This window comes from Nocardia testacea NBRC 100365 (assembly GCF_000308775.1).
Classification (GTDB): domain Bacteria; phylum Actinomycetota; class Actinomycetes; order Mycobacteriales; family Mycobacteriaceae; genus Nocardia; species Nocardia testacea.
Genome location: NZ_BAGJ01000103.1, coordinates 1 through 56598 on the forward strand (window position 1 = coordinate 1; position 56598 = coordinate 56598).

General features: G+C 68.9%; 57 protein-coding genes and 1 riboswitch (1 of these 58 only partly in view). Of the genes, 25 read left to right on the top strand and 32 right to left on the bottom strand.

Features of this window, described 5'->3' with window-relative positions; genetic code table 11:
* Positions 1 to 112 precede the first annotated feature (112 nt).
* A complete protein-coding gene (locus ON38_RS14530; protein ID WP_039825325.1) occupies positions 113 to 544 on the bottom strand; it encodes a YbaB/EbfC family nucleoid-associated protein in 432 nt (143 codons plus the stop codon).
* 26 nt (positions 545 to 570) lie between these two features.
* Positions 571 to 1287, bottom strand: a complete 717-nt coding sequence (locus ON38_RS36055; protein ID WP_157181781.1) for a hypothetical protein — start codon at positions 1285 to 1287, stop codon at positions 571 to 573.
* 318 nt (positions 1288 to 1605) lie between these two features.
* On the opposite strand from ON38_RS36055, the gene ON38_RS36060 reads away from it, so the two are divergent.
* The 4 genes from ON38_RS36060 (at position 1606) to ON38_RS34930 (ending at position 5825) form a co-directional block, all read left to right on the top strand.
* Positions 1606 to 2145 carry a hypothetical protein gene (locus tag ON38_RS36060; RefSeq protein WP_157181782.1) on the top strand — a complete coding sequence of 180 codons (540 nt, stop codon included), beginning with the start codon at positions 1606 to 1608 and terminating at the stop codon, positions 2143 to 2145.
* Between the two features lie 288 nt (positions 2146 to 2433).
* Positions 2434 to 4101 (top strand): NAD(P)/FAD-dependent oxidoreductase, encoded by a 1668-nt coding sequence (locus ON38_RS14540; protein ID WP_039825427.1) that lies wholly within the window; start codon positions 2434 to 2436, stop codon positions 4099 to 4101.
* 12 nt (positions 4102 to 4113) lie between these two features.
* Entirely contained in the window at positions 4114 to 5571 is a 1458-nt protein-coding gene (locus tag ON38_RS14545) for an ATP-binding protein (protein WP_039825326.1), read from the top strand.
* 116 nt (positions 5572 to 5687) lie between these two features.
* A complete protein-coding gene (locus ON38_RS34930; RefSeq protein WP_281004617.1) occupies positions 5688 to 5825 on the top strand; it encodes an SDR family oxidoreductase in 138 nt (45 codons plus the stop codon).
* Positions 5826 to 5891: 66 nt separating this feature from the next.
* Here ON38_RS34930 and ON38_RS14555 read toward each other — a convergent pair whose 3' ends face one another.
* The gene (locus tag ON38_RS14555; protein ID WP_039825328.1) at positions 5892 to 7037 is read right to left on the bottom strand and encodes an FAD-dependent oxidoreductase; all 1146 of its coding nucleotides are present in this window, start codon (positions 7035 to 7037) and stop codon (positions 5892 to 5894) included.
* Positions 7038 to 7133: 96 nt separating this feature from the next.
* On the opposite strand from ON38_RS14555, the gene ON38_RS14560 reads away from it, so the two are divergent.
* Positions 7134 to 7706: a TetR/AcrR family transcriptional regulator gene (locus ON38_RS14560; protein ID WP_039825329.1), complete on the top strand. Its 573-nt coding sequence runs from the start codon at positions 7134 to 7136 to the stop codon at positions 7704 to 7706.
* A gap of 20 nt (positions 7707 to 7726) precedes the next feature.
* Here ON38_RS14560 and ON38_RS14565 read toward each other — a convergent pair whose 3' ends face one another.
* Both ON38_RS14565 and ON38_RS14570 read right to left on the bottom strand, forming a co-directional pair.
* Positions 7727 to 8893, bottom strand: coding sequence for an alpha/beta fold hydrolase (locus ON38_RS14565; RefSeq protein WP_039825330.1), 1167 nt, complete (start codon positions 8891 to 8893; stop codon positions 7727 to 7729).
* A 73-nt stretch (positions 8894 to 8966) separates the two neighbouring features.
* A complete protein-coding gene (locus tag ON38_RS14570; protein WP_051164763.1) occupies positions 8967 to 9632 on the bottom strand; it encodes a TetR/AcrR family transcriptional regulator in 666 nt (221 codons plus the stop codon).
* A 40-nt stretch (positions 9633 to 9672) separates the two neighbouring features.
* Here ON38_RS14570 and ON38_RS14575 point away from each other — a divergent pair, with 40 nt between their 5' ends.
* A complete protein-coding gene (locus tag ON38_RS14575; protein ID WP_039825332.1) occupies positions 9673 to 11163 on the top strand; it encodes a flavin-containing monooxygenase in 1491 nt (496 codons plus the stop codon).
* Positions 11164 to 11425: 262 nt separating this feature from the next.
* On the opposite strand, the gene ON38_RS14580 is transcribed toward ON38_RS14575, so the two are convergent.
* The 3 genes from ON38_RS14580 to ON38_RS14590 form a co-directional block, all read right to left on the bottom strand.
* Entirely contained in the window at positions 11426 to 11752 is a 327-nt protein-coding gene (locus tag ON38_RS14580; RefSeq protein ID WP_039825333.1) for a YbaB/EbfC family nucleoid-associated protein, read from the bottom strand.
* Between the two features lie 12 nt (positions 11753 to 11764).
* A complete protein-coding gene (locus ON38_RS14585; RefSeq protein WP_039825334.1) occupies positions 11765 to 12079 on the bottom strand; it encodes a hypothetical protein in 315 nt (104 codons plus the stop codon).
* A gap of 325 nt (positions 12080 to 12404) precedes the next feature.
* Positions 12405 to 13910 (bottom strand): hypothetical protein, encoded by a 1506-nt coding sequence (locus ON38_RS14590; RefSeq protein ID WP_169333273.1) that lies wholly within the window; start codon positions 13908 to 13910, stop codon positions 12405 to 12407.
* A 596-nt stretch (positions 13911 to 14506) separates the two neighbouring features.
* On the opposite strand from ON38_RS14590, the gene ON38_RS14595 reads away from it, so the two are divergent.
* On the top strand, positions 14507 to 15673 hold the full coding sequence (locus ON38_RS14595; RefSeq protein ID WP_435828220.1) for a lipase family protein: 1167 nt from the start codon (positions 14507 to 14509) through the stop codon (positions 15671 to 15673).
* A gap of 92 nt (positions 15674 to 15765) precedes the next feature.
* Here ON38_RS14595 and ON38_RS14600 read toward each other — a convergent pair whose 3' ends face one another.
* From ON38_RS14600 to ON38_RS14610, 3 genes are all read right to left on the bottom strand, one after another.
* Entirely contained in the window at positions 15766 to 16050 is a 285-nt protein-coding gene (locus ON38_RS14600) for a hypothetical protein (RefSeq protein ID WP_039825336.1), read from the bottom strand.
* Positions 16051 to 16256: 206 nt separating this feature from the next.
* The gene (locus ON38_RS14605) at positions 16257 to 16820 is read right to left on the bottom strand and encodes a gluconokinase (protein ID WP_051164803.1); all 564 of its coding nucleotides are present in this window, start codon (positions 16818 to 16820) and stop codon (positions 16257 to 16259) included.
* 290 nt (positions 16821 to 17110) lie between these two features.
* Positions 17111 to 17572 carry a VOC family protein gene (locus tag ON38_RS14610; RefSeq protein WP_039825337.1) on the bottom strand — a complete coding sequence of 154 codons (462 nt, stop codon included), beginning with the start codon at positions 17570 to 17572 and terminating at the stop codon, positions 17111 to 17113.
* A 397-nt stretch (positions 17573 to 17969) separates the two neighbouring features.
* Between ON38_RS14610 and ON38_RS14615 the strand changes: the two genes are divergently transcribed.
* The 4 genes from ON38_RS14615 (at position 17970) to ON38_RS14630 (ending at position 23566) form a co-directional block, all read left to right on the top strand.
* Positions 17970 to 18569: a hypothetical protein gene (locus ON38_RS14615; protein WP_157181784.1), complete on the top strand. Its 600-nt coding sequence runs from the start codon at positions 17970 to 17972 to the stop codon at positions 18567 to 18569.
* A gap of 108 nt (positions 18570 to 18677) precedes the next feature.
* Positions 18678 to 19523, top strand: a complete 846-nt coding sequence (locus tag ON38_RS14620) for an ATP-grasp domain-containing protein (protein ID WP_051164766.1) — start codon at positions 18678 to 18680, stop codon at positions 19521 to 19523.
* Positions 19524 to 19751: 228 nt separating this feature from the next.
* Positions 19752 to 21083, top strand: coding sequence for an alpha/beta hydrolase (locus ON38_RS37495; RefSeq protein ID WP_039825339.1), 1332 nt, complete (start codon positions 19752 to 19754; stop codon positions 21081 to 21083).
* Positions 21080 to 23566, top strand: coding sequence for a bifunctional lysylphosphatidylglycerol flippase/synthetase MprF (locus ON38_RS14630; RefSeq protein WP_039825340.1), 2487 nt, complete (start codon positions 21080 to 21082; stop codon positions 23564 to 23566). The genes ON38_RS37495 and ON38_RS14630 overlap by 4 nt, the downstream gene beginning before the upstream one ends.
* Positions 23567 to 23600: 34 nt before the next feature.
* Here the strand turns inward: ON38_RS14630 and ON38_RS14635 are convergent, their stop codons facing one another.
* On the bottom strand, positions 23601 to 24512 hold the full coding sequence (locus ON38_RS14635) for an RNA polymerase sigma-70 factor (RefSeq protein WP_039825341.1): 912 nt from the start codon (positions 24510 to 24512) through the stop codon (positions 23601 to 23603).
* 165 nt (positions 24513 to 24677) lie between these two features.
* Here ON38_RS14635 and ON38_RS14640 point away from each other — a divergent pair, with 165 nt between their 5' ends.
* Positions 24678 to 25163 (top strand): carboxymuconolactone decarboxylase family protein, encoded by a 486-nt coding sequence (locus ON38_RS14640; RefSeq protein ID WP_039825431.1) that lies wholly within the window; start codon positions 24678 to 24680, stop codon positions 25161 to 25163.
* Here ON38_RS14640 and ON38_RS14645 read toward each other — a convergent pair.
* Genes ON38_RS14645 through ON38_RS14655 form a run of 3 tightly spaced genes read right to left on the bottom strand, consistent with a single transcriptional unit; the run spans position 25127 to position 27720 of the window.
* Positions 25127 to 26185 carry a quinone oxidoreductase family protein gene (locus ON38_RS14645; protein ID WP_083872689.1) on the bottom strand — a complete coding sequence of 353 codons (1059 nt, stop codon included), beginning with the start codon at positions 26183 to 26185 and terminating at the stop codon, positions 25127 to 25129. The genes ON38_RS14640 and ON38_RS14645 overlap by 37 nt on opposite strands.
* A gap of 39 nt (positions 26186 to 26224) precedes the next feature.
* The gene (locus ON38_RS14650) at positions 26225 to 27103 is read right to left on the bottom strand and encodes a helix-turn-helix transcriptional regulator (protein WP_245564043.1); all 879 of its coding nucleotides are present in this window, start codon (positions 27101 to 27103) and stop codon (positions 26225 to 26227) included.
* Positions 27100 to 27720, bottom strand: coding sequence for a TetR/AcrR family transcriptional regulator (locus ON38_RS14655; RefSeq protein ID WP_039825342.1), 621 nt, complete (start codon positions 27718 to 27720; stop codon positions 27100 to 27102). The genes ON38_RS14650 and ON38_RS14655 overlap by 4 nt, the downstream gene beginning before the upstream one ends.
* Before the next feature lie 88 nt (positions 27721 to 27808).
* Here ON38_RS14655 and ON38_RS14660 point away from each other — a divergent pair, with 88 nt between their 5' ends.
* Positions 27809 to 28546, top strand: coding sequence for an SDR family oxidoreductase (locus tag ON38_RS14660; protein WP_039825343.1), 738 nt, complete (start codon positions 27809 to 27811; stop codon positions 28544 to 28546).
* Positions 28547 to 28696: 150 nt separating this feature from the next.
* Here the strand turns inward: ON38_RS14660 and ON38_RS14665 are convergent, their stop codons facing one another.
* From ON38_RS14665 to ON38_RS14690, 6 genes are read right to left on the bottom strand one after another with little or no spacing between them, the layout of a single operon-like run.
* Positions 28697 to 29464: an ABC transporter ATP-binding protein gene (locus tag ON38_RS14665; protein WP_039825434.1), complete on the bottom strand. Its 768-nt coding sequence runs from the start codon at positions 29462 to 29464 to the stop codon at positions 28697 to 28699.
* 39 nt (positions 29465 to 29503) lie between these two features.
* A complete protein-coding gene (locus ON38_RS14670) occupies positions 29504 to 30532 on the bottom strand; it encodes an ABC transporter substrate-binding protein (protein WP_051164768.1) in 1029 nt (342 codons plus the stop codon).
* A gap of 39 nt (positions 30533 to 30571) precedes the next feature.
* Positions 30572 to 31429, bottom strand: a complete 858-nt coding sequence (locus ON38_RS14675; protein WP_245564044.1) for an ABC transporter permease — start codon at positions 31427 to 31429, stop codon at positions 30572 to 30574.
* Between the two features lie 13 nt (positions 31430 to 31442).
* A complete protein-coding gene (locus tag ON38_RS14680; protein WP_039825344.1) occupies positions 31443 to 32870 on the bottom strand; it encodes an NtaA/DmoA family FMN-dependent monooxygenase in 1428 nt (475 codons plus the stop codon).
* 3 nt (positions 32871 to 32873) lie between these two features.
* Positions 32874 to 34334, bottom strand: a complete 1461-nt coding sequence (locus ON38_RS14685; RefSeq protein ID WP_039825345.1) for an NtaA/DmoA family FMN-dependent monooxygenase — start codon at positions 34332 to 34334, stop codon at positions 32874 to 32876.
* A gap of 35 nt (positions 34335 to 34369) precedes the next feature.
* Positions 34370 to 35431 (bottom strand): aldo/keto reductase, encoded by a 1062-nt coding sequence (locus ON38_RS14690; protein WP_083872692.1) that lies wholly within the window; start codon positions 35429 to 35431, stop codon positions 34370 to 34372.
* A 284-nt stretch (positions 35432 to 35715) separates the two neighbouring features.
* On the opposite strand from ON38_RS14690, the gene ON38_RS14695 reads away from it, so the two are divergent.
* Positions 35716 to 36483 carry an IclR family transcriptional regulator gene (locus tag ON38_RS14695; RefSeq protein WP_039825346.1) on the top strand — a complete coding sequence of 256 codons (768 nt, stop codon included), beginning with the start codon at positions 35716 to 35718 and terminating at the stop codon, positions 36481 to 36483.
* 131 nt (positions 36484 to 36614) lie between these two features.
* Here ON38_RS14695 and ON38_RS14700 read toward each other — a convergent pair whose 3' ends face one another.
* Positions 36615 to 37226, bottom strand: a complete 612-nt coding sequence (locus ON38_RS14700) for a TetR/AcrR family transcriptional regulator (RefSeq protein WP_039825347.1) — start codon at positions 37224 to 37226, stop codon at positions 36615 to 36617.
* A 97-nt stretch (positions 37227 to 37323) separates the two neighbouring features.
* On the opposite strand from ON38_RS14700, the gene ON38_RS14705 reads away from it, so the two are divergent.
* Genes ON38_RS14705 through fadD11 form a run of 7 tightly spaced genes read left to right on the top strand, consistent with a single transcriptional unit; the run spans position 37324 to position 44869 of the window.
* Positions 37324 to 38205, top strand: a complete 882-nt coding sequence (locus ON38_RS14705; RefSeq protein WP_039825348.1) for a metal-dependent hydrolase — start codon at positions 37324 to 37326, stop codon at positions 38203 to 38205.
* Positions 38202 to 39230, top strand: a complete 1029-nt coding sequence (locus tag ON38_RS14710; protein WP_039825349.1) for a PDR/VanB family oxidoreductase — start codon at positions 38202 to 38204, stop codon at positions 39228 to 39230. The genes ON38_RS14705 and ON38_RS14710 overlap by 4 nt, the downstream gene beginning before the upstream one ends.
* A 21-nt stretch (positions 39231 to 39251) precedes the next feature.
* Positions 39252 to 39758 (top strand): SRPBCC family protein, encoded by a 507-nt coding sequence (locus ON38_RS14715; RefSeq protein ID WP_039825350.1) that lies wholly within the window; start codon positions 39252 to 39254, stop codon positions 39756 to 39758.
* The gene (locus ON38_RS14720; protein WP_039825351.1) at positions 39755 to 41221 is read left to right on the top strand and encodes a flavin-containing monooxygenase; all 1467 of its coding nucleotides are present in this window, start codon (positions 39755 to 39757) and stop codon (positions 41219 to 41221) included. The genes ON38_RS14715 and ON38_RS14720 overlap by 4 nt, the downstream gene beginning before the upstream one ends.
* Positions 41218 to 42096, top strand: coding sequence for a short-chain dehydrogenase/reductase (locus ON38_RS14725; protein ID WP_083872693.1), 879 nt, complete (start codon positions 41218 to 41220; stop codon positions 42094 to 42096). The genes ON38_RS14720 and ON38_RS14725 overlap by 4 nt, the downstream gene beginning before the upstream one ends.
* A complete protein-coding gene (locus ON38_RS14730; RefSeq protein ID WP_051164770.1) occupies positions 42093 to 43046 on the top strand; it encodes an alpha/beta hydrolase in 954 nt (317 codons plus the stop codon). Before ON38_RS14725 ends, ON38_RS14730 begins: the two co-directional genes overlap by 4 nt.
* Positions 43043 to 44869 (top strand): fatty acid--CoA ligase FadD11, encoded by a 1827-nt coding sequence (fadD11, locus tag ON38_RS14735; protein WP_039825352.1) that lies wholly within the window; start codon positions 43043 to 43045, stop codon positions 44867 to 44869. Before ON38_RS14730 ends, fadD11 begins: the two co-directional genes overlap by 4 nt.
* A gap of 19 nt (positions 44870 to 44888) precedes the next feature.
* Here fadD11 and ON38_RS14740 read toward each other — a convergent pair whose 3' ends face one another.
* The 4 genes from ON38_RS14740 to ON38_RS14755 are packed head-to-tail and all read right to left on the bottom strand — an operon-like array spanning position 44889 to position 46930.
* A complete protein-coding gene (locus ON38_RS14740) occupies positions 44889 to 45260 on the bottom strand; it encodes a hypothetical protein (RefSeq protein ID WP_039825353.1) in 372 nt (123 codons plus the stop codon).
* 26 nt (positions 45261 to 45286) lie between these two features.
* Positions 45287 to 45757 (bottom strand): roadblock/LC7 domain-containing protein, encoded by a 471-nt coding sequence (locus ON38_RS14745; RefSeq protein ID WP_245564045.1) that lies wholly within the window; start codon positions 45755 to 45757, stop codon positions 45287 to 45289.
* Positions 45754 to 46548: a hypothetical protein gene (locus ON38_RS14750; RefSeq protein WP_039825354.1), complete on the bottom strand. Its 795-nt coding sequence runs from the start codon at positions 46546 to 46548 to the stop codon at positions 45754 to 45756. The genes ON38_RS14745 and ON38_RS14750 overlap by 4 nt, the downstream gene beginning before the upstream one ends.
* A complete protein-coding gene (locus tag ON38_RS14755; RefSeq protein WP_039825355.1) occupies positions 46538 to 46930 on the bottom strand; it encodes a hypothetical protein in 393 nt (130 codons plus the stop codon). Before ON38_RS14755 ends, ON38_RS14750 begins: the two co-directional genes overlap by 11 nt.
* 268 nt (positions 46931 to 47198) lie before the next feature.
* Between ON38_RS14755 and ON38_RS14760 the strand changes: the two genes are divergently transcribed.
* Complete coding sequence (locus tag ON38_RS14760) at positions 47199 to 48122, top strand: DMT family transporter (RefSeq protein ID WP_039825356.1); 924 nt, start codon at positions 47199 to 47201, stop codon at positions 48120 to 48122.
* Between the two features lie 64 nt (positions 48123 to 48186).
* Positions 48187 to 48555, top strand: coding sequence for an MTH1187 family thiamine-binding protein (locus ON38_RS14765; RefSeq protein WP_373281217.1), 369 nt, complete (start codon positions 48187 to 48189; stop codon positions 48553 to 48555).
* An 11-nt stretch (positions 48556 to 48566) separates the two neighbouring features.
* Here ON38_RS14765 and ON38_RS14770 read toward each other — a convergent pair whose 3' ends face one another.
* Both ON38_RS14770 and ON38_RS14775 read right to left on the bottom strand, forming a co-directional pair.
* Positions 48567 to 49148: a YdcF family protein gene (locus ON38_RS14770; RefSeq protein WP_039825357.1), complete on the bottom strand. Its 582-nt coding sequence runs from the start codon at positions 49146 to 49148 to the stop codon at positions 48567 to 48569.
* Positions 49149 to 49218: 70 nt separating this feature from the next.
* On the bottom strand, positions 49219 to 49593 hold the full coding sequence (locus ON38_RS14775; protein WP_039825358.1) for a MerR family transcriptional regulator: 375 nt from the start codon (positions 49591 to 49593) through the stop codon (positions 49219 to 49221).
* Positions 49594 to 49655: 62 nt separating this feature from the next.
* On the opposite strand from ON38_RS14775, the gene ON38_RS14780 reads away from it, so the two are divergent.
* Complete coding sequence (locus tag ON38_RS14780; protein ID WP_039825359.1) at positions 49656 to 50543, top strand: polysaccharide deacetylase family protein; 888 nt, start codon at positions 49656 to 49658, stop codon at positions 50541 to 50543.
* Here ON38_RS14780 and ON38_RS14785 read toward each other — a convergent pair.
* Entirely contained in the window at positions 50524 to 51720 is a 1197-nt protein-coding gene (locus tag ON38_RS14785) for a GNAT family N-acetyltransferase (RefSeq protein ID WP_039825360.1), read from the bottom strand. The two genes, ON38_RS14780 and ON38_RS14785, sit on opposite strands and share 20 nt — an antisense overlap.
* A 90-nt stretch (positions 51721 to 51810) precedes the next feature.
* Positions 51811 to 53127 carry an aminotransferase class V-fold PLP-dependent enzyme gene (locus ON38_RS14790; protein ID WP_039825361.1) on the bottom strand — a complete coding sequence of 439 codons (1317 nt, stop codon included), beginning with the start codon at positions 53125 to 53127 and terminating at the stop codon, positions 51811 to 51813.
* Positions 53128 to 53172: 45 nt separating this feature from the next.
* A riboswitch (SAM riboswitch) is annotated at positions 53173 to 53286 on the bottom strand.
* A gap of 287 nt (positions 53287 to 53573) precedes the next feature.
* On the opposite strand from ON38_RS14790, the gene ON38_RS14795 reads away from it, so the two are divergent.
* Positions 53574 to 54656, top strand: a complete 1083-nt coding sequence (locus ON38_RS14795) for an LLM class flavin-dependent oxidoreductase (RefSeq protein WP_039825362.1) — start codon at positions 53574 to 53576, stop codon at positions 54654 to 54656.
* Between the two features lie 15 nt (positions 54657 to 54671).
* On the opposite strand, the gene ON38_RS14800 is transcribed toward ON38_RS14795, so the two are convergent.
* Both ON38_RS14800 and ON38_RS14805 read right to left on the bottom strand, forming a co-directional pair.
* Positions 54672 to 55703, bottom strand: coding sequence for an aldo/keto reductase (locus ON38_RS14800; RefSeq protein ID WP_039825363.1), 1032 nt, complete (start codon positions 55701 to 55703; stop codon positions 54672 to 54674).
* 182 nt (positions 55704 to 55885) lie between these two features.
* Positions 55886 to 56598: the 3' portion of an SDR family oxidoreductase gene (locus tag ON38_RS14805; protein WP_039825442.1), read on the bottom strand. The gene runs 25 nt beyond the window's last position; 713 of the gene's 738 nt are visible here — the last part of the coding sequence; its start codon lies beyond the right edge, outside the window — the gene reads right to left on this strand; its stop codon occupies positions 55886 to 55888.

A 56598-nucleotide genomic window follows, 5' to 3' on the forward strand; every position in this document is an offset into this window, starting at 1 on the left:
CCCCTGCCCATCCACCGCGTTCTACCTTTACTTCATAGGACGGAACTGCTCGTCCCGATGCCTTCCGAGATTAATAAGTCCCCACCGCTGAGAAGGCAGCGAATCCACAGCGTCACTGCGATGAATTCCGCTCGCCACGAAGGAAGCTGCGGACATCGCCCAAGTCGGGTACCTCGGGCACGAGGTCGGAGAAGTCACCCATTTTCTCGAGTTCTTCGGTAGCGGGAGAGATGAGTGCCTGCTGATGTTCGCGAGCGCGCTCGGCCGCCTGCCCGACGGTCTCGACGATCGCGCGGGCCAGCTCCTCAGGGGATTTGCGGAGCGCCGATGGGGTGAGACTCAGTTCGGTGAGTACTCCGCCCGCATCAACGGTCGCTGCCACCGATCGGTCCACCGATTCGGCTCGGATCCGGGTCTCCTCCAGTTGCCGATATGTCTCGGCCAGCCGGGTCTGCTGCTGCTGGAAGGTGTCGAGCAGATCTTCGATCTGGTTCCTCAGCCCATTGTTGGCGTTCAACAGGCCCTCTCTTTTCCACCGGTCCACGGCTGCATCCTATCCGGATAATGTGTTCATCGGTTGTCCGGCAGCGCTGCCCGCGCCATCGCCACCAGCAGCCGATGCAGGGTCTTGGCAGCCGCGGGAGCTTCGCCGCCGGCCAGTTGGACTGCGGCGAAGCCCGCGGCGAGGGCCCGACCGGGCGAGAACATACGATCGTCGAAGCAGTAGTCGCCGAGTTCGGCCCGCCAGGTTCTGTACCCACTGACGATCCGCCCGAGAGTGTCGCCCTGGGCGCCGCTGACTCGTAGATATTCGGTGATCAGCGCCCGCTGTGCTTCTGCCCGGGCGCGCAGCCCGCCGGTCAGGTCCAGCACATGGCCGAGCTCGCGCAGCATGGTCACATACATGGGACGTTGCCGCAGCCGGCTGTCCGCGGGAACGTGGCCGGCCCGGTCGCGGCCGATGAGCACACCGGGGTCCGCGGTCGCGGTCACCTCGAAAACGATCCAGGGTTGCGGAGGCTGCGACGGGTTCACCTCGGCATCCCCGACACCTGTACTCCGATCCTCCGTCCGGGAGAGCGGCCCGGCATCAGCGACCTCGAGCCCGCACAGAATGGCTGGGTGTTCGGCGAGCACCGCGTCGACGGCTTCGGCGATATCCCTGGCCGTCTGCTCGGCGATACCCGCCGTTTCGAATCCGATGATCTCCAGGTCGCGCCGTGCGGCCAGGTCACGCAGGATTTCCATGGCCGCCTCGTCGGTCTCGCGCCGAGCGCCCGCGGCCATCGCCTCCTTGCGCGACGGCGGCGTTCGGCGGGGGTCCGCGTCCGGCTTCGCCGCTGTCGGCGGCCTGTCGGCAGTTCGCGGCGGAACAGCTCGCGGAGGGATCTGACTTTCCGGAGCGGTGGCACCGACCGGCGGGCCGGATCGTGGCACACCCGGTGAATTGCGACCCCAAGGCGTATCGGCCGTTCCGGCGGACGCGGTACGGGCGGCCGTGGGCTTCGGGCTCTCCGGTGCTTTCGGGGGGCTCGCTTCGCTGTTTCCGCGAGTCTGCGCACCTGGTGTCGCAGCCGCCCCCACCGGGGCCGAAGCTCCCGGAGCATGCAGCGGAGGCTGTGGTTCTTGTTCCGGGCCGCCCGGGCCGGCCCCTGGATCGGACCCTGGGTCGGGCGAACCCGGACCATCGGAGCCCGGCTGCTGCTGCTGGGATTGCGGAGCGTCGCCCTGCTGTGCGCGGTCCGCGTCGTCGGTGGCGTCGGGTTGTATGCCGTCGGCGGTATGCTGCCCCGCATCGGCGGCGATCGAGTTATCGGCCGGCCGCGTCGCCCCGGTGGTTTGCTGCGTCGGCACTCCGGTCGGGTCCGCGGAGTTCGCCGCCGGGACGAGAGTGGGGGATATCGACACACCCAGGTCCGTGCCTGCGCCGGGGTAGAACGCCGGATCGGCATTCCGTACCTGCGCGCTCCCGGCGTTGTCCGTCTCCGTGTACGTCCCGGTAGCAGCACGGAGACCGGCGCCGAGAGCGCGGACGCGGTCGACCAGATTCTCGAAACCCGCCATGCCCTGCTCCGCGGTGGGCACGTAGCTTTCCGCGAAGGCTTTGCCGGGCTCGTCGGTACCCCAGGATTCTCCCTCACGTAGTGAGGTCGCCCGCAACTCCGCGAGCATCTGTGCCAGTTCATCGGCCATCTGGTCGAACTCCGCCGCCGAGGCATGCACAGCATCCGGATCGAGCCATAGCGGATCGGTCACTCGACCACCTTTCCTCCGCACCATCACCGGCAGGTTCCGATCAGTGTGGGCGATATCGCGCGCTGCCGCATCCCGCACTCTTCCTGGTCATGGCAATCGGCCTCCCCGACCCCGGTCCCGACCGGATATCGGCCGCGCGCCGACGACGGCCGCGCGGCGACGCGGCATACTCGTCAGGTGAGCTCTCCCGCGACCAGCAAGCCCGCCATCCTCAGCGTCGACGACGACCCCGGGGTGTCCCGGGCCGTAGTCCGTGACCTGCGGCGCCGGTACGGCGCCGAGTACCGGATCCTGCGCGCCGAGTCCGGCCCACAGGCGCTCGAGGTGCTGCGCGAGATGAAACTGCGCGGCCAGCCCGTCGCGATACTCATCGCCGATTTCCGGATGCCGGGTATGGACGGTATCGAGTTCCTCGAACAGGCGATGGACCTCGACCCCTACGCCCGCCGGGTGCTGCTCACCGCCTACGCCGACACCAATGCCGCCATCGACGCCATCAATGTCGTCGATCTCGATCACTACCTGCTCAAACCATGGGATCCGCCGGAGGAGAAGCTGTACCCGGTGCTGGACGGCCTGCTGGATGCCTGGCGCAGCAGCGAGCACCGGCCGGTGCACGGGACCAAGGTCATCGGTAACCGCTGGTCACCGCGATCGTCGCAGGTCAGAGAGTTCTTGGCGCGGAATCAGCTGCCCTACCGCTGGTTCCTGGCCGACGAGCCGGAAGGCGCGCGCCTGCTCGAGGCCGCCGGGGCCGACCCGCGCCGCTGCCCGGTGGTGATCACCGAGGGCGGACAGGCGCTGGTCCAGCCCAGTGACGGCGAGCTGGCCGCCAGTGTGGGACTCAGCACCGAACCGGCCGGCGACTTCTACGACCTCATCGTGGTCGGTGGCGGGCCGGCCGGGCTGGGCGCCGCGGTGTACGGCGCCTCCGAGGGACTGCGCACCGTACTGGTCGAGCGCACGGCCACCGGCGGCCAGGCGGGTCAGAGTTCGCGTATCGAGAACTACCTGGGCTTCCCGGACGGGCTGTCCGGGGCGCAGCTGGCCGACCGGGCGCGCCGCCAGGCGGCGAAGTTCGGGGCCGAGGTGGTCACCACGCGCGAGGTGGTCGGGCTGGAGGTGAACGGATCGGCCCGGACGGTACGTTTCGCCGACGGCGGCGCCCTGTCCGCCCACACGGTCATCATCGCGACCGGCGTGGACTACCGGCGCCATCCGGCGGCCGGTGTGCACGAGTACACCGGGCGCGGGGTCTACTACGGGTCGGCCATGACCGAGGCCGCCGAATGCGCCGGTCACGACGTCTATATCGTCGGCGGGGCGAATTCGGCCGGGCAGGCGGCGATGTTCCTGTCCCGCAACGCGCGCACGGTGCACCTGGTGGTGCGCGGTGACTCGCTGGAGAAGTCCATGTCGCACTATCTGATCCAGCAGATCGCCCAGGTGCCCAATATCCGGGTGCATACCGAGACCGAGGTGGTCGCGGTGGACGGTGACGACCATCTGGACGCGCTGGTCCTGCGCGACAACCGATCCGGCACCGAGGAGAAGGTGCCCGCCGAACGGCTGTTCCTGTTCATCGGCGCCGCCCCGCAGACCGACTGGCTCGACGGAGTGGTCCACCGCGATCCCGCGGGGTACGTCCTGGCGGGCCCGGATCTGCTGGTCGACGGCGACCGGCCGAAGGGCTGGGAGCTGCCGCGGCCGCCGCATCATCTGGAGACCAGCGTGCCGGGGGTTTTCGTGGCCGGGGACGTCCACGCCGAATCCGCCAAGCGAGTGGCCTCGGCCGTCGGAGAGGGCGCCATGGCCGTCATGCTCGTGCACCGCTACCTGGCATAGAGGAGACCGAGAATGAGCATCTGCGATCCCACCGAACTGCGGTCGCTGTTCCTGTTCGAGAAACTCGACGATGAGCAGCTCGAGTGGTTGTGCGCCGACGGCCGCGTCGAAACCGTGGAACCGGGCCCGGTGTACCAGGAGGGCGATCCGGCGACCTGCTTCTATGTGCTCATGGACGGCGAGGTGCGACTCACCAAACTGTCCGGGGGCCGGGAGATCGAGATGGTGCACACCGACCATCGCGGCTCCTATGCCGGAGCGTGGACGGCGTATCTGGGCGAGCGGGCCGAGACCCACTACAGCAGTTCGCTCTACGTGACGCGGACGTCACGCTTCTTTGTGCTGGACGCGCAGATCTTCTCCCGGATGATGCACGAGTGGTTCCCGATGGCGGTCCATCTGCTCGAGGGCGCGTTCTTCGGCAACCGCAACACCAATGCGCGGATCGCCCAGCGGGAGCGGCTGCTCGCACTCGGTTCGCTGTCGGCGGGGCTCACCCACGAACTGAACAATCCGGCCGCGGCCGCGGTCCGCGCGACCTCGGGCCTGCGCGACCGGATCGCGGGGATGCGCCACAAACTCGCCATGATGGCGCAGGGCAAATTCGATACCGCGGTCCTGGAGACCCTGGTGCGGTTGCAGGAGGAGGCGGCCGCCCAGGTCGCCAAGGCACCGGAGCTGTCGCCGCTCGAGGCGGCCGACCGGGAGGATCTGCTCGGCGATTGGCTCGAGGACCACGGGATCCGCGACGGCTGGGAACTGGCACCGAACTATGTCCAGGCCGGATTCGACACCGATTGGCTCGAACGGGTGGCCGCCACCCTCGAGGGGTGTCCGCCGCAGGTGCTCGAAGGGGCGTTCCGCTGGCTGAACTACACCATCGAGACCGAACTGCTGATGAACGAGATCGCCGACTCGACCACCCGGATCTCGACGCTGGTGGACGCGGCCAAACAGTATTCCCAGATGGACCGGGCTCCGTTCCAGGTGGTGGACCTGCACGAACTGCTCGACAGCACGCTGGTGATGCTCAGCCGCAAGATCGGTGACTCGATCGAGGTCGTGAAGGACTACGACCGGACCCTGCCCCAGGTCCCCTGCTATGCCGCCGAACTCAACCAGGTGTGGACCAACCTGATCGACAACGCGGTCTACGCGATGGGGGGCCACGGGACACTGACCCTGAGCACCCGGCTCGAGAACGACTGCGCGGTCGTAGTGGTCGCCGATACCGGGCCCGGTATCCCGGCCGAGGTGCAGGGCCGCATCTTCGAACCGTTCTTCACCACCAAACCGGTCGGCGAAGGGACCGGGCTCGGCCTCGATATCTCGTTCCGCATCGTCGTGGACAAGCACGGCGGGGACATCCGGGTCGATTCGCGACCCGGCGATACCCGTTTCACGGTGTGGCTTCCGCTCTCCCGCGCCACGGACGAGCCCGCGGACACGGCCGACGCGGATGTCGAATGAACGGACGGGACCGGCCGGCCGACAGCGGAACCCCTGCGCCGGCCACAATTCCCGGCCGCCGGTGGTATCCCGGAGTTCTTCCCTGATATCCCGGAGACCGAACCGGCCCGGCAGGCATCGTCGATGCCACCATGCTCGGACGGGCGGCAACCCTTTCCGATATCGGCCATGTCGCCGCCTTCGCGGCCTCCGATCGGGCCCGCTCGATCACCGGCACTCAGATCAATATCTCCTGCGGAGCCAGCGGCGCCTGATCCGGCCGCGCCGGTCCACTGCCCGCGCAGTGGACCGGCATCACTCTGTCCCGGGAGTCCGCCGAGTCAGCGGCGGTCGAGACCGGACAACCGCCAGGCGAGCTTGTTGCGCACCAGCGCCGGGCGGCCCACCAGACGCATGACCAGATTGCGGATCGGGCGCACCGCGGCGGGCATGGTCGCCAGGGCGGTGAGCCGACCGGCGATCGTGACCACCGACTCCGTATTGCGGCGACGGCCGGCGGCGTGCTCGTCGAGCAGTTCCGGCGACTCTCCGCCCAGTACTCGGGAGAGCGTGGTCGCGGCGGTGACGGCGTCCTCGATTCCGAGGTTCATCCCCTGTCCGCCGGCCGGTGAGTGCACATGGGCGGCGTCGCCGGCCAGCAGGATGCGACCGTCACGGAAACGGTCGGCGATACGGTGGTGCACGCGGAAACGCGAGCCCCAGACCACTTCCTCGACCACCGCGGGCCGGTCCTTCGGGCCACGCTCGTCGAGCAGCCGCTGGATGAAGGCGACGTCGGGCTCGTGCGGCGCCTCGTCCACGGTGGCCACGATCCGGTACATATCGTCGGGCAGCGGCGCCACGACCACCAGCCCGGCCGGAGAGAAGTACAGGATCACCTCGTCCTCGGGGACCCCGCCGGAGACCCGGACGTCGGCCAGGCTGAACGATTCGGCATAGCTGCCGCCGGTGAATCCGATACCGGCCTGTTCGCGCACTGTGCTGTGCAGCCCGTCCGCGCCGATCAGATAGCGGGCACGGATCCGCTCCCCGTCGGCGAGGGTGGCCGTCACGAGGTCGGCGTCCTGGGCCACCGCGGTCACCTCGACCGGGCGCCGCACCGGTACCCCCAGTTCGGTCAGCCGGGCCAGGATGAATTTCTCGGTATCGGCCTGCGAGATCATCAGCGTGTAGGGGTAGGGGGTGGGCAGCCGGTCGAAGGGAACGGCGATCAGCACCTGATCCCGGTCCCGGATGGTGAAATCGGGCGTGTGCAGCCCACGGTCGACCAGCGGCCGCGTCACCCCGTAGGGCTCCAGCAACTCGAGGGTGTGGGGGTGAACCACCGCCGCCCGAGAGGTGTTCGCCCCTTCGGCCTGGCTGTCGACGATCACGACATTGTGGCCGAGCTGGGTCAGTACGACAGCGGCGGTGAGACCGACCGGGCCCGCGCCGACGATGAGGACATCTGCGATTTCGGTGGTCATCGTTCTACCCGCTCTCAGTAGGTCAACACTTGTTGGCATCGAGCGTATGCCGGGTCGCGCACTGTTGTCAACACTTGTTGGCCTACACTTGTTGGCATGAGAAGGACCTCGGAAGAAACAAAAGCGGTCATCCTCACCGCGGCCCGCGAGCGCTTCGCCGCCGACGGGTACGACCGCGCGACGATCCGGGCGATCGCCGCCGACGCCGGCATCGACCCGGCCATGGTGATGCGGTACTACGGCAACAAGGAACGACTGTTCGCCGCCGCGGCCGAATTCGATCTGGAACTACCGAATCTCACGGAAATTCCCCGCGATCGGATCGGCCCCGCCCTGGTGGCCCACTTCCTGGATCGCTGGGAACGCGACGAAACCCTGCTGATCCTGCTGCGAGCCGGAGTCACCAATCCCGCGGCGGCCGACCGCATGCGATCGATCTTCGCGACACAGCTGGGTCCGGTGCTCGCCAAGGCCGGCGACGATCCCCGGGAGGCACCCATTCGCGCCGGTCTGGCGGCCTCCCAGATCCTGGGTATGGCGCTGTGCCGCTTCGTCCTGGCATTTCCGCCGGTGGCCACCATGACCGGGCCCGAGGTCATCGCCTGGCTGGGGCCGACGATCCAGCGCTACCTGACCGGGCCGGCCCCGGAGGTCGCCCCGGCCCGCTGATCACCGGTCGCGAGGCGGCGCTACCGGTGCCAGGCCGGCACCGCGCCGGCGACACTGCTGATCCGCGCCTGGTACCGCTCCACGAACGGCAGCACCTGCTGCGCGATCACCTTGTTGTATTCGGCGGGACGCTGGCGCGGATTCGCGTGTCCGGTGCCCCGCGGTTTCACGACCAGCAGATTCCCGTTCACTCCCCCGACCTTGTCGATCAGGACCCGCTGGGTGCGCACGACATCCACCACAGGGTCCCGGCTCCCGTCGTGCGGGCGGATGAAGACGATGGCCGGCCGTGGTTTGCCATGCGCCGGCTTGGACACCGCACGCAGATCGTCGGTCGCTCCACCGGCCACGATCGCCAGGAATTGTGCCTCGATCAAACCATTGCTGGCAGCGTCGGCGTTGAAAATCTTGTCCCGCAGCACCTGGCCCACAGCTGTCCGGAACTCGTCGAAGCGGATACCCGGGACACCGCTGTGGTCGAGGAAACTCTCCCGGCGCGCATAGGTTTCCACCGCGGTACGCAGGCCCCGGCTCTCCCGGGCACCGGGCAGCCAGCCCATCCAGCGCACCATGTCCTCGCCCAGGCCGCGGCTCTCCGGACGGACCGCGTCGAGATCCAGCGGTGTGCAGTCCAGCAGCACACCCACCAATCTGCGGTCGCTGCCGATATGGATGTGCTCGGCGACCTCGAGCGCGATCACACCGCCCATACTGTGCCCGGCCAGTACGATATTGCGCACCCCCGCCATGGCCGCGGCCCGGATGATCAGGTCGGCGATCACCTCGGTGTCGATACCGCGGTTGTCGTAGCGGATCGCCCAGACCGCGCCCATCTCGCGCAGCGCCGGCAGCGCGGCGGCCGTATCGCCGGCATTGAGACTGCCGAGCCCCACCAGATCCACGACGGCGGTATCACGTCTACCCGGGTCCGCCGGTTCGGCGATCGGCAACAGCGCGGGCTCGGTCAGCGCGAGGCGTACGCGCTCCGGCTCGACATCGTGCTCCCAGTACTGTGCGAACGCGACACCGACGATCATCAGCAGTGCTGCTACCCGATACAACGCCAGTCTGGTGCGGCGCAACGTCTTCCATCCGTGGCCCGGACGCGTCTCGCGCAATCTGGCCCGGCGACGTTCGTCACTCCAGTCCGCGACGGTGGACGGATGCCATTCGTCCAACGGCGACATGCTTCCACTGTATGTGCCCGCGCGCCGGCCCTCCGGGCAGCGCCGCGGTGAGACTTACCGCACCGCCGCGATATCAGTCCTTACGGACACCGTCGACCAGCAGTCGTCGGATCGCCCGGTTCAACGCGGCGATGGCCGCCTCGTCCGGATCGCGCAGCCCGTGCACCACCCCGGCGAGCAGCATCCCCGTCACCGCCCGGGCGGTGTTGATCGTGTCGAGATCCGCGCGCAGATAGCCCAGTTCGACGCCGTGGTCCAGATATCCGGCGGTCAGCGCGTCGGCGGTGTCGAGCAGCCCGTAGAGACGCTGGGTGAGTTCGTCGTCGATGCCGGTGGCGTGGAACAGCAGCAGCTGGGCGACGCGCCGATCCTCCAAGAGTATACGGCTCAGCGCGGCGCCGATCCGGTCGATCTGCTCCCGGTACTGATCCAGGGTGGCCGCGGCATCGGGCGCGTTGTCGGTCCCCAGCGCGTCGATGATCCGGGCGGCCAGATCGTCGATCACATGGTCGATGATGTCGCGCTTGTTGCTGAAGTAGCGGTAGAAGGTGCCGTGGCCGATGCCCAGTGCGGTCGCGATATCGGCGATCCCGGTCGCGTGGTAGCCCTTCTCGGCGAAACAGACGAAGGCGGTATCGATGATCTCCTGGCGCAGCTCGGCCTTGCGGCGTTCTGCCCTCGTGGATGGCTTCGTCACGCTCCTGATGATACTGTCATCACAAGCGGAATGATGCGTCATTCTGTGATAAACCGTTCAGCAGAGCAGCAGGAGGTTCGGCGTGGCACCTCGATACGACGCCGTGGTGGTCGGCGCGGGGTTCGGTGGTATGGGGGCCGGAATCCAGCTCGACCGCCTCGGCCTGCACAATTACGTGATCCTCGAGCGGGAGTCCGATCTCGGTGGCACCTGGCATGTCAACCGGTACCCCGGTCTGGCCGTGGATATCGCCTCGGTGACCTACTCCTACTCCTTCGAACCCAACCCGAACTGGTCGCGCCTGTTCGCACCGGGCGCGGAACTGAAGAAGTACGCCGAACACGTCGCCGACAAATACGGCCTGCGCGAGCGGATGCGTTTCGGCACCTCCGTCGACAGCGCCCGCTGGGACGCCGAACACCAGTACTGGGTGGTCGCCTGCGCCGGCGGCGAAACGCTGACCGCGCGCTATCTGCTGACCGCGACCGGTTTCCTCTCCCAGCCCTACACCCCGCCGTTCCCCGGTATCGACACCTTCGCCGGCAAGATCATCCACACCACGGCATGGGACGGCACCTACGACCTCACCGACCGCCGGGTCGCGATCGTCGGCACCGGCGCCACCAGTGTGCAACTCGTTCCCGAGGTCGCGGACCGGGCCCGCGAGCTCACCGTGTTCCAGCGGACCCCGATCTGGGTGGTACCCAAGGTCGATATGCCGATCCCGCCCGCGGTCCAGCGCCTGTTCGCCCGCGTCCCGATCACCCAGAAGGCCGCGCGGCTGGCCAATACCACCGCACTGGAAGCGCTCATGGTGATCGGCGTCCTGCACTACAAACAGGCCAAACCGTTGAACAAGGCGGCGGCCCTGCTGGCCAAGGCACATCTGCGCGCCCAGGTCCGCGACAAGCGGACGCGCGAGCGGCTCACTCCCGACTACGATTTCGGCTGTAAACGCCCGACCTTCTCCAACCGCTACTTCGCGACCTTCAACGAACCGCACGTCCGGCTGGAGACCGACGGTATCGAACGGATCGAACCGGACGGGATCGTCACCGCCACGGGCACGAAGACCGAGATCGACACCCTCGTGCTGGCCACCGGGTTCAACCTCTGGGATGTGAACTTCCCGGCCATCGAGATCATCGGCCGCGACGGAGTGGACCTCGGTAAATTCTGGCGGGACAATCGTTTCCAGGCATACGAGGGCATCACGGTCCCGAAGTTCCCGAACTTCCTCAGTCTGAACAGCCCCTATTCCTACAGTGGCCTGTCCTACTTCACCACCATCGAGGCACAGATGAAACATATGGCCAGGCTCTTCGGCGAGCTGGCCCGCCGCGGCGAGACCACCTTCGAGGTCACCGAACGCGCCAATACCGAGTTCCTGGACCGCGTCACCGGCAAACTCGGTTCCTCGGTGTTCTACGGCGGCGACTGCGCCACCGCCCGCAGCTACTATTTCAACCAGCACGGCGAAGCGGCACTGCTACGGCCGACCAGTACGGTCAACGCTCACCGCGAGGCGGTGCGGTTCCCGTTGGACGACTATCGGTACGGCCGAACGGCCTGAGTGACGCCACTACCCGCCGAGACCGGTGCCCACCGTCGCGGGCCGCGCGTGAACGCCGGCCGGGATCGCCACCGGCGTCTCGCCCGACTACGCCGCGGCGGCCACAGAAGTTACGACGGGTCCGGCTCGGCGCCCCGCCGGTGGGCGCACGGCGGGGACGCGCACCGGCGACGATTTCGAGGTCTGCAATCGCCCCGTCCGACGAGAGCAAATGCTTTCCTCCGGCGGGAAGGCGCGTATCGCCTCGACGACTCGGCCCGTCTCAGCTTCGGTGGCCCCCGTCGGCCGCGGTCTCCGCGAGTTCGCTGTTGAAGGCGTTCACCAGCTCGGCACGCTGGGCAATGGCCAGATGCGCCGCCCGGCCGGCCGTCGCGACCACCGCCGATTCGAACTCGTGCGGCGTCATTTCCGCGATCGCCTCGGTAAAGGACAGGTCACGGAGCTTGGTATTCCCGTCGACCTCGACAGTGATGGCACCATCGGGCGAGGTCTCGCGCACACGGATCGCCGAGAGTTCGTTCCCGAGATCACGCATCAGGTTCAGCTGCCGGTTCACCCTCGCCTCGAGCGCATCCATCGCTTCGCTCATCGGCTCTCCACCTCAGACCGAGCGCAGCCAGCTCTGCGGCTCGTAGTCGTGCTCGGATTCCTCCAGATACTCCTCGCGCGCGATATCCTCCGCGGTGGGCAGACCGGTCAGCGCGAGCATGTCACTGCTCATCCCCGCTTCCTCCAGCTGCCTTCGCTGCGAGAGCCCCGCGCGACCGGCCGCTCGATGGCACAGCCACAGGATCTCCGCCGCCAGCTCACCCGGGACCCGGCGCAGTTCGCCGGCTTCTATGTCGATCTTGATCGGCAGGCCCTGGTCGGTGGTTTCCACCGCGATGGAACCGCTTCGCGACGCGGCTGTTCTCATGGCACCTCGGTCATTCGTCGGTTCAGCGCATCATAGACCTCATCCAAATCACGAGCCGGCTCTCTTCTGGCCGGCGGCGGGAAGCCGGGGAACCGGACCGATGGCATGCGCAGGCCGGGATGTGCCGTTCGTCGATGAGGCCAAGGGCAGCGCAGGCTTACCGGGCGGCTCTCACCCGCCAACCCATTACGGCAAGGGCGGTGGCGGAAGACTTCGCGGAGGCGATCGGCCGAGTACTCGGCCGACAGAGGCCGATACCGGGGCTCGACCCACTGCCCCGACCGAGTCGGCTGACCTCCGGCTGCTTTCTGGCCACAACCGTCGCTCACACCGTCGCTCCCCGACGTTCCTGGTAGCGCTGCTCGAACTCTTCGATGAATTTCGTCGGGGCGACCGACGAGGAGGAGTGTTCGAGTAGGCCGTCGTCGGCGATGTAGAAGATCGCCCGGCCGATCGCGATCTCCCCGCGGGGTACCGGCACGTACACCATCCAGCCGCAGCTGAACCGGTCGGCCACCAGCTGGTCGAGCGGGTAGCCGGTAGTATCCAGGCCCCGGCTCTCGATGTACCCGCGCACCCGGAAGATCGCCTCGTCGTCCGACATCCGCGGCGGTAGGGAGGTCACCACTCCCGCGAGACCCAGCTGGTACATGGCGCCGTCGATATCGAACTGCTCCTCGCCGAAGAGAGCGACCAGGGTTTCGCGGGTCACCACCCCGACCTCGGCGGCCGAGACCAGCGCGGCGGCGGCGGCGCGGTGCTGCGCTGTCGGCTCCTGCGCGGCCAGTCCCGCGAGAATGCCGGCCACCGTATCGGCCGTCCACACGCCGGGCACCGCGGTCGCGCAGGCCTCCGCGGACGGCGATTCCCCGCGATACCAGCGCCCACCCTCCCACCAGTAGACGAACGACAGCAGGCCGGCGGCCGAGCGCGGGTTGAGTACCGGGTCGGCGACCCATTCGGGCGCACCCGCGAAGAAGCGTGGCATCGGGGCGCCGTCGTTGTACGCGGCGTCCAGCTCGGGTGCCTCCCAGACCCCACCCGAGAGCACCGCCCGTCCGCCCGGCAGGCTGTACAGCGTCGAACCACCGCGGCGGGAACTCTCGAACCACCCCATACCGGGCAGTACCCGCGGGCCCCAGTCGGAACGGGCCGCGACGAAGCCCGCGGAGATACACGCCCACCGGGCCCACATCTGCGGGAAGTCCGGGAACTCGTTCTCGGCCATCGTCGGCCACACTCTCGCGGCACGATCCGCGCGCGCGTCCCGCGCGGCCTCCTGCGGTGTGCGCATCTGCCGCTCCGCGTGCCCGATATAGGCAGCCAGCCAGACCGGCAGCGATTCCCGGGGAAATTCGTCCACGTCCGCGCGGTATGCCTCGGGCTCGAAGAGCTGAGCGTCCGGAAACGGCTCGTCCCCGAAGTCGTAATCGACCTCGAGCTCCCCCGCGGCGCTCAGCCGCAGCAGCAGGCGCCACCACGGCTCCCCGTCCAGTTCGGCGACCAGTGCCCGGTGTTCGCGGACCTTGTCGAGGACCGGCGCGGCGGGCTCGGTACGCGTCGTATGTTCCCGGCCGGTGTAGACCACCTCGGCGAAGACCGCGGTGGGGGTGAGCGCGAAAACGGCGTCGAGCTGCCGCCACTCGGAGGGACCCGCTTCGCCCAGTGCGGTGGCGATCTCCCACACGAGAACACGATCACGGCCTTCGACCTCGACGGGAGCCACGTCTGCAGGGGACTCACCGGGCTCACCACTCGGCGGCAGACCGACATCGATATCCGGTTTCTCGTCCCCGGCGCCCGCCGGGCTGCCCTTGCTCTGATCGCTCACTACTTACTTCCGCCGGTCTTCCTTGTCCGCACCGTCGCCGACCACCGGAATTTTTTCATGACAACACGAATTTTTCATCCCGGCAACGGGAAGGTCGGTCGATGTCCGAGCCGTCGGCAACCGGACTCGCCGGACGGGCCGTGCCCCTCGCTGCCCGCGCTCCCGACCGCCGCTCACCTGCCGATCTCCGAAGGGACCGACCGCGGGCCGTACCAACATTCCCGGGGCCGCAACATCGTGGCTCGCGGGAACGGCCACTGTGCCGGCTCCAGTGGTATCCGGGTTTCCTTATGAATTCGCGCAAAATCCCTTGGCGCCCTTCGGCAAGATCACACTTTTCGCCCGCGCACGTCGTATCGTTGCTCGTCGAGCCGAACTCGGATGCGGTCACAAGCCGGAGCAGACGTTCGTTCGAGCGATGGATCCGGCCACGCGGATCGTCGCCGCGGTACACCTGTACGACAGCGACCGGAGCCGTTCGCTGCCACCACCGCGCACCCCCTCCACGGCGACCGTCGCGGCATCACGAATGCCGGGCCGGACGCCGGTCGATCCCAGCTGTCCGAAAGAAGAACGTGTCCAGAGTTTCCACCCGCATCCTGGTGCTGCTGTTGACCCTCGTCTCGGTCGGGGTTCTCGGTGGTGCCGCCACCGCCGAACCGCTCTATCCACAACCGGATCCGGACCCCTTCTACACCGCACCCCCCGATCTCGCCGAACTGCGGCCCGGCGAGGTGGTGCGCACCCGCAAGATCGATACCGGTATGTACGTGGGCACCGAAGGCTGGCAGGTAGCCTTCCGGTCCACGAATTCCCTGGGTAACCCGATCATGGGTATGACCACGGTGCTGCTACCCGCCGGCGTGAAGAACCCGCCATTGGTCTCCTACCAGGCCCTGATCAATTCGCTCGGCACCCGGTGCAACCCGTCCCGGTCGCTGTTCAACGGTGAACTACAGGATGCGGTCGGCGCGATGCTGCCCATCGGACGCGGCTGGGCCATCTCGGTGCCCGACTATCTCGGACCGAATGTCGCCTACGCGGCCGGCCGGCTCAGCGGAATGGTCACCCTCGACAGTGTCCGCGCCGTACAGCGGGTCGCCGAACTCGGCCTCGCGGAATCCCCCGTCGCCCTGGCCGGGTACTCCGGGGGCGGCCTGGCCACCGGTTGGGCCGCGGCCCTGCATCCCACCTACGCGCCCGAGCTGAAGATCGCCGGCGTCGCCGCGGGCGGTATCCCCGCCGACCTGGAGCAGATGGCGCTGGGCCTCGGTTTCGCCCCGCACCCGGGTTTCGGGCTGGCCTTCGCCGCGGCGATGGGACTCGAGCGGGAGTATCCGGACCGGCTGCCGATCTCCGACCAGCTCAACGAGAACGGGCTGTGGTTCCGGGAGTTCACCCATGACGCCTGCCGGCGGTTCCTGCTCTTCCACGGCGCTTTCCGCAGTGCCGAACAGATGGCCGCGTCCAAGAGCCTGATGGACAGCCCCGAAGCACATCAGGTCCTGCGGGAGAACAGCCTGCGCTACTTCGACGGTGTCCCGACCGCACCGACCTATCTGTGGCACGGCCGCTACGACGAGCTCACCCCCTACGACGGGGTGGCCGAGTTCGCCGACCGCTACTGCCGCGCGGGCGCACCGGTGAAACTCACCACCTACGACATCGCCGAACATATGACCGCCGCCGCCGCGGGTTTCGCCGACGCCTGGAACTTCGTGGAAGCCAGGTTCCGCGGTGAACCGGTGGCCAAGGGCTGCTGAGCAAGCCGCCCCACCGATGTGATGCGGCCTGTGCCGTGGGTTCACCGGCCAGGCCGCACCGGCGTCGGGCCGTGGCGGTGCGCTACCGCGGTTCAGCTGTCCGTTCCCCGCTCCACCAGCCGGGGATGGTCAGGGTGACCGGCGATCGAATACTGCGTGGCGAGCCGGCGTAGTCCGGCCAGATCCGTCGGGTCCGACATCACCTCGGTATCGAGATCGAGGATGAAGTGCCCGGGCCGGACGAACCGCGCCGAGCGGCCGATATCGCCGTCGGGGTGCTCGACGGTGACGACGCCGGAGACCGCGGTGATCCGGCCGTCCTGGCGGTGAAGAGATAGATCCTGTTCTCCCGGCCCCAATCGCCGCCCGCCGTCCACCAGTGGTCGGTTTCCCCCGGGGCCAGCGGACCACCGAAATTACAGAACGAACCACGCCAGTTCAGCGGCACAACCTGGACCATCAGGCCTCCCTGGAAAGATCGGCGAAAATGCCGTCACATCACCCGGGTGGTACTTCGAGGGTCGAACCGGTTCGTGGCCATTATCGCCCACCCGGGCGGCGGCTGTCACGGAGGGAACGCGGCTCACCGACCGGGACGGCGCTCCGCGGCGTGCTCGCGCAGCGACCGCATCGCCACCTCCACCGCGTGCCCGGCATTGCGGCTGCCGTGCAGGGCGACACCCCGCTCTCCCGGTTGCAGGGGTTCGAGCGCGGCGAGCTGGGAATCCAGCAGCGCGGCCGGCATGAAATGTCCGGTCCGGCCCGTCAGGCGTGCCAAGAGTTCCTCGCGATCGGCGGTCAGGAGCAGGAAATAGGTATCCGGCGCCCCTGTCCTCAGCAGGTCGCGATAGCGGCGTTTGAGCGCCGAACAGGCCATCACACCGCCGGTCCCCTCGGCGTCGCGGGCCCGCAGCCAATCGCCGACCGCGACCAGCCACGGCTCCCGGTCCCTGTCGTCGAGTGGGATACCCGACGCCATCTTGTCGATATTGGCGCGAGGGTGGAGATCGTCCGCGTCGGCGAAGGGCACGCCGAGCCGCCGGGCCAGCAGCCGGGCCGTCGTGGTCTTGCCGGTCCCCGAAACGCCCATCACCACGACACACGGGGAGTCGGGCAGGGAGCGTTGCGTCGGTTCCACGACCGTCATCGCTTTCTCTCGGTCCCGGGCGCCGCGCACCGAGCACCACGGACGGCCGGTGTACCGCCCCACCGCGGGTGCTCCGGTCGCACAGCCGGGCATCGCCGGTGGATCATCGAAAACTGCATCTTCGGCCCTCCTGCGCGCACGGATGATCGGTAGGGCATGCCGACGGATATCGATGTCAACGTAACAGCAGGTTCCGGGGCCGTGCGCGACCGTCGAGCGGATCGCCGGCCTCGACGCTGCGCGATGCTCTTTCTCAGGAGCACGCAGCCGTCGCGCGCCGGCGGTCCGGGTCAGTCCAGGCAGAACTCGTTCCCTTCCGGGTCTGCCATCACGATGAATCCGGTCTCCAGTGGCGGGGCGGGCTCGTGCCGGCGGATCCGGGTCCCGCCGAGCGCGACCAGCCGGTCGCATTCGGCCTCGAGCGCGGCCATCCGCTCATCTCCCCGCAGCCCCGGCGCCACCCGGACATCGAGATGGACGCGGTTCTTGGCGACCTTGTCCTCGGGCACCTGCTGGAAGAAGAATCGAGGGCCGTTCCCGTCGGGGTCCTCGATGGCCGACCTCGACGCCCGCTGCGGCTCCGGGACGCCGATGCCGGCGAGGAACTCGTCCCACGCGGCGAGTGGATCGGCATCCGCCGACAGTTCGACTCCCGGCGGACCGGGATGGATATAGCCCAGAACCTCGCGCCAGAACGACGACAGTGCGTGTGGGTTGTGGGCATCGAAGGTGACCTGGATACCGCGGCTCATCGGATTGCTCCGTTCCCAGAGAGGTGAGTGTGCACATACGTGTGGCCAGTCTGGCAGGCCCGGCGGACACGATCGGTCCGCAATACCGTGACGCAGACGATAACGATGGAACAGACGCCGGCGAGCGAGGTCCCGTCGAACGGGTTCGTACACCTGTGCGGGCCGGGTCCGGTTCCCGGGCGTGCCGCGCCACCCGGGTCGACGGGCGTGCTCGCTTCGCCGGGGTTCCCGGCGGCCGGTTTCTCGGTCTGAATTCGTTGGTGCGAAACATCTTCCGGGTTTTCGGTCGGAATCGCCGCGCGAATTGCGCTCCCGGCCGGACACACCCGATGCGGACAGAACAGCCGGGTAATGGTTCAATTCCCGGCGTACGACCCGGAGCGCAGGAGGAAATCGAATGGCAGTGCGTTACTCGAAAAGAGAACAGACCAAACTCGTCAACCGAGTGAAAAAACTCCTCGCCCAGGGTAAATCCATCAATGCGGCGTGCACGCAGGTCTCCGAGCGTGAAGGCGGGCTCCCCGCCACGAATACCCTCGCCAATTGGGTCCGCGCCGCGGGACTTTCCGAAAGCACTGAGACCACACCCGTCGTGGACACCCCCGCGCCCGCGAAACCCCGGCGCCGCACCCGCGCGGCCGGCAAGGTGACCGCGAAACCCGCCACCGGTTCCGCGGCGGCGCAAGCCACTCCGGAACCGGCGGAGACCGCCGGCGCCGTGGTGGCCGAGCCCATCGACCCGGCATCGGAGACCACCGCCGAGCCCATCGACCCGGCACCGGAATCCGTCGCCGATCCCATCCGGCCGGCACCGGAGACCACCGCCGAACCCACGGCCGAACTCGTCCGGGTGCGCCCCGCGGATACCACCGTGGACTCCGCGCACGAACTCGACGATCTCCTCGACGAGAACCACCGGCTGCGCACCGCGTTGAACGAGGCCAACCGCGAGATCCGCGCCATGCGCGACCTTCTCGTCGTCTACGCGAGCCGGTAGCCCGGCAATCCGCTCGTGGTCCGCGGCTGCCGTCACGGAGCCCCGGGCGGGCCCGTCGCCACGGGAAATCCAGTGGCGACGGGCCCGCCGGACGAGCACGATACGGGCATGATCCTGCTGGTACCCGCCGATGTGCTGCGGCCCCGGGAGGCGGATGATCATTTCGCCGACGAGGCCGACGCGGCCCGGGTGGCAGGTCTCGACGTGGTGCTCGTGGACCACGACGCAGCGAGCCGTCCGGGCGGCGCGGACAGCGCGGTGCGGCGGGCCCGGGCGCAGGGTCCGGCCCGATATCGCGGCTGGATGCTGCACGGTGACCGGTACCGCGAATTCCATGCCGCGCTGCGGTGGCGGGGCATCGTCCTGGGCACCGGGCCGGACCAGTATCGGAGAGCGCACGAACTGCCCGGCTGGTACCCCGGCCTCGCTCCGCTTACCCCGCGGTCGGTGTGGACGACCACCGCAGATCGCGAGGCCTTCGACCAGGCGCGCCGCGACCTCGGCTCCGGACCCGCCGTCCTGCGCGACTACACCAAATCGATAAAGCATCGCTGGCACGAGGCGATGTTCGTACCCGATCTCGACGACGCGACCGCCGCCTGGCAGGTGGCGAGCAGATTCCGGGAACTGCGTGGCGAGGATATGACGGGCGGTTTCGTACTCCGCCGTTTCGAAACATTCGTCTCCGCCGAGATACGCACCTGGTGGATTGATGGGGTGTGCCGGCTCATCGGCCCCCATCCGGACACCCCGCAGGACATGCCCGCCGCCGAATTCGATCCCGACGCGGTACGACCGCTGATCGCCGGACTGGGGCTCACATTCGTCACCGCCGACTTCGCCCTGCGCGCCGACGGCGTGTGGCGCCTGGTGGAACTGGGTGACGGTCAGGTCAGCGACCGGCCGGTCACGATCGCACCACACGCCTTCCTGGCCGCGCTGCACGGCGGGTGAAGTGAGCACGACCGGATCTCATGGGTGCATCCGGGTCCCCTTCGCACATGCGCGGTGCGCAAGGTCTCCTTCGGAGCGGCGAACAGCAGGACCGGCTTCCGGGCCGTGGACCGCACGTGCCCGTGTCGCGGCGGCGATCACGACCCCGTCCGTTTGTCACGCCGGCCGGTGTTCCAGGGCGGGCGCGCGTCCCGCTCACCGGCCCGGCAGGCCTGCATACTGGACGTCATGTCGTGGTCCGGGCTCGTCGAAGCGGTACTCGACCTGCATGTGACGACGACCGCGGCGACCACCGTGTTCGTCGCCGTCACGGTGGTGGGCCTGGCGACGCTGATGCTTCGCCGGCACTGCCGGTGGTTGCGCACCGGAATCGCCGTCGTGGTGGCGGCGGCCGTGTTGTCGGTGGTGCTCGCCGCGGTGCTGATCGAGAAGCTCTGGCGACCGTTCCCCGACCCGTTGCCCGCGTCTGTCTACGTCTGGTCGGGTCTGGCGGTGCTCGCGGTGGCACTGGCCGTCGGCCGGGGGTTCGTCCGGCGCCGGGACCGGTCGCGGCCGCTCGCCGCGACCGGGCTCGTCGCGGCGGCCGTCGCGGTCGTGCTCTGTGCCGCCGGCGGGATCAACGCGGTATTCGACGCGTACCCGACGGTGCGGACCGCACTCGGTATGACCGATTACCGCACCGTGCCGTTCGATACGGCGCTGGCACCGCAGGTGGGGCGAGGCCGATCGCCGGCACCGGCGGATTGGACTCCGCCCGACGATATGCCCGAGACCGGCGCGGTGACCCGAGCCGCCGTTCCGGGTGCGGTGTCCCGGTTCCCCGCCCGTGAGGCACGGATCTATCTCCCTCCGGCGTACTTCACCGATCCCCGGCCCGTATTGCCGGTGCTGGTCCTGCTGGCCGGGCAGCCGGGCAGTACCGACGATTGGCTCGTCGGCGGCGAACTGACCCGCATCATGGACGCCTATGCCGCCGCACACCGAGGGCTGGCACCGATCGTCGTACTCGCCGACGGCACCGGCGGCCGGTTGGCCAACCCGCTGTGTGTCGACTCGCGGCTCGGTAACGCCGCGACCTACCTGAGCGTGGACGTACCGAACTGGGTGCGCACCCATCTCCAGGTGAACCCAGATCCCCGCGGATGGGCGGTGGGCGGGCTGTCCTACGGCGGCACCTGCGCACTGCAGCTCGCCACCACCCGTCCCGAGGTCTATCCCACCTTCCTGGATATGTCCGGCCAGGCCGAACCGACCCTCGGCAACCGCGAGACCACGATCCGAAAGGCCTTCGGCGGCGACGCCGACGCCTTCGCCCGCAACAACCCCGCCGACCTGCTGGCCCGCAACCGTTACCCCGATTCCGCCGGTGCGTTCGTCGTAGGCCTCGGCGACACCGAGTACCGCACCGCGATCGAGCGGCTCGCCGGCGCCGCGCGTGCAGCCGGAATGGATGTCCACCTCACCGAACTGCCCGGCGGGCACAGTTTCGCCGTGTGGTCCGCCGGTCTGGAGAAGGAGCTGCCGTGGCTCGGCCACCGACTCGGCCTGGACGTGTCGTGACGACCCGCGTCGTCACCGGGCTCTCCCGCGCGCCCGTATCACTCGGGTTGCTGGCAGTGATCTGGATCCTCGCCGTGCTCACCGGGGCATGGGCGGCGGGCCCGTCGCACGAGCTCGCGTCGCACGTCTCGCTCGGCCTCCCGACCCTCGACGCAGGATACGTCTGGACCCTGTGGACCTCGGGGCTGTTCGCCCCCCGGCCCGGTGGCTACGTGCTGGCGAGCGTGTTCGTCCTCGCTGTCGCGGTGCCGGTGGAACAGCGCATCGGCAGCCGGCGATTCGCGATCGCGGTCTTCGCCGCTCAGGGCGCGGGCGCCGCGCTGGCGCTCGTCGCGGCGAAGCTCGCGTCGGCGGTGCCGAACTCGTGGGGTCTGGAACTGCACGGCCATCTGACGGCGGATCCGCTGCCCTGGGTCTTCGGGGCACTGCTCGCCGCCAGCGCGGCGATGCACACCCTGTGGCGGCGGCGGATCCGCGCGCTGCTGCTGGTGATACTGGTGACCACAGCGCTGTTCGCCGGCCATCTACCGGACGTGACACGTTTGTGTGTCGCGGTGGCGGGCCTGCTCATCGGACCGCTGCTGTTCGGTCGCGCCGCGCGCAGCCCGGTGCTGGGTGGAACGATCCGGGAGCGCCGCACACTCGTCGCCCTCGTGGTCGCGGCCAGTGTGCTGGGCCCGATCTTCGCCACCTTCTCCCCGCACGCCATCGGCCCGCTGTCGTCCCTGCGCGAGCTGTTCGACCAGGTCCCCTACAGCGCGCGCGAGCTCGTCGAGGTCTGCGCCGACCCGGCCCTGCACGACGAGTGCCGCAAAGGACAGCAGGCCCTGCGCCTTTCCGGTATCGGACCGCTGATCATGAACCTACTGCCGTCCTTGCTGCTGCTCGTCGGGGCCGAGGGATTGCGTCGCGGCCGGCGCGCCGCCTGGCTGCTCTCGGTCGGCGGGCACATCGTGCTCATCGGCCTCGCCGTCATCAGCCTGATCGTGCGGACCATCGAACAGGAGGAGGCGCGCTGGGTGCTCTACGGCATCCATCGGCACAGCTCGGTGTACCGGGATTTCGCGCCCCTGCTCGCTCTGATCGCGGTTCTGGCACTGTTGCTCGCGACCCGGCGGCTCTTCGATGTGCGCGCGGCGCGCGGGACCTATCGCCGGGTCTGGCTGGGTACGCTCGCGGCGGCGGTCCTCGCGCTCGCGGTGTATGTGGCGCTCGGGACGGTGCTCGCCGACGGCTTCGAGCGCGATCCCGGGGCCGGCACGCTGTTGCGCGATGCCCCGCTGCGGCTGTTGCCGCCGATATACCTCCAGCTCTTCGAGCCGCCGGTCCTGCCGCTGACCCCGGCGGCGACACTGCTGTTCGAGTGGATCGGCGTGCTCGTCTGGGTGACGTTGTGCCTACTGATGCTGCGCAGTTTCGTCACTCCGCCCGCCGGATACGATCCGGGCGGTGAGCGCCGGGTGCGGGAGTTGTTGCACGACCCGGGCGGCGGCTCCCTGTCGTGGATGAGCACCTGGGCCGGCAACAGGTACTGGTTCAGTGCCGACGGCCGGCACGCGGTGGCCTATCGGGTGCATTCCGGTGTCGCGCTGACCACTACCGATCCGATCGGTGACCGCCGGGGCCTGGCGGAGGCGGCCGACGAGTTCGCGGCCTGGTGCCTGGGCAACGGGTGGACTCCGTGCTTCTATTCCGTCGGAGCCGACACTGCGGCCATCGCCCGGGAGCGCGGGTGGAGTTGCCTGCAGGTGGCCGAGGAGACGCTCGTCGAACTGGCCGATCTGGCTTTCAAGGGTAAGAAGTTCCAGGATGTGCGGACCGCGCTGAACCGTGCGGGCAAGGAGGGGGTCGAGGCGAGGTGGACAACGTTCGCCGACGCCTCGCTGGCGGTGACCGAGCAGATCGTCGAAATCTCCGAGGAATGGGCCGCCGACAAGGGGCTACCCGAGATGGGTTTCACCCTGGGTGGTCTCGCCGAACTGCACGACCCGGAGGTCCGGCTGCTCATGGCCGTCGACCGCGACGACCATGTCCATGCCGTGACCTCGTGGATGCCGGTGTACCGGGACGGCACCCTCATCGGCCTCACCCTGGATTTCATGCGGCGCCGCTCCGACGGATTCCGCGCGGCGATGGAGTTCCTCATCGCCTCCGCCGCCTTGTCCGCTCAGGAGCAGGGGCTGGAATTCCTCAGTCTGTCCGGGGCGCCGCTGGCCGCCGCCGACACCACCGAGCCCGATCTCGACCGGGGTGCGCTCGACAGTTTGCTCGATCTGCTGGGCCGTACCCTGGAACCGGTCTACGGCTTCCGGTCGCTGCTCGCTTTCAAGGCGAAGTTCCAGCCCCGGCACCGGCCCATGTACATGGTGTTCCCCGATGCGGCGGCATTGCCGACCATCGGGATCGCCGTAGGCCGGGCGTACCTACCCCATCTGTCGCTGGAGCAGAGCGGACAGTTGCTGGCCCATCTGCTGCGCCGCTGAGGCATCGAGTGGGCCGGGGAGAACAGGCCGGCCGTCAGCGACGCAGCAGGGTCTCGCGATCCAGGCGGGCGAGCTTGACCGGATTCCGGACCGCGTACAGCTCGGTGATCCGCCCCTCGTCGATACGCATGGCCACGACGGTGTCGGCCGCACCGCCGAGTTCGATGATCAGCGCCGGATGACCGTTGATCCGGGCCGGACGCAGGACCGCCCCGCCCGCGATCCGACCCAGGACCTCGGCGACCGGCCCGGAGCCCACCACCGGCGCCGTCGCCGCCCGCACGAGGCCACCCCCGTCGGTCAGCAGCACTACGTCGGGGGCGAGAATCTCGAGCAGGTTCCGCAGGTCGCCCGTATCTACCGCCCGCTGGAAGGCCGTGAGGGCGGCGCGGGTCTCCGCCGCCGAGACCGCGCCCCGCGGACGCCGCGCCGCGATATGGGCGCGGGCACGGTAGGCGATCTGGCGGACCGCTGCCGGGGTCCTGTCGACGGCCTCGCCGATCTCCGCGTAGTCCAGGCCGAACACCTCGCGCAGCACGAACACCGCGCGTTCCACCGGGGCCAGCGTTTCCAGCACCAGCAGCATTGCCATCGACACGCTGTCGGCCAATTCGACGTCCTCGGCCACATCGGGTGCGGTCAGCAGCGGCTCTGGTAGCCACGGACCGATATAGGACTCCCGGCGACGGCCGAGCGCGCGCATGCGGTCCAGCGCCTGTCGCGTGGTGATACGCACCAGGTAGGCACGGTGATCCCGGACCGTGGTGAGGTCGACTCCCGCCCACCGCAGCCAGGTCTCCTGTAGCACGTCCTCGGCGTCGGCGGCCGAACCGAGCATTTCGTAGGCCACGGTGAACAGCAGGTTGCGGTGAGCCACGAAGAGCTCGGTGGCGGGGTCGGCGCCCGGGGCATCGGTCCCGGGCGTGGTCTGCGCTGAACCGTCCATGGGTGGCTCCTGCTTCCTCTCGACAGTGTCACCATCAGACGCCGCTCCCGGCTCTTCCGTAACAGCCTGCAGCAGTGGTCCACGCCACAGCGCCGAGTTGTTACGCCGGTCCGGAGTCCGCCGTCTCTCGGCCGTTCGATCACACACGACCAGTGAGGACCGATGATGGAACCCCGTTTCGACCTGAACTCCAACGGACCCGCCGCCGAAATCGGCCGGCGGTTCGCCGACACCAGCCTGGCTATCATGCAGTCCGGGCTCTCGAAGGCGACACTCGAACTGGTAGAACTGCGCGTCAGCCAGATCAACGGCTGCGGCTACTGCGTCGACGCTCACGCCAAGGAGTTGGCGGCGGCGGGAGAACCCGCCGTCCGGATCAACCTCGTCGCCGCGTGGCGCGAGTCCACGGTGTTCACCGCGGCCGAGCAGGCCGCCCTGGCACTCGCCGAAGAGGGCACCCGGATCGCCGACGCGCAGCCGGGCGTCTCCGACGAGACATGGGCCCGGGTGCGCGAGCACTACGACGACGATCAGATCGCTGCCCTGGTGTATCTGGTCGCCATGATCAACGCGGCCAACCGGCTCGGCGTGATCCTGCATCAGAGGGGCGGTGGCTACGAGGCCGGCATGTTCGCGGCCATGTCGAACTGATCACCGGCCTCGCGCCGTTCCGGCCCGGGGCCACCCGGCCCGGGCCGGAACGGCGCGACCTCCAGAACCAGTTTCCCTGTGGTGGCACCCGATTCGATACGCCGGTGCGCCTCGGCCGCCCGGTCCAACGCGAGTGTCTCCACGTGGACGGTCAGTTCGCCCGCGGTCACCGCGGTCAGCGCCCGCCGCAGCGCGGCACCGGTTTCGGCGGGGTGCGCGGCGGCGAAGGCGGCCAGGTTGAAACCGGAAACCGTCTTGTTGGTGAACCACAGCTCGTTGGCGGACAGACCCACATCGGCGGCGCCGGAAGCGTTGCCCATCACCACCATCCGGCCCATCGGCGCGAGCCGGTCCAGACTCGCGCGCCGGATGGGGCCGCCGACCATATCGACGACGATATCGAATTCGCCCGCGGCGGCGAGCTCATCGCGCAGGATCACCTCGTCGTAGCCGAACTGCCCAGCGATCTCCTTCTTGGCCGGGCTGCCGACCGTGCCGACCACCCGGCCCGCGCCCAGGAGCCGGGCGGCCCGGCCGAGTTGGCTACCCACTCCCCCGGCGGCCGCGTGCACCAGGACGCTCTCGCCCGGCTCGATCCGGGCGACCCGGTCCAGCACCAGGAACGCGGTCGTACTGTTGGACGGCACCGCCGCGGCCACAGCCGGGCTCAACTGCGCCTCGTCGAACGGGACGACCAGGTCGGCGGCGGTGACCACCACCTCGGCGTACCCGCCGCTGTCCACAATGGTCAGGGCGGCGACGGGAGCGCCCACCGACAGGCCCCGCACTCCCGGCCCCAGCGCGCGGATCCGGCCGGCGACCTCGATGCCGGGCACGAAGGGCAGCGCGACATCCACCACGCCCTGCCGGTACAAGATCTCGGCGAAGTTCGCGCCGGCGTAGGCCACCTCGATGGCGACCTGCCCGGGCCCGGGTTCGGGAACGGCGACGGTCGTCTGCCGCAGCACTTCGGCCGGGCCGAACTCGGGGATGATCACGGCCCGCATCTGCTCGTTGCTCATGACAACGATCCTGTGGGCTCTCCGAAGCGATAGGCAGTGTCAGTTCATGGTGGGTGCGACACCACCAGGCTGCGAGCGCATCAACTCGTCGAGCCGGTCTCCGGTTCCGGTACCGGCGACCGGATTGTGCAGGATCAGGTGGTGGCCGGGGAATTCGGGCAGTGGGAGGAGGGTGGCCTCGAAGGTCAGTGTCCCCGCCTCGGGATGTTCGACGGCCTTGATCGCGGTGGTGTGTTCGGCCGCGTCGTGACGTGCCCACAGTTCGGCGAACTCCGGGCTGACCAGTGCCAGATCCCCGGCGAGGCGGTCGAATTCCGGGTCGTCGGGGTAGCGCGCCGAGTCGGCCCGGAAACCCGCGACGGTTTCGGGCGCGATGCGCTCCCAGTACTGGTTCAGTACCCGGAACCGCGCATTGGTGAAGTAGGAGACCAGGCAGTTGTGGTCGGTGTCCCCGTAGCCGAACACCACACGCGCCGCATCGTTGACGACGGTGAAGTTCCAGTGCCGGTCCCGGATGTAGGCCGGCCGCGGCGACCAGGTCGCCAGGAGTCGTCGCAGCTGTGGCGAGGCCGGGATCGAGGCGGGGGCCTGCCGCTGCGGCGGCTCGAGCCCCGCCAGACGGTACAGATGGGCGCGCTCGACCTCCTCGAGCAGCAACGCCCGACCCACCGCGTCCAGAACATCGCCGGACACCTTGATATCGCGTCCCTGTTCCAGCCACGTGTACCAGGACACCCCCACCCCGGCCAGTACCGCGACCTCTTCCCGGCGCAATCCGGGTGTCCGGCGCCGGCCCGTATCGGGCAGCCCCACTGCCGCGGGGGTCAGCCGTTCACGGCGGCTGCGCAAGAACTCGCGGAGTTCTGCCCGCCGCCGATCACGAGCGGCCTCGCGCCGCGGCTGGTCACCGATGCTCACGTCTCCACGATAGATCGGGCCGGCGCGGGGGCGGCGACACTGTCCCAGGCGTGCATCGCATGGTCGACCACCCGCTGTGCGTCCGCACGCGAACAGCCGTCGCGGGTGCGGATCGCCAAACCGTGCAGGACGGTGAGGTAGAAGGAAGCCACGGCGCCGATATCGGCGCCGGCCGGAATGTCGCCATCGGTGCGCCCCCGTTCGAGCCGGGCGAGCAGTTCGGCGCGGTCCCGGGCCCGCAGTTCGGCCAGCATATCCCGGACGTGGACGTTTTCCGGGGTGACATTGGTGGCCGCGAGCACCACCATGCAGCCCAGCGGGGTCGCCGGATCGAGGTTGGCGTCCACGCGCTGCCGCAGCATCGCCTCGACCGCTTCTCGTGCGGTGCGCAGCCGGTCCATCGGGCGCGGGGTGGCGCTCCCGTAGAGCGTGACGGCTTCGCGGAACAGCTCCTCTTTGGAGCCGAAGGCGGTGTACAGGCTGCGCGCACCGATCCCCATCGCGGCGGTGAGATCGCTGATCGATACGCCCTCGTACCCGTGTTCCCAGAACAGGTACATGGCGGTGCGCAGCGCGGAGTCCCGATCGAAACCCCGCGGGCGTCCCGGTCCCGGCATCGCACCTCCAGTCTGCGCTGTTGACATGCCCATGCTATCCACGGTACCTATTTGTGCAACGATCACTGAATAAATATCGGGAGATGAAATGGGTCTAGAAGGAAAAGTGGCGCTGGTGACGGGCGGTAGCCGGGGTATCGGCGCCGCGATCGCACAGCGACTGGCCGCCGACGGCGCGGATATCGCACTCACCTACAACACCGCGGCCGGACCCGCCGATGAGGTGGTCACGCGGATCCGCGAGACCGGCCGGCGCGCGCTGGCCGTACCGGCCCCGGCCGCCGACCCGGCGGCGGTACCGGCTGCGGTGGATCGCACCGTGGCCGAATTCGGCAGGCTCGACATCCTGGTCAACAACGCCGGCATCTTCCCGTACGGCACCATCGACGAACTGACCATGGAACAGTTCGACGAGACGATGAACCTGCACGTCCGCGCCGCGTTCGCGGCCGCGCGGGCGGCGAGCCCGCATCTGGGCGAGGGCGGCCGCATCATCAGCATCGGGAGCAACCTCGCCGAACGGGCCACCCGCCCGGGTTTGAGCCTGTACTCGATGAGCAAGGCCGCGCTGATCGGTTTCACCAAAGGACTCGCCCGCGACCTGGGCCCCCGCGGTATCACCGTCAATGTGGTGCAACCGGGCTCCACCGATACCGATATGAACCCGGCCGACAGCGCGCCCGCCGATGCCCAGCGCGCGGCCACGGCCCTCGGCCGGTACGCCGCGGCGACCGAAATCGCCGCTGCCGTGGCCTATCTGGCCGGGGACGGCGGCAATTTCGTCACCGGGAGCACGCTCACTGTCGACGGCGGCGCCAACGCCTAGCGCGGCGTCACCGGCCCGGAAAGCGTCGCGGCTCCGGGGTCCGGCTCGATTCGGAGTGGACAGGCCGGTGACCTCACTCCGCCCGGATCGGCGACGCCGGCCCGGGCGGGTGCGTGGCAACGACTCCGGCACGTGGCCGCGGCGCGACCGTTACACCCCGGCGTCCGCCTGTTCCTCGATTCGGCCGAGCGCCTGATAGATCTCGCTCTCCAAGGCGAGCAGATCGATATCGCCCTTGCGCCGCGGCCGCGGCACATCGATGAAGAACTCGCGATACACCCGGCCGGGCCGCGGCGACAGCAGGATCACACGGTCGGCCAGGTACACGGCCTCCCCCACATCATGGGTGACGAAGACGACCGTCCGGCGGCGGCTCTCCCACAGCGCCAGCAGATCCCGTTGCAGCTGGATCCGGGTGAGGTGGTCGACCGCGCCGAACGGTTCGTCCATGAGCAGCACCGCGGGTTCGGTCGCCAGTGTCCGGGCGATCCCGGCCCGCTGCCGCATACCACCGGACAGTTGGTGCGGATACTTCCGTTCGAAACCGGCCAGCCCGACCTGGGCCAGGTACTCCGCGGCGGCGGCGCGACGCTGCGCGCGCGGCACCCCGCGGAATTCCAGGCCGAGTTCGACATTGCGGGCCACGGTGCGCCACGGATACAGCGAGGCATCCTGGAAAACCACGCCGATCCGGCTGTTCGTGCCGGCGACCGGCTCGCCCTCGAACAGCACCTCGCCCTCGGTCGCGTCCTGGAGCCCGGACAGGATGTCGAGCAGTGTGCTCTTACCGCAGCCGCTGGGGCCCAGGAGGACGACGAATTCGCCTTCGCCGATGGTCAGGTCGATTCCGTCGAGCGCCCGGATCGGCGGGTCGGTGGGGAATTCCTTGCCCACACCGCGTACTTCGAAGGTTGCCACGGACATACCTCGCTGATCGTGTGTCGTGCTGTCGCGGGGTCAGCGCGCCGGCCGGGGGTAGGTGAAATCCTTCACGTACTCCTGCGGGATGAACTGCGTGTCGATGTACTTGTCGGCGTCGTAGCGCACGTCCTGCAGCCCCATTTCGATTTCGATGTCCTGGGTGTCGCGGATGGCCACCGGATCGACGGCCGGGTTGTTGTCCCAGATATCGTCTTCCTGCCGCAGGGCCAGTTCCACCGCCTTGGGATCGATGGTGCCGAGCTTGGATTTCAGCCAGGGCAGGTACTCGTCGTAGTGCTCTTTCGCGTAGGTGTAGGCCTTGAAGTAGGCCCGCAGGCTCCGGCGCAACAGGTCCGGATCGTTATCGATCACCTCGTTTCCGGCGATCAGCACGCCGGTGTGATAGGTCGGCAGGTAGTCCCAGCCGCGGGCCAGTGTCACCGATTTACCTTGGAGTTCGCCCAACGCGGGGAACGGCTGGTGGATGACGGTCGCGTCCACCTGACCGCTGGTGAGAGTGCCGTAGGCCTGCTCGTTCACGCCGTTGGCGATAAAGCTCACCTCGTCCGGATCGACACCGTTGGCGGTGAGGATCTTGCGCGTGTAGGTCTCCATACTGCTACCGGCCGTGGCGATCCCGATGGTCTTGCCGCGCAGATCGGCGAAGGATTTGATCCCGGGGCGCGCGATGAGGAAGAACGGTCCCTTGCTCCGGAAGGCCGAACTGATGATCTTGATCGGTGCACCCTTCTCGGCCGCGCGCAGATAATTACTGGTCGGGCCGAAGGCGAACGTCAACTCCCCGGTCGCCACACCGGTCACCGCGTCCTGCACCTGGGTGAATTTCACCTCGAGGTCCTCGGCGTCGAAGAAACCCTTCTCGACACCGAAGCGGATCGGCAACTGTGTATAGGAGGTGCTGTCCTGCAGGGTCAGCACACTGCGGCCGTCGGCGGCGGAACCTCCCTCACCCGCCAGGGATTCGACGGTGCCGGAGCAGCCGGTCGCCGCCAGGACCAGCGCCACCGCGCCGGCGAGAACGGCCAGAGATCTCTTCTTGAACACAGTTGTTCCTTCGATATGGGAGTCGGCGATTGCCGGATGTCAGGCGTACTTCCAGCGGAGAAGGACTTTCTTCTCCAGCAGGTTCACGGCCGCGATGATGAGAACCGAGAACACCGTGATGGACAGGACCAGCGCGAACAGAGTCGCGGTGTCGTAGACGCCGATAGCGCGGTTGAGCATATTGCCCAGTCCCGCCTTGGAGGCGATGATCTCCGCGAACAGGGCCGCCACCAGTGCGGTGCCCGCCTCGATCCGCAAGGCGGCGACGATGCTGGGTGAGGCGGACGGCAGGATCACCTTGACGATCGTCTGCCACCGGGTGGCCCCGTTCGCCCGGGCGACCTTGAGGTGGCTCTCCTGGACCTGTTTGATCCCGGCGATCGTATTGAACACGAACATGAAGTAGCCGAAGAGGAAGACGATCACGATCTTGTGATTCACGCCCACGCCCAGATACAGGGTGAGCAGCGGGATGATGGTGACCTTCGGAACGGCCATCGCGCCGCCGACGAACGGGTTGAGAAACCGCTCGGCGGTCCGCGACAGACCCATGTAGATGCCGGTCGCGACACCGAAGACGAATGCCAGTGCCGTCCCGACAACCGCCTCGTACAGGGTGATCAGCAGATTGCCGAAAAGGTGCTCTTCGGTGATGAGCCGAGGGAACACACCGAGCACCTGGGTCGGCGAGGCCAGATAGATCGATTCCACCCGTCCCGAGTCCACCAGCCACTGCAGGATCGCCAGCACCACGGCGACGACCGCGAGCTGGCCGGCGGTGACGGCGAGGTTCCGCGGCGACACCGCCGCCCGCAATCGCCGGCCCGCGGACTGCTGCTTCCGGGACCGCACTGCGGCCGGGCGTACGACTACTGCCTCGGCTTGGTCGAGAGCCACCGTCATCGTCCTTTCAGTTCGGTTCCGACAGAAGCGGACGCCGGTCGCTGTGCCGGTTGCCCGGCCGTTCGAGGCCCAGATGGTCCCGGAATGTCGAGCCCGCGTATTCGGTACGAAACAGGCCGCGCCGCTGCAATTCGGGCACCACCAGCTCGGTGAACGCCTGCACGGAGCCCGGCACGAAATCGGGGAAGATATTGAAGCCGTCGGCCGCGCCTTCCTCGAACCAGCGCTGGATGTGGTCGGCCACCTCGACCGGGTTCCCGACCACGGTCCGGGAGCCGACGGTGATGCCGTTGATCAGGTCGAAATAGGTGATCGGCGCGGCACCCTCGACGGTGCGCCGGGTCGTCTCGGTGATACCGGCGAAGATCTTGCGCCCCGCGGGAGCCGCGGCCTCGAACACCGCCCGCGACACCGGATCATCGACGCCGTAGCCGGTCACATCCACTTCGAGCACCTGCGAGACGGACGCGAGATTGCGTTTCAATCCCTGTCCGAGACCGCCGAACCGCACCGAATCGACGGTTTCGTGGGCGGGGTCCAGCGGTACCAGCGCATTGAGCCGGTCGTAGATCCGCACCGCCTCCGCGGTGGTCGGGGCCACCACCACGCTCAGCCCGGGCAGGATCTGGATCTCGTCTGCGGTGCGGCCGTAGCGGGCCGCCCGCGCCTTCACATCGGCGTAGTACTCCTTGGCCGACTCCAGATCGGGCTGGCCGGCGAAGATCACATCCGCTTCCCGGGCGCCCAGTTCCCGCGAGCGATCCGAGGTGCCCGCGTGCAGCAGGATCACCTGCCCCTGCGGGGGCCGCGCCACATTCAGCGGTCCCTTGACCGAGAAGTGCTCTCCCACATGATCGATGGTGTGCAGTTTGGTCTCGTCGATATAGCGGCCATCGGTCTTGTCCCGGGTGAACGCGTCGTCCTCCCAGCTGTCCCACAGATCGCGGACCACGCCGACGAATTCGTCGGCCCAGTCGTAGCGCTTCTCGGTATCCCAATGCCCGTCCCGGCTGAAGTTGTACGCCGCGGCGCCATCGGCGCCGGTGACCAGGTTCCACGCCGCCCGGCCCCGGCTGAGATGGTCCAGCGAGGCGGTGAGCCGGGCGACGGTGTAGGGGTCGTAGTAGGTCGGGTTCGCGGTGACCGCGATACCGATATGCGAGGTCGCGGCCGCGATGGCGGAGGCGACGGTGAACGGTTCCATCCGCGACATCTGGGCCGGGTTGGTCTTGGCCAGCGCCGGATCGGTGGCCAGCCGGTCCCCGAGGAACAGGAAATCGAATTTCGCCGCTTCCACCAGCCGGGTCACCTGCTGGATGAACTCGATATCGAACGCGCCGTCGGCCCGGGCGCCGGGATAGCGCCAGCCGGCGGTATGGGTGCCGGTGGCCCAGAACATGAGCCCCAGATGCAGTTCTCTGCGTGTGCCGGACATGGTTCACTGTCCTCCCGCTCGGGTGTTCTCCCGGGCCCAGCGGTTGTCCGGCCGGTCCAGGCCGAGGTGTTCGCGCAGGGTCCGGCCGGTGTACTCGGTACGGAAAAGCCCGCGCCGCTGTAGTTCGGGGACGACGAGACCGACGAAGGTCTCGAACTGTTCGGTGAGGTAGGCGGACTGGATATTGAAGCCGTCGGAAGCGCCCGATTCGAACCACGCCTGGATGTAGTCGGCGATATCGGCGGGGCCGCCCACCACCACGTGACCGCCCACGATGTGGGTGTTGAGCAGATCGCGAATGGTCAGCGGATCGTCGCCGCCCACCGCGCGGCCGGTCCGGGCCGCGGTGATGTGCAGCAGAGCCCGTCCCGCCGGGATGAACCGTGCGGCGGTCGCGTCGTCCAGCGGATCGGGGAGGTCGCGGGCGGTGAGATCGACACCCACGCGTTGCGACAGCGCCCCGAGGTTCCGCAGTCCCGGCCCCTGCGTCTCGCGCGGCGCGGCACTGCCCACACCCCACTGTTCGGGTTCGCGGCCGCCGTAGCGGATATCGTCGTCGAGGACGAGCAACTCGTTGAGCCGGTCGTAGAGGGCGCGGGCGGCCTGCCGCGTCTCGGCGACGACGGGAGTCAGGCCGGGCAGGATCGCGAGCGACGACCGCGCCCGGCCGAATCCGGCCGCGCGCCGCCGGATCTCCTCGGCGTAGGCCTTGCCCTGTTCGATCGTGGCGGCGGCGGCGAAGATGACATCCGCTTCGCGCGCGCCGAGATCACGCGAGCGGTCGGAGGTACCCGCGTGCAGGATCACCGGCTGGCCCTGCGGCGGCCGGGCCATATTCAGCGGGCCCCGGATCCGGAAGGATCGTCCGCGATGGTTCACCGGATGGATACGGTCGGCGACCACGAATTCGCCGGTTTCCGTATTGCGGACGAAGGCGTCGTCCTCCCAGCTGTCCCACAGATCGCGGACCACGCCGACGAATTCGTCGGCCCGGTCGTACCGGGCCGCCGCGTCGCCGTGTTCGGTCCGGGTGTAATTGGCCGCGGCCCGGTGATCGGCGCCGGTCACGATATTCCACGAGGCCCGCCCCGCCGAGATGTGATCGAGCGAGGCGGTGAGCCGGGCCAGATTGAACGGTTCGTAGTAGGTCGGATTCGCGGTGACCACGATCCCGATCCGGCTGGTCGCCGTGGCGATATAGCTCGCCGCCGTGAACGGTTCGATCCGCGCCAGCACCGAGGTGTTGGTGAACTGATACTCCGGCCCGGTGGCGAGCCGGTCGCCGAAGAAGAAGAAATCGAACTTCGCGGATTCCGCGAGCTGCGCCAGTTCGACGAGGTACCCGCCGTCGAAACCCCGGTCGTGCACGGCCTCGGGCAGGCGCCAGCCCGCCGGATGGGTGCCGTTGGACCAGTACATGTAACCGAGGTGCAGCTGCCGGTCGGCGCCGGATTCATCGGACATATCCGCCTCTGCGTGGATCGAAGGATGGATGGGGCTCAGGGCCGGGTCGCGGTACCGGTGACCTGGCCGGGCGCTCCGCTGAGGTCGCCGGCGAACAGCGCGCTGAGTTCGGCGAACTCGGCCGGGGTGGGCCGCCAGCGGGAGGCCGCGAGATTGTCGTCGAGCTGGTCCGGTTCGGTCACCCCGGCGATCACGCTGGATACCGAGTCGTGGGCGAGCAACCAGCCGAAGGCCAGCGCGGTCGGCGTGACCTCGCGGGCCCGGGCGAACTCGGCGTAACGTTGCAGCGCCTCCCACGGCGCGGCGTCTAGCAGATGTTTCTTGAGGTTGGTGATCTTGCGGCCGGCCGGTACGGCATCGCGCCGGTACTTTCCGGTGAGCAGTCCGTTCTGCAGCGGGAAGTACGGAAAGAAGCCCAGCCCGTAGGCGGCGAGCGCGGGGAGCAGTTCCTTGGCCGGCTCCCGCCACAGCAGGTTGTACTCGTTGGTCGCCGAGATGAATCGGGTGTGCCCGTTGATCCGGGCGAGGTACTCGGCGTCGGCCACCTGCCAGCCCGCGAAATTCGAGGTGCCGAGGTAGCGGACCTTTCCCTCGCGCACCAGGTCGTCGAGGACCGAGAGGGTCTCCTCGATCGGGGTGACCGGGTCGGGCGTGTGGATCTGGTAGAGGTCGATCCAGTCGGTCCGCAGCCGGCGCAGCGACGCCTCCACCGCGAGCCGGATATAGCGGCGCGAACCGCACACTCCCCAATCGGGGCCGTTGAGTCCCGCGAGCCCGATACCGAACTTCGTACCGATGACGACCCGGTCGCGCCGGTTGCCCAGCGCCGTGCCCAGCATGGTTTCGCTCTGGCCCGGCCGGTCACCGTAGACATCGGCGACATCGAAATAGGTGATCCCGAGGTCCAGCGCCCGGCCGACGATACGATCGACCGCTTCCTGCGTATCGGCGATCATTCCGGTCCGGCCGAAGGTACTTGCCCCGATCCCGACCTCCGATACCACCAGCCCCGAACGGCCGACGCTGCGACAACCCTCCGGCAGCGCGCCGCGCACCGGTGCGCCGGGCAGGAAGGTACTGGTGACGGCTGTGGTCATGGTCTTCTTTCCCACGATCCGGAGCCCGGGCCCGGCGGCCCGAGGACTGGCCCGGAACTGACTTTTCGAACACCGTCACGCTAGGAGTGCAGACAATCTCGAGCAACCCATCTCGTTCCACAAAGCGGAATAGTTGACGGAGGCAGAATTTCGTGCTCACGCAGGTAGAAGCGCCACAAATCCGATTCGGCTCGCGTTCACCCCCTCGCGACAGCGGCTAGTATTCCGGATATCGGAATCTGGGCCCCTCCCATTCCAGGGCGGCCGGCCGGAAAGGACACCACGTGGCGGTCAATCAATCCGGGCTGCAGACGGTCTCCCGCGCACTCGCGGTACTGCGGTGTTTCCAAGGGGATTCCGAACTGGGCGTCACGGAGATAGCCCGGGCGCAGAACCTGCCGATGAGCACCACTCACCGGTTGCTGCAGGCGCTACTCGAATCCGAGTTCGTCGAACAGGACGAGCGGACCGGCCGATACCGGCTCGGCGTCGCGCTGGCCGAGTACGGCCAGCTCTCCTATCGGCGGCACCTGGTCTACCTCGCCGAACCCCATATCGAGCAACTCGCCGCCGAAACCGGTACCGCCGTCTCGCTGGCGACCCGGCACGGCAGCGACGCAATCAATCTCGTATTCACCCGCTGGCGGGAAGCGCACGGCCACAACCTTTCCGAGGTCCGCTTCCCACTGCACGCCAGCGCGATCGGCAAGGCGTTGCTCGCCTGGTCGCCGGTGACCCGGGAGGAACTCGAAACGCTGCCCTATCATCAGGGCACCGACCGCACGGCCGCCGACGCGGAGTCACTCACCGCCGAGCTCGAGCTCGCCCGGAAAACCGGATACACGATCAACGACGAGCAGACCGAATGGGGCTACCGCATTATCGGGGTTCCGGTCCTGGACCGAGCCGGTCACGCGCGGTTCGCCCTCGGCATCCGGGGAACCACTCAGCTCATGATCCCCGAGCGGATCCCGTTCCTCGCCGACCTCGCGCGCGTCACCGCCACCGCCATCGCCGCCACCCTGTTCCGGGACACGACACCGATCCGATGACCGGCCCCCTGGGCATCACTATGGTTCGGTCCGGCCCATGGCCTCACGCGTGGGCTGTCCGGCCGCCGCCGACTGGACCAGCCCGAACCACCCGGGTGCCGTCGGGCAGGCACGGCGTCCGCCGCGGCTCCTCAGCCGACGATCAACGGCGCGATATAGGCGCGGGCGAATTCGGCGAGCCGCTCCTCGGATTCGAGGTCCAGCGCGCTGACGGGCTGCAGGATCAGGGAGTGGACCACCCGGCTCGCGATCTCGACCCGGGTCGTGAGATCGGGGATCTCGGGCAGCCCGCGCTGCCGCATCGCCTCGGCGAGGAGGGTGGTGGCCACACCGACGGCCATGGTGAAGAAGGGTCCACCCTCGGTGGTCACCTGGGGCAGCAACCGGCCGGGCTCGAGTGCCAGCACTCGCTTGATCATGCCGTGGGTTCGCCAGCGTGTGATCACCGTGACGAACATATCGGTGACGATCGCCTCCGGCTCGGCGTGCCGCCCGGGTATGCCCTCGAGCTCGGCGAGCAGGGCACCCACCTCGCGGGCACTCACCGCGCGGACGAGATCGTCGCGGGACCCGATGCGCCGATAGATGGTGCCGCGGTCGACCTCCGCCTGCCGCGCGATATCGCCGATGGTCGTCTTCTTCACCCCGAATGTCTCGAACTGCACGCGCGCGGCATCGAGGATTCGGGTTTCGATTCCGTCGGCGGTGGACCGGTCTTGCGAGGTAGAGGCAGGGGCGGACACAGGACCACGCTAGCAGCGATGCCCATTTCTGCAACAATCGAGAAGAATTTGTTGCGACAACATTGCAAGGCAATCTGTTGCATTGTACGGTCGACGTATGGCTGACGACAGTGCCACCACGAGCACCTACCGGGAAGAAGCCCACGCGATCCATGCCCGCGATGTGAGCTTCGACTTCTCGACGGTTCCCATGCACTACATCCCCGGAGAGGTGCTGGCGACCCACGTGACCAATGTGATGCACCTGGTCCTGCCGGAGGGCGAGCGGGCCATGGCAGCCTGCCTGGCCGAAGCGCTTCCCGCGATCGACGACGAACGCCTGCGCGAAGAGGTCACCGGGTTCATCGGCCAGGAGTCGATGCACGCCAGCAGCCACGAGGGCGCCCGCAAACATCTACAGTCCATCGGGCTCGATGTCGACTCCTATATCGAGAAGATCTCCTGGCTGGTCGACCGGGTACTGGGCGAGCACGGCCTCAGCGGCCGCGCCGAAGAGGAATGGCTCAAGGAACGCCTGGGGCTGTTCGCGGGAATGGAACACTTCACCGCGGTGATCGGCGAATGGCTGCTCGAATCGAAGGTGCTGGAGGAACTCGGCATGCACCCGACGATGCTCGATCTGGTGCGCTGGCACGGCGCGGAAGAGGTCGAACACCGCAGTGTGGTCTTCGACGCCTATATGCACGTCGACGGCGGGTACGCCCGGCGGGTACGCACGGGCCTGCTCGCCAGCGGGCTGCTGCTGCCGCTGTTCGTGATCTCCACCGCCTACCTGTACCGCAAGGATCCCAGCCCCGCCAAGGGACGGTTCTGGGGTCAGCAGTTCGTCAGCGCCACCCTGCGCGGCGTGATCCCCAGTTTCACCACGTTCTTCACCGAGATGCCGCGATACCTGCGGCCGGGTTTCCATCCCTCCCAGCTCGGATCCATGGACAACGCCCTGCGCTATCTGGCGCACTCCCCCGCGGCGCGCTCATGACCACCGCGCACCCCGCGCCCCCGAGTCTGCGGATGCTCGGCCTCGCGGTCGACGTGTACCGGAAGGTCTTCACCAATCCGGCGCTCTCGCCACCGAACCCCGTGCGCCGCAGTGGCTTCGACCTCGACGTCGGCGTGGAGGCGATCCGGGAGGAGGCCGCGGACGTGGTCTCGCTGGTCCTGGCCCGGGCAGACGGTCAGGAGTTGCCGTCGTGGCGGCCCGGCTCCCATATCGACGTCTTCCTGCCATCGGGGCGGCAACGCCAGTACTCGCTGTGCGGCGACCCGGCCGACCGCCACCATTACCGGATCGCGGTGCGCCGGATACCGGACGGCGGAGGTGGCTCGCTCGAGGTCCACGATCTGCGGCCCGGTGACACCCTGCGAATCCGCGGACCGCGCAATGCGTTCACCTTCGTCGATTCCGCACCGTCCTATCTCTTCCTCGCCGCCGGTATCGGCATCACCCCCATTCTGCCGATGGCACAGGCGGCCGGGGACCGCGGACGACTGATCTATCTCGGCCGGTCGCGTGACACCATGCCGTTCCTCGGCGAACTGCCGGCCGGCACCGAGATCCGTCCCGACGACGAGGCGGGCCCACCCGATATCCCGGCGCTGCTGGCCACCGCGCGGCCCGGCGCCGCGGTGTACGTCTGCGGACCGCCGCCGGTCCTCGAGGCCGCCCAGCGGTCCCTGTTCGCGCTGAACCCGACCGGATCGCTGCACACCGAACGGTTCTCCGCGCCCCCGGTCCGCGACGGACGAGAATTCGACCTCACCCTGGCCAGGTCCGGGCACCACGTCCGGGTCGGCGCCACCGAAACCACGCTCGACGCCATCCGCCGGGTCCGGCCCGATGTCGTCTATTCCTGCCGCCAGGGTTTCTGCGGCACCTGCAAGATCGGCGTCGCGGCCGGTGCCGTCGACCACCGTGACCGTCTGCTGAGCGACAGCGAACGCGCCGGCCACATGCTCACCTGCGTCTCCCGGTCGGCCGGCGGGCCGCTGGTACTCGATCTCTGATCCCGAAAGGCCCTCAGCTCCATGAGCGCACGATTCGCCCTGTCTCCGTCCGACGACGCCTTCCTGGACACCGCCGCCCACCGCTACACCCATATCGTCGATATCCAGGCCCCCACGCAGCAGGTGTGGGACACGCTGGTCGCCGACGACGCGCTGGTGTCGTCGTCGCCGGTCGTCACCGCGGCGCGGTGGACCGCACCGCGGCCGTTCGGTGTCGGCACCACCCGCGATGTCACCCTCGGCGGCCTGGTCCGGCTGTCGGAACGTTTCTATCGCTGGGACGAGGGCTCCCGGATGACCTTCACCGTGGACGCCGCCTCGGTGCCCGGCCTGAAACGGTTCGCCGAGGACATCACCCTGCTGCCGCTGGCCACGGGCACCCGGATCATCTGGACCTTCGCCCTCGAGGGCAGCGCGGTGCTGCGTCCGCTGCTCGCCGCGGCGAGCCCGGTGAACCGACTGGTCACCAAGACCATCGCCACCGGCACCGGCCGCCGCGTCCGCACCGAGACGGTGGGGGCCCGATGAACGACAGCACACCCGAACACCACAGCATCGTCGTGCTGGGCGCCGGATTCGGCGGAATCGGGCTGGCGATCAAATTGCGCGAGGCCGGTTTCGACGATCTGGTGCTGCTCGAACGCGCCGACGATCTCGGTGGCACCTGGCAGGCCAACACCTACCCGGGCTGCGCGTGTGATGTCCCGTCCCAGCTCTACAGCTACTCGTTCGCGCCCAACCCGGACTGGTCGCGCACCTACGGTAAGCAGCGCGAGATCCTGGAATACCTGCGCCGGGTCGCCACCGATCACGATGTGGTGCGCCATATCCGGCTGGGTACCGAGCTGACCGAGGCCCGCTGGGACGAGGCCGCCCACCTGTGGCGGATCCAGACCTCGCGCGGTGCGCTCACCGCCGATTTCTTCATCTCGGCCGCCGGAGTGTTCGCCGAGGCCAAGTATCCCGAGCTGCCCGGTCTCGACACCTTCGCGGGCACCGCGTTCCATTCGCTGCACTGGGATCACGCGCACGACCTCACCGGGGAACGGGTCGCGGTGATCGGCACCGGCGCCTCCGCGGTGCAGTTCGTTCCCGAGATCGCGCCACAGGTGGCCCGGCTGACGGTGTTCCAGCGGTCCGCGCCGTGGATCGTGCCGCGGATGGACCGCCCGACACTGGGGCTCGAGCGCGCCCTGCTTCGGCGTATACCGCTCGCGCAGAAGGCGATCCGCGGCACCTGGTACACCCTCATCGAAGGGTTCGGCCTGGTCGGGTTCGTCGACAATCGTTTCCGCCATCCCTACGAGATGCTGGGCCGGCTCCAGTTGCGGCGCCAGATCCGCGATCCGGAGCTGCGTCGCAAGGCCACCCCCGATTACATCATCGGCTGTAAACGCGCGATCTTCTCCGACGCCTATCTGCCGGCGCTGGACCGGGAGAACGTCGAGGTGGTCACCGACGGTATCGCCGAGGTGCGCCCGCACTCGATCCTGACCCGGGCCGGCGTGGAGATCCCGGTCGACACCATCATCTACGGCACCGGGTTCACCCCCATCCCGACCGCTTTCGAGCGCATCATCGGGCGCGACGACCTCTCGATCGCCGACCTGTACCACCGGCGGCCGCAGACCTATCTGGGCGCGGCGATGGCCGGTTTCCCGAACTTCTTCTGCACGCTCGGCCCCTTCGGCGCCGCCGGCAATCAATCCGCCATCTTCATGCTCGAATCGCAGATCGCCTATATCGTCGACGCGCTCGAGACCCTGCGCGCCCACGGCGCCCGCCGGGTGGAGGTGCGCCGGGAGACCCAGGACGCGTTCGTCGAGGAGATGGCCCAGCGCAGCGCGGACACGGTCTGGCTCACCGGCGGCTGCCAGAGCTACTACACCACTCCCGAGGGTGGCAATGCCGGTCTCTACCCGAACTGGAGTTTCGAATACCGGCGGCGCACCAGGCAGTTCGACGCCGAATCCTACGAGGTGACCGCATGAGACCCACGCTTCCCGACCCGCTGGGCTGGCTCTCGCCCACCGCGACCTTCGATGTGAAGGGCAAGACGGTACTGGTCACCGGTGCGGGCCAGGGCATCGGACTCGAACTGGTCACCATCCTGCACCGGCGCGGCGCGGTGGTGATCGTGGTCGATATCGACGAGGCGGCCGCTCAGCGCACGGCGCGGGCGCTGGGTTCGAACGCGTACGGTTTCGCCGGCGATGTCGCGGACCGCGGCCGGATGGACGAGGTGATCGCCGAGGTCGCCGAGCGGTTCGGTGGCCTCGACGTAGTGGTCGCCAATGCCGGGGTCACCCCGGTGCCCGCGACCATCCGAAGCATGGACCCGGCGGATTTCGACCGGGTCATGAGCATCAACCTCACCGGCGTGTTCAATACCGTGCATCCGGCGCTCGACCATATCGTGCGGTCCCGGGGACACGTGGTCGTCGTCTCCTCGTGCGCCGCTTTCGCGCCGGGTATGGGCGGCTCGCCCTATATGGTCAGCAAGGCCGCGGTCGAGCAGCTCGGCCGGGCGCTGCGGGTGGAACTCGGCGCCTCCGGCGCCACCGCCGGGATCGCCTATTTCGGGGTCGTGGAGACCGCGATGACCCACGATATGCTCGACGCCGACGATCTGGGCCGCCGGATCAACGATCTGCTGCCCTGGCCGCTGAATGTGCGTATCACCGCCGAACAGGCCGCCCGTACCATCGCCGACGGGATCGCGCGCCGCGCCGCGCGGACCATCGCGCCCAGCGGCTGGCAGCCCTACGCGCTGCTGCGCGGGGCGATCAACACCGTGCTCGACCGGCGGCTGGCCGCCGATGCCACCGTGCACGAACTGGTCCGCGCGATCGAGCGGCGCCGATGAGCGAACCGGCGCGCGGATCGCTGCGGGCCCGGTACGTCCGGCAACTGTCCGCGCTCACCGCGCGCCGTCTGGCGCAGTTCACCCCGGTGAACACCTACACCCTGCCCGCCGCCCGCACGCTGATCGACCGGACGCTGCGCGCGGCCGCGCCCACGCCGCGTGGTACCGCGGTCGATCGGATCCGGTACGGCACGGTCGCCGGTGAATGGGTCCGTGGCCCGCGGGCGACCCGGACCGATGCCGCGATCCTCTACGTCCACGGCGGCGGTTTCGTCGCCGGCTCCGCTGCCGGGTACCGCGGGGTGGCGGCACGGCTGTCCACCGCGACCCGGCTGCCGGTGTTCACCCTCGATTACCGGCTCGCGCCCGAACATCCGTATCCGGCAGCGCCCCGGGACGTCGCCGCGGCCTTCCGGTGGTTGACGTCGCGCGGGCACCGCCCCGGCCGGATCGTGGTCGCGGGCGATTCGGCCGGCGGTTTCCTCGCCGCCGATTTCGCCATCTCCCACGCGCGCAACGGCTCCGCCCCGCCCGCGGGCCTGATTCTGTTCTCCCCGATGACGGATCTGAGTCTCGCGCTCGCCGCCGGCTTCCCGGGAGGGGCGGCCGAAGGGCTGCTCTCGCCGAGGTTGTCGCGCCGCGCGGTCGCGCATTTCACCCCGGCTCCCTACGATCTGCGGCCCGTGCGCGGCATGCCGCTACCCCCGGCCCTGATCCACACCAGCGATACCGAATTCTTCGGCGGCGACGGCGTCACCCTCGCCGAACGCTGGACCGGCGCCGGCGCCACCTGCGAACTTCGGGTGTGGCGCGACCAGATGCACGCATTCCAGGTGCTGCCCGCCCTGGTGCCCGAATCGCGCCTCGCCTACCGATCGGCGGCCCGCTTCGTCTCCTCGGTCCTCGATACCACCGCCGCCGCGGTCTTACCCCGAAAGGCCTCGCTGTGAGCACAGCCCGCTTCCCCACTCTCCCTGCCGCGTTCCAGCACATCGCCACGGTCGAACCCGCCGCGGTCGCCCTGCGGACCCCGGGTGACGCGCAAACCCTGACCTGGTCCGATTACGCCGCCCAGGTCCGCGAGTTCGCAGCCGGCCTCGACGGACTGGGCGTGCGCCGGGGCGACACCGTCGCCCTGATGATGGGTAACCGGATCGAGTTCTACCCGGTCGAGGTGGCCGCCCAGCATCTCGGCGCGACTTCCTTCTCGGTCTACAACACCCTGCCCGCCGATCAGCTGAACCATGTCCTGGGTAATGCCGGGGCCCGGGTGGTGATCTGCGAACCGCAGTACGTCGCGCGCTTGCGGTCCTGCGGGGTGGAACTCGACCACATCGTCTGCCTGGACGAGGCCCCCGCGGGGACCCTCTCGGTCTCCGACGTGATCGCCGCGGCCCGCCCCGATTTCGACTTCGACGCCGCCTGGCAAGGCGTGCGGGGCGAGGATGTGGCCACGCTCATCTACACCTCCGGCACCACCGGCAATCCCAAGGGCGTGGAGACCACCCACGCCAACCTGCTGTTCCAGGTCTACGGGATCGCCGAGGTGCTCGGTATCGAATTCGGCGACACCATCACCTCGTTCATGCCGAGCGCCCATATCGCCGACCGGCTCACCGCCCTGTACGTGCAGGAAGTTCTCGGCATCCAGGTCACCTGTGTCGCCGACCCCAAGCTCATCGCGCCCGCGCTGGCGAATCTGCGGCCGACGCTGTGGGGCGCGGTACCGCGGATCTGGGAGAAATTGCGGGCCGCCATCGAATACAAGGCCGCCGCCGAACCCGACGCCGAGCGACGGGCCGCGCTGCAATGGGCGCTGTCGGTGGCCACCGCCCGTGGCGACCACGAGCTGGCGGGCACCCCACTGCCCGACGACCTGGCCGCCGAATGGCGGCGCGCCGACGAGCTGGTGCTGCGCGGTCTGCGCGCGGCACTGGGGTTCGACCGGATGCGCTGGGCGCTCTCGGGCGCCGCCCCGATACCTCCCGCGACCCTGGGGTTCTTCGCCGGGCTCGGTGTCCCGATCACCGAGATCTGGGGTATGTCGGAGCTGTCGTGCATCTGCAGTGTCAGCCCGCCGGCCGAAGTGCGGCTCGGCACGGTCGGCAAACTGCTACCGGGAATGGAGTACCGGACCGCCCCGGACGGCGAGTTCCTCGTCCGGGGCCCGCTGGTGATGAAGAGTTACCGGGGGCAGCCGGACAAGACCGGCGAGGCGATCGACGCCGAGGGCTGGCTGCACACCGGCGATATCGTGACGGTCGACGAGGACGGATATCTCAGGGTCGTCGACCGCAAGAAAGAAATCATCATCAATGCCTCCGGCAAGAACATGTCGCCGACGCATATCGAGAACACCATCAAGGCGGCGACGCCGCTGATCGGCGCCATGTCGGTGATCGGGGACGGCCGCCCGTACAACACCGCGCTCATCGTGCTCGATGCCGAAACCGCCGGCCCGTACGCGAAACAACACGGCCTCACCGACGATTCGGCCGCGGCCCTGGCCGCCGACCCGTCGGTGATCGCCGCGATCCGGGCCGGCGTGGCCGCCGGCAACGCGCAGTTGTCCCGGGTAGAACAGGTGAAACGTTTCCTCGTGCTGCCGGTCTTCTGGGAAGCCGGCGGCGACGAGGTCACGCTCACCATGAAACTCAAACGCAAGGTCGTCGCGGAGAAGTACGCGGCGCGGATCGCCGACCTCTACCGGGATCCACCCGCGGCCGATATCCGCGAACCCGCCGAGGGACCGCAGCTCGCCGCCACGACCTGACGTGCGCGCCCGGCCCGGCTCAGACCTCGAGCTCCTCCTCGATCCCGCGCAGCCGGTGCCGGGCCAGTGCCAGATTCGCCCGGGCGCGGTCGAGGGCCAGATACAGGAACAGGCCGCGCGACTTGCGGCCGGTCATCGGCCGGATGAGGTGGTACTGGCTGCTGAGCGAGATCAGGATGTCCTCGATGTCCTCCTGCAGGCCGAGCTGTTCGATCGTGCGCAGCTTCGCCCGCACCACCTCGGTGTTGCCCGCGGCGGCGACGTTCAGGTCCAGGGCCTTCGAACTCCCGAGCGCGCCCAGTGCCATACCGCTGTTGTAGTCCACGACGGCCGCGCCGAGGGCGCCGTCGATCGACATCATGTCCTTGAGTGCCAAATCCATATCGGACACAGGTCGTTCCTCTCGATGGTTTTCGTTTACTGCGTTCTTCCGTTGCCGCCGGAGTTCTTCGCCACGGCGGCCAGATGTTCGGCGATCCGGCGCGCCACCGGCCGGGACTCCAGGTGCAGCCGGCCGATATTCACCTCCGGGGCCGCGAGCACGGTCAACGACGCCCAGCCGGCCGCGTAGATCACCACATGTCCGCCGGTGCCGTCGACCACGACCTCCTGGAAACCGCCCCCCTGTGCCGTGTGGGCGAGCCGATCCGACAGCGACAGCTGAGCCGCCGCCAACGCGGCCATCCCGGTCGGCTCGATATGCGCGGGCAGATCGTGCGTCACCAGCAGGCCGTCACTGGAGGCCACGAGCGCCCCGGTCAACCGGGGCACGCGTTCCCGCAACGCCCGAAGTTCCGCGGTCACCGCGGCGTAGGGATCGGAACCGGTCATCGGCACCTTGGTCAGCCTTCCCATCAGTTCACCGAGCAGATTCTTGCGCGCCGTCACGCGAGGTCCTCCAGAGCCGCTCGAAGCCGGGTGAGCAGTTCCTGATCCACCGGTTCCCACTCGTCTCCGTCGGGCACCGGTGTGGCATTTCGAATCCGGCGGCGCAGCGGTGGCTCCGCCGCGTCGGCCGGGCCGGCGGCGGGCGTACCGGCCGCGGAAGCCGGTGTGCCCCCCGGCGGTTCGATCAACCCGGCCACGGTCAGATCCCGCACCGCCTCCAGACAGCCGTAGGCGGTGCGGCCCAGGTCACGGGCGATTCCGGTCACGCTGCGGCGATTGTCGGCCGCCGCCAGTACCTCGGCCTGGCTACCGGTGAGCAGTACCCGGCGCCGCCGGATCCGGCGCACCGGCACGACCGCGGCACGGTCGACGAGCTCCGCCGGCCACGGCCCCGAGCCCGGGTCACCGCGGCGCGCGCATTCGCGGACCAGCGTCCGGGGCCGGATAGTGCACACCGCCGACAACCAGTGCGCCGGTGCGGGCCGGAACTCCGGCTCCACCGGCGTAGGCAGCAGAAAATACGCCGCATCGAAAACGGCGAGCAGGGCCAGGGTTTCCAGCAGCGGCCGGCCCAGCAGGGGGCCCGGGTCCCCGGTGCCCGCCCGCTCCCAGTCCTCGGCACTGGCCACCCCGGCCTCGACCACCAAACGATCCAGTCCGGGGGTGCGCGCACAGGTGGCGGAGGCGATGGCGCCGCCGGCGAGATGGAACTCCCCGTCACCTACGCGCAGGACACCGGTCCGGCCTTCGTCTTCCAATCGCTGCAATTCGTCCGCGAGCTCAACGCGCATGACCGTCCTCGGCCAGTTCGGCGAGGATGCCGCGTAGCCGGAACCGGGCCATCGCCAGATTGCCGGACTCCTCGTCGAACAGGACATGAACGAAGAGGCGGCCGCCGAAATCACCGTCCACCAGATTGAGCAGGTGGTAACCGCCGGTTCCGCAGACGATGATCTCGTCGACGTCGTCCCCGGTCGGGCCCGTGGTCAGCGCCGGACAGCCGAGCACCGCGCGCACCACATCGGTGGTGGTCGCCGCGTCCTCGTGCTGATCGACGATATGGTGCTGCCCCGCCGCGGCGACCGCCAGGCCACTCGCGCCATCGACCAATGTCACGCTGCGCGCACCGGGGATGTCCATGATCCGTTCCAGACATCCATCGATTCCGCTCATGCGCCCTGCCCGTTCATGCGTGTTTCAGATCCCTGGAGACACTACACATACAAGGCGTTCGCCGCCGACTGAACGCATGACCTGCTCGGCCACCCGGGCCGCCATGGCCCGGAAGGAGTCGGACCTGAATACGAGATACGCAGCGTGGCAGGATAGTTGGCGAAATACACGCGGGGCCGGCGTCCATCGATCGATGTTTTCTCAAACTTGCGCTCGCATGCGAAATATTGCCTGGATCCGGCGGCGACGGTGAAACTACCTTCGACACATGACCGAGTTGTTCCGGGGGCGCGCGCTGGTCGCCGCGGCCGTCACCGTCGTACTGTGGGCATCGGCGTTCGTCGTCATCCGCACCGCGGGAGCGGATTTCTCACCGGGGGCGCTGGCACTGGGCCGATTGGCCTCGGGGTCGGTGGTTCTCGTGGCGCTGCTCCTGCTCACCGGCGCCGGCCTCCCCCCGCGCTCGGCACTGCGCGGGATCATCGTATCCGGAGTGCTGTGGTTCGGGATCTATATGGTGGCCTTGAACTGGGCCGAGCAGTATGTCGACGCCGGCACCGCGGCGCTGGTGATCAACACCGGGCCGGTCATGATCGCATTGCTCGGCGGACTCTTTCTCGGCGAGGGTTTCCCGAAAAGACTCATGGCCGGGATCGCGGTGGCGTTCACCGGCGCGGTGGTGGTGGGATCGTCCGGCTCCGAGGGCGCGGCCACCGTACTCGGGGTCGTGCTGTGTGTGGTGGCGGCGGTCGCCTGGGCGGTGGCGGTGCTCGTCCAGAAACCCGCGCTGGCGCACGCTTCGGCTCTGCAGGTGACCACCGGCGGATGCGTGGTGGGCACGCTCGCGTGCCTGCCGTTCACCGGGCAGCTGGCCGGCGAGGCGGCCGCCGCGCCGCTGTCGGCCACCCTCGGCGTGGTCTACCTCGGCGTGTTCCCCACCGCCGTCGCCTTCACCACCTGGGCATATGCCCTGGCGCGGATGACCGCGGGACAGGTGGGCGCCACCACCTACGCGGTACCGGCGCTCGTGGTCGCGATGTCGTGGCTCTTCCTCGGCGAAGTGCCCGGCCCGCCGGCCCTTGCCGGCGGAGCGCTGTGCCTGGCGGGAGTCGCCATCACCCGGTGGCGACCGCGACCACGACGGGCCCCGGCCGCGCGTCCCGACGGCGCCCGCGAAGCGGATCCGGTATGACCGTGGGCGAGCGGAGGTGCCCGGCCGGCGGCGACTGCGCCGACCGGCCGGCACGCGGTGGCGGGTGCTTCGCGCAGATCTGCGTACGGTGAAGGAGATCAGCGCAGCCATCCGCCACGACGAACCAGGAGAGTGCGATATGCTCGCCGCCTTCTCGATCACTCCCATCGGCACCGGCGAGAGCGTCGGGGATCAGGTCGCCACCGCGGTCCGGATCATCCGGGACAGCGGACTCGCGTACCGGACCGCCGCCAGTTTCACCGAGATCGAGGGCGAATGGGATGAGGTCATGGGTGTCATCAAGGCCGCGACCGATGCGGTACTGGCCGAATCCGGTCGGTGCAGCATCGTGATCAAGGCCGATATCCGGCCCGGCCGGACGAATACGCTGAACACCAAGGTCGAATCGGTCGAACGCCGCCTCGCCGAATGACCCCGCCGGGGCTACCGTCCGAGCGGCACCGGCCCCCTGCCCCGCTTCGCGTACCCGAGGACCGCGAACAGCGGTTTGACGAAAACCCACTCGCCGAAGCGGTATTCCGCGCCGCGCACCAGGCGGGCCGCGAGATCGGGTCGCATGACGGCCAGGTAATGGCGGCCCTGCTCCGCGTGCAGCGGATTCGAGACGATTTTGATCCGGTCGGCGTCTGCGATAAGCGCGATGGCGTTCTCGATGTTCTCCCAGGTGCTCCGCGAGGCGGTATCCAGTGCGACCGGGCCGGACCAGCCGCGTTCCCGCGCATAGGAGGCCATCAGTTCGGCCTCGGACCGCACCCCTGCGACCGCGCCACCGCAGAAGACCAGCCGGGTGTCGAACCGGGGACTGCAGGAGCGCAGCCCGGCACGCACCCGCCATCTGTTCAACGCATTGGCTCTCGGCGCCGAGTTACGGAATCCGAGGACGACGACCGCTTCACTCGTGCCGGTCGCGGACCCGACGAGCCGCCGCGACGACCGCCAGTTCACCCACTCACCCCAGCCCAGCACGGCCACGCCGGCCGCGAACAGTATCCGTGAGGTCCGCACGAGTATCGGAGCCTACCCGCTGCGCACACCCGTTCCGCGAAGCGCCACGGGACCTGTGACGGCCCGGCCGTTACGCTCCCCGCTCGCCGTATTCGCGTACCGCGCAGAGGTATTCGGTGATGGCGTCCCGGTTCCGCTCCAGACAGCGGATCCGCTCGGTCATACGGTCCCGTTCGCCCTCGAGGGTCGCGAGCATCTCCGGTGTGGCGTCCGGGAAGTAGATCGACCGCGGCTTGTCCAGGCACGGAAGGATCTGTTTGATGATCCGGGTCGGCAACCCGGCATCGAGCAGCCCCCGGATCTGCAGGACGCGATCGACGAACCGCTCGTCGTAGCTGCGGTACCCGTTGGCGCACCGCTGGGCGACGATCAGGCCCTGTTCCTCGTAGTAGCGCAGTAACCGGGGCGCGGTACCGGTGCGCCGTGCCAGTTCCCCGATCCGCATTCCACCCACCTCGCTCGAACGATTTGACCTTCACATCTGTGTGAAGCTTCGACCATAGCCGAATGGACAACGAACTGTTCGACTACAGCGCCATCGTCGACCGCGACCCGATCCACTGGCCCGGCGGTGCGCGCGTCGCGTTCTACGTAGGACTCAATATCGAGCATTACCGGGTCGACCGGCCCTCCACCAGTATCTTCCCCGGGACCGCCGGGCAGATCCCGGATCCGCTCAATTACGGCTGGCGCGATTACGGCCCCCGGGTGGGGTTCTGGCGGATCCTGGAATCGCTGGATCGGCACGGCATCCCGGCCAGTGCCCTGCTCAACTCCGATGTGGTGCAGCGTTATCCGCGCATCATCGAAGCCGGCCGGGAACGCGGCTGGGCCTGGCTCGCACACGGCCGGAACAATTCCGTCCTGCAGGCCGAGATCGCCGCCGCGGACGAGCGCGCCTATCTCGCGGACGTTCTCACCACCATAGAACGTGGCACCGGACAGCGACCGCGCGGCTGGATGGGCCCCGCGCTCTCCGAGAGTTTCCGCACGCCGGCGTTGTTGCGCGAACTCGGCGTCGACTACGTCCTGGACTGGACCAACGACGACCAGCCCTATCCGCTGCGTGTTCCCGGCCTGTTCAGCGTGCCGTACTCGGTGGAGTTGAACGACAACACCCTGTTCCTCGGCACCGGGCTCACCGGTCCCGATTTCGTCCGGATCGTGCGGGATCAGCTCGACCGGCTGTGGGCGGAGTCCGAGACGAGCGGCCGCGTCCTCGCCCTGGCCCTGCATCCCTTCGTCACCGGGCAGGCGTTCCGGGCGCGCTACCTCGACGAGGCCCTGGCCTACATTGTCGAGCATCCCGGCGTATGGGTCACCACCAGCGACGAGATCGCGGCGCACTACGCGGCCACCCGGACCGGGAAAGCGGTCAGAAGTACGTCCCGCTGAACGGGTGCTCGTCCACCTCGAACAGCGCGTCCGCGGTCGCCGCGGCGCCGGGCCGGAGCTCGGTGACGCGGCCCGCGAGCGCCAGGTGGCGCCAGCGGGTGCCGCCGAGGTAGGCGGCACCCAGCGCCGCCACATCGGCAGCGAGGTCCGCGGGCTCGTCCACCCGGGTGACCCCGCCGTCCTCGATCCGGTAGGTACCGGTGTTGGCGGGCAGCAGGGAATCGGTGACCGCGACGACGAGTGGCCGGCCGGGGCGATAGGTGCGGCGGGCCAGCGCCGCCGGGACGTCGACGAGCCGCAGCCATGTCTCGTCGTGCACATCGGTGACCCGGGCCGCCCGCTCGTCGACCAGCAGCTGCCGCAGTGGGGTGTCGGGCGAGACCGCGGACAGCACGACCGCGTCGACGATATCGGCACTGAGCAGATGGCGGATGAGACCGACGAAGGCGGCGGGAGTCGTGGCGACGAGGTCGTCGACCACCACGGTCCGGCGTGGGCCACGCACCCAGTCCGGGGATTCGGCCGGGCGATAGCGCACGAAGCCGTCCTCCGCGCCGGGTTCCCCGTGCACGGCGACATGGCCCTGGGCCCGCAGCAGCTCCTGTAACCGCCACCAGTACGAGGGACGATCGATCGCCGCGGTCCACGTCACCTCCGCGGTCGCGTAGATCTTGGCGGGTACCTCCCAGCCCTCCGCGGGCGCGAGCAACCGGACCCGCCCCGTGGCGGGTACGGTGTCGCGGAAGCGGGCCCGGTGCACATCGATCTCGCAGCGCGCCGACGAGCCGGCGACGCCGTACCCGAATCGCTCGTAGATACCACCCTGGGTAGCGCGCAGCGAGGCGACTATCTCCCCGCGTGCGGCGATCTCGGTGAGCTGCCGGCGCAGCAGCGCGCCCGCGATCCCCTGCCGCGCGTGGGTGGGCAGGACGCCGACGTGTGTCACCGCGGCGTGCGGCAGGCGCGCGCCCCCAGGTGCGATCAGCCAGCTCGTGTAGGAATTGACCGTCCCGACCAGTTCACCGTCGACCCGGGCGCCGAGGGTGCGTCCGGGTTCGTTCAGCCCGTCCGCGGCTTCCGCCGAGATCGGCGGACCCCCGACCATCGCGGTACGGAAGACCTGTTGCGCGGCCCGCGCATCTGCCGCATCGGTCAATATGTCGATTTCGACGGTCATCTCGGCTCACTCAGAGGGTCGGTATCGGGTTGCCGGCGACACCGGCCGGCACCATGTGATCCGATCCATCTTCACATGGCACGCGGTAGGTCACACCGCGCACGGTGCGACGGCCCCGCTCCCCGATCCTCCGATCAGGCCGGGGCGGGTCTCCGGAACCGGGTCCCAGCGGCCGTCGGAGCAGGCGTAATCCCATTGCGGTCCGGCCTCGACCAGGGCCCCCACCGCGTCGACCAACCGGTCCACATCGCCCGCGGTGGTGCCCAGCCCGATACTGGCCCGCAGCGCGGCGTCGAGCCCGAACCGGGCCAGCAGCGGGTGGGCGCAGAAGCGTCCGTCACGCACTCCGATCGCGTGTTCGGCGGACAGGTAGGCCGCGACTCGGCCCGGTTCGAAGCCGTCCACGGTGAAGGCGACGATTCCCACGCAGTCGGTGCTGTCGGCCCAGATCCGGAGGCATCGGACACCGGGGATCCCCGCCAGCCCGGTGCGCAACCGGTCGGTGAGCACCCGTTCGTGCGCTTCGGCGGACGCGGCGAGTTCGGTGAGGGCCGCGCAGGCGGCCGCCAGGGCCGCGGCGCCCAGCACATTGGGTGAGCCGGCTTCGTGCCTGTGCGGCGCGGCCGCCCAGGCGACGGTATCCGCGGTGACCTCGGTCACCGCGCCCCCACCGGCCAGATACGGCGGTGCGGCATCGAGCCAGTCGCGGCGCCCGGCCAGCACGCCGGCGCCGTAGGGTGCGTACAGCTTGTGCCCGGAGAAGACCACATAGTCGATATCGCTGGCGCACAGGTCGATCCGCCGATGCGGTGCCAATTGCGCCGCGTCCACCAGGATCCGCGCGCCGTGGCGATGCGCGAGCGCGGCCAGCTCCGGCAACGGCAGTACCTCACCGGTGACATTGGAGGCGCCTGTGACCGCCAGCAAGGCCGTGGGTTTCGCGCCGAGTTCGCCAGCGAGACGATCGACGGTCTCGGTGAGCGTGCCGGCGGCGCGCACCACCCGGCGGCCGCGACCGGCCCAGGGCAGGAAGTTGACGTGGTGTTCGATATCGAGGACCACGGTGTCGCCGGGTACGCAGGCGGCGAGCAGGTTGAGCGCGTCGGTCGTATTCCGGGTGAACACCACCTCCTGGTCGGCGGCGCAGCCCAGGAAGCCGCGTACCGTTTCGCGGGCCGCCTCGTAGCAGCTCGTGGAGATACGCGAGGCGTACCCGGCGCCGCGATGCACGCTCGCGTAGTAGGGCAGCAGATCGGCCACCCGCGCGGTGACCTGCGCAAGCGCCGGTGCGCTGGCGGCGTAGTCGAAATTGGCGTAGGTGCGGGTGCCGCCCTGCACCAACGGCACCCGCAGGTCGTCGCCGGAGACCCGGGCGGGCGCACAGGTGGGGTCGAGTACAGCGGTCATCGCGCAATCCCTTCGATCGAGGGACTCCGGGGTTCGAACGAGCGGAGTCCGCGCTTGCCGCGCTCGGTCGAGCAGCGGCCAGGTCGTCACCCGGGGCACCCCACCGCGGAGGAGGGTTGCCGGCCAGCGAGCCGGGGCTTCGCGCTGGCACTCATGACCTGGTGAGAGGGTGGCAGACGACCACCGGCTTGTCAACCGGGCCCTGGATCCGCCGCGGCGGATCGCGCGCTCCCGCTCCGGGTGATCACCCGCTCCACGCGGTCCGTATAGCCGCCCCTCGTCGAATCGGAACAGCGTCGGCGACCCCTGTTTTCGAATCACCGTGATCCGGTCCGTAGCCCGGAAAAGGTCAGGAGCGCAATCTGTTCGTTCGGAGTGATCACCCCCGGACGACCCGGTGCGCGCACCGGTCCCGATCCACCGCCCGGCCCGAACGGAGACTCTCGATGCCCGATCGAACAGGAGCCGCCACCCCGACGGCCGAATACCTCTGGTACATCCCGAACCAGGTGGTTCCCGGGCATCGCGGTGACGCCGTCACCGCCGATCACAACAGCTTGGAAACGCTGACCACCCAGGCGCGCGCACTCGAGGAGTACGGGTGGAAGGGAGCGCTGATCGGCACCGGCTGGGGGCGGCCGGATACGTTCACCGTCGCTACCGCGCTCGCGGCCCGCACCACGACCTTCGAACCACTCGTCGCCGTCCGGCCCGGGTATTGGCGTCCGGCCCATTTCGCCTCCGCCGCCGCGAGTCTGGATCATCTCACCGGCGGCCGGCTACGGATCAACATCGTCTCCGGCAAGGACGATCTCGCGGCCTACGGCGAAGCCGAGGAGGACCAGGCCGACCGGTACGCCCGCACCCGGGAGTTCCTCCAGCTGGTCCGCCGGCTGTGGACCGAGAAGAATGTCACCTACCGGGGTGAGCACTACCGGGTGACCGATTCCACCGTCACGCCGCGGATCGCCGTGCGCGGGGGCCGCCCGCATCCGCTCCTCTACTTCGGTGGCGCGTCCGCGGCCGCCGAACGAGTCGCCGCGACCGAGGCCGATGTCCAGCTCTTCTGGGGTGAGCCGCTGGCGGGGGTCCGGGAACGCATCGACCGATTGCGCTCCCTGGGCGAGGAACTCGGCCGGGTCCTGCCGCCGCTGCGATTCGGTCTGCGGATCACCACCTTCGTCCGCGACACCACCGAACAGGCGTGGGCCGATGCCGAGGCCAAGGTTGCCGAGATGGCCAGAACGCACGATCGGAGCGCACCGCGGCATGCGGCGGTCGGGCAGCAGCGCCTGCTCGACCTGGCGGCGCGCGGCGAAGTGCTCGACGACAATCTCTACACCACCCCGGGCACCGTCGGCGGCGGTGGCGCGGGCACCACATGGCTGGTGGGTTCGGCCGAGGATGTCGCGAAATCGCTGCGCCGCTACCAGGATCTGGGCATCACCCACTTCGTGCTGTCCGATACGCCCTACCTGCCCGAGATCCGGCGCCAAGGCGCCCGGCTCCTGCCGCTGCTGCGCGACTGAGCCGGGCGCACCGCGTCAGAGATTCAGCCCGGTTCCGTGGATGCCGTGCTCGTCGATGAGGGCGAGTTCGTCATCGGTGAACTCCGGGAACTCGAGCGCGGCGAGATTGTGGTCGAGCTGTGCCGTGCTACTCGCGCCGATCAACGCCGAGGTGACCTCCGGCCGCCGCAGCACCCACTGCAGCGCGAGCTGGGCCAGCGACTGTCCCCGCGCCGCGGCGATCTTGTTCAGTTCGGCGGTGCGGCGCCGGTACGTCTCGTCGATGGCATCGGGGGACAGGAAGGTGCTGTCGGCGGCCCGGGCGCCCTCGGGGATCCGTTCGAGGTACTTGTCGGTCAGCAGCCCCTGCGCCAGCGGCGAATAGACGATGGCGCCGAAGCCGTCGCGCCGGGCGGTGTCCAGCAGCCCGTTCTGTTCGGGACGGCGATCGTAGATGGAGTACCGCGCCTGATGGATGAGCAACGGCACGCCCGCTTCACGCAGCAGCTCGGCGGCCTCGTGCGCGCGATCGGGCAGATAGTTGGAGATGCCGATGTAGAGCGCCTTGCCCTGCTGCACCGCGCCGGCCAGGGCGCCCACGGTCTCCTCCAGCGGAGTGCCGAGGTCGGGGCTGTGGTGGTAGAAGATATCGACGTAATCGGTACCGAGATCACGCAGGCTGTGCTCGAGCGAGGTGAGCAGCGATTTGCGGGAGCCGCCCTTCAGGTAGGGGCTCGGCCCGATCGGGTTCCCGGCTTTGGTCGACAGGATGAGCTCGTCCCGGTAGGGCGCGAGGTCCTTGGCCAGCACCCGGCCGAAATTCTTCTGCGCGGCCCGATGCGGTGGACCGTAGCGGTCGGCGTTGTCGAAATGGGTGATACCCAGATCGAACGCGTGCAGGATGATCTCGCGCTGGGTCGCGAAGGGGTAGTCGGTGCCGAACTTCTGCCACAGTCCGAACGAGAACGCGGGCAGGTCGAGGCCGGAGTTTCCGCTGCGCCGGTACGGGACTTTCGCGTAGCGTTGCTCGGCGGCGGTGTAGGTCAGGTCGACGGGGCCATAGCTCATCCGGACAGTTGACCATTCCCGCGGCGGCGGAGGCGACGGGTCGGCTCACCGTGATCGAAATCGGGCGCCGGAACCCTCGGCCCGCCGGCCCATCCGCGATGAGCCGGAAACCTCGCACGTATTCCACCACCCGGGCTCGGACGGCGCACCGCGCCGGGCGCCGACACACCACGAGGCCGGGGTCAGGCGACCCCGCCGTTGACATAGAGGACCTGACCGTTCACCCACCGGCCCGGCCCGGCCAGGAACGCCACCGTCTCCGCGATATCGGCCGGTTCACCGAGTCGTTCCAGCGGCGATATCCGGGCGAGCCGATCGATGGTCTCCGTATCCTTGCCGTCGAGGAGAAGCGGCGTCGCGGTGGGGCCGGGGGCGACCGCGTTCACGGTCACATCGCGGCCCCGCAACTCCCGGGCCAGAATGAGCGTCATCGCCTCGACCGCGCCTTTGGTGGCGGCGTAGGCGGCGTAACCCGGCTGCTGGAGGCGGATCACCGACGTCGAGAAATTGATCAGCGCGCCACCCGGGGCGAGCGTGCGCGCGGCCGACTGCGAGACGACGAAGGTGCCGCGGACATTGGTGCGGTGCATCCGGTCGAACGCGTCGAGACCGAAGTCGGTCACCGGGCCGAGCAGCATGATGCCCGCGGTATTGACCACCACGTCCAGCCTGCCGAACCGGTCGGTGATCTCGGCGAACAGCTCCGCCATCCGGTCGGGGTCGGCCACGTCCCCGCCGAGCGCGATCGCGGTCCCGCCGCACCCGGTGACGGCGGAGACGACGTCCGCGGCGCGACCGGCATTACCGGCGTAGTGCACCACCACCGTCATCCCCTCGGCGGCGAGGCGCTCGGCCACGGCCCGTCCGATACCTCCGGACCCCCCGGTGACCAGAG

Excerpts from the sequence above, each read along its gene's own strand:
- ON38_RS36055 (WP_157181781.1), bottom strand. The coding sequence starts at position 1,287 with ATGGCCGCGGGCGCTCGGCGCGAGACCGACGAGGCGGCCATGGAAATC.
- ON38_RS36060 (WP_157181782.1), top strand. The coding sequence starts at position 1,606 with ATGCAGCGGAGGCTGTGGTTCTTGTTCCGGGCCGCCCGGGCCGGCCCC.
- ON38_RS14545 (WP_039825326.1), top strand. The coding sequence starts at position 4,114 with ATGAGCATCTGCGATCCCACCGAACTGCGGTCGCTGTTCCTGTTCGAG.
- ON38_RS14555 (WP_039825328.1), bottom strand. The coding sequence starts at position 7,037 with ATGACCACCGAAATCGCAGATGTCCTCATCGTCGGCGCGGGCCCGGTC.
- ON38_RS14560 (WP_039825329.1), top strand. The coding sequence starts at position 7,134 with ATGAGAAGGACCTCGGAAGAAACAAAAGCGGTCATCCTCACCGCGGCC.
- ON38_RS14565 (WP_039825330.1), bottom strand. The coding sequence starts at position 8,893 with ATGTCGCCGTTGGACGAATGGCATCCGTCCACCGTCGCGGACTGGAGT.
- ON38_RS14570 (WP_051164763.1), bottom strand. The coding sequence starts at position 9,632 with ATGACGCATCATTCCGCTTGTGATGACAGTATCATCAGGAGCGTGACG.
- ON38_RS14580 (WP_039825333.1), bottom strand. The coding sequence starts at position 11,752 with ATGAGCGAAGCGATGGATGCGCTCGAGGCGAGGGTGAACCGGCAGCTG.
- ON38_RS14585 (WP_039825334.1), bottom strand. The coding sequence starts at position 12,079 with ATGAGAACAGCCGCGTCGCGAAGCGGTTCCATCGCGGTGGAAACCACC.
- ON38_RS14605 (WP_051164803.1), bottom strand. The coding sequence starts at position 16,820 with ATGACGGTCGTGGAACCGACGCAACGCTCCCTGCCCGACTCCCCGTGT.
- ON38_RS14610 (WP_039825337.1), bottom strand. The coding sequence starts at position 17,572 with ATGAGCCGCGGTATCCAGGTCACCTTCGATGCCCACAACCCACACGCA.
- ON38_RS14615 (WP_157181784.1), top strand. The coding sequence starts at position 17,970 with ATGGCAGTGCGTTACTCGAAAAGAGAACAGACCAAACTCGTCAACCGA.
- ON38_RS14620 (WP_051164766.1), top strand. The coding sequence starts at position 18,678 with ATGATCCTGCTGGTACCCGCCGATGTGCTGCGGCCCCGGGAGGCGGAT.
- ON38_RS37495 (WP_039825339.1), top strand. The coding sequence starts at position 19,752 with ATGTCGTGGTCCGGGCTCGTCGAAGCGGTACTCGACCTGCATGTGACG.
- ON38_RS14635 (WP_039825341.1), bottom strand. The coding sequence starts at position 24,512 with ATGGACGGTTCAGCGCAGACCACGCCCGGGACCGATGCCCCGGGCGCC.
- ON38_RS14640 (WP_039825431.1), top strand. The coding sequence starts at position 24,678 with ATGGAACCCCGTTTCGACCTGAACTCCAACGGACCCGCCGCCGAAATC.
- ON38_RS14645 (WP_083872689.1), bottom strand. The coding sequence starts at position 26,185 with ATGAGCAACGAGCAGATGCGGGCCGTGATCATCCCCGAGTTCGGCCCG.
- ON38_RS14655 (WP_039825342.1), bottom strand. The coding sequence starts at position 27,720 with ATGCCGGGACCGGGACGCCCGCGGGGTTTCGATCGGGACTCCGCGCTG.
- ON38_RS14660 (WP_039825343.1), top strand. The coding sequence starts at position 27,809 with ATGGGTCTAGAAGGAAAAGTGGCGCTGGTGACGGGCGGTAGCCGGGGT.
- ON38_RS14680 (WP_039825344.1), bottom strand. The coding sequence starts at position 32,870 with ATGTCCGGCACACGCAGAGAACTGCATCTGGGGCTCATGTTCTGGGCC.
- ON38_RS14685 (WP_039825345.1), bottom strand. The coding sequence starts at position 34,334 with ATGTCCGATGAATCCGGCGCCGACCGGCAGCTGCACCTCGGTTACATG.
- ON38_RS14690 (WP_083872692.1), bottom strand. The coding sequence starts at position 35,431 with ATGACCACAGCCGTCACCAGTACCTTCCTGCCCGGCGCACCGGTGCGC.
- ON38_RS14705 (WP_039825348.1), top strand. The coding sequence starts at position 37,324 with ATGGCTGACGACAGTGCCACCACGAGCACCTACCGGGAAGAAGCCCAC.
- ON38_RS14710 (WP_039825349.1), top strand. The coding sequence starts at position 38,202 with ATGACCACCGCGCACCCCGCGCCCCCGAGTCTGCGGATGCTCGGCCTC.
- ON38_RS14715 (WP_039825350.1), top strand. The coding sequence starts at position 39,252 with ATGAGCGCACGATTCGCCCTGTCTCCGTCCGACGACGCCTTCCTGGAC.
- ON38_RS14720 (WP_039825351.1), top strand. The coding sequence starts at position 39,755 with ATGAACGACAGCACACCCGAACACCACAGCATCGTCGTGCTGGGCGCC.
- ON38_RS14725 (WP_083872693.1), top strand. The coding sequence starts at position 41,218 with ATGAGACCCACGCTTCCCGACCCGCTGGGCTGGCTCTCGCCCACCGCG.
- ON38_RS14730 (WP_051164770.1), top strand. The coding sequence starts at position 42,093 with ATGAGCGAACCGGCGCGCGGATCGCTGCGGGCCCGGTACGTCCGGCAA.
- ON38_RS14750 (WP_039825354.1), bottom strand. The coding sequence starts at position 46,548 with ATGCGCGTTGAGCTCGCGGACGAATTGCAGCGATTGGAAGACGAAGGC.
- ON38_RS14755 (WP_039825355.1), bottom strand. The coding sequence starts at position 46,930 with ATGAGCGGAATCGATGGATGTCTGGAACGGATCATGGACATCCCCGGT.
- ON38_RS14760 (WP_039825356.1), top strand. The coding sequence starts at position 47,199 with ATGACCGAGTTGTTCCGGGGGCGCGCGCTGGTCGCCGCGGCCGTCACC.
- ON38_RS14775 (WP_039825358.1), bottom strand. The coding sequence starts at position 49,593 with ATGCGGATCGGGGAACTGGCACGGCGCACCGGTACCGCGCCCCGGTTA.
- ON38_RS14780 (WP_039825359.1), top strand. The coding sequence starts at position 49,656 with ATGGACAACGAACTGTTCGACTACAGCGCCATCGTCGACCGCGACCCG.
- ON38_RS14785 (WP_039825360.1), bottom strand. The coding sequence starts at position 51,720 with ATGACCGTCGAAATCGACATATTGACCGATGCGGCAGATGCGCGGGCC.
- ON38_RS14790 (WP_039825361.1), bottom strand. The coding sequence starts at position 53,127 with ATGACCGCTGTACTCGACCCCACCTGTGCGCCCGCCCGGGTCTCCGGC.
- ON38_RS14795 (WP_039825362.1), top strand. The coding sequence starts at position 53,574 with ATGCCCGATCGAACAGGAGCCGCCACCCCGACGGCCGAATACCTCTGG.
- ON38_RS14800 (WP_039825363.1), bottom strand. The coding sequence starts at position 55,703 with ATGAGCTATGGCCCCGTCGACCTGACCTACACCGCCGCCGAGCAACGC.